Source organism: Massilia sp. IC2-477 (genome assembly GCF_020707265.1).
Taxonomy (GTDB): Bacteria; Pseudomonadota; Gammaproteobacteria; order Burkholderiales; family Burkholderiaceae_D; genus Telluria.
In genome coordinates this window covers 282,862-340,532 of record NZ_JAJFEQ010000001.1, presented here as the reverse complement: position 1 = coordinate 340,532, position 57,671 = coordinate 282,862, and the positions used below count along the sequence as shown (strand labels likewise).

Annotated in this window: 34 protein-coding genes (2 of these 34 only partly in view); 16 read left to right on the top strand and 18 right to left on the bottom strand. The window is 65.4% G+C overall.

Going from position 1 to position 57,671, the window contains the following annotated elements:
* The 3 genes in view from LK542_RS01510 to LK542_RS01500 are tightly spaced (each overlapping or abutting the next) and all read right to left on the bottom strand, a layout consistent with a single transcriptional unit that may run on beyond the window.
* Positions 1-196 carry the 5' end (the start) of an ABC transporter ATP-binding protein gene (locus LK542_RS01510; RefSeq protein ID WP_227810799.1) on the bottom strand. It extends 1,490 nt beyond the left edge of the window, so 196 of the gene's 1,686 nt are visible here — the first part of the coding sequence; its start codon is at positions 194-196; the stop codon falls past the left edge of the window.
* Positions 196-1,215, bottom strand: a complete 1,020-nt coding sequence (locus tag LK542_RS01505; protein WP_227810538.1) for an ABC transporter permease — start codon at positions 1,213-1,215, stop codon at positions 196-198. Before LK542_RS01505 ends, LK542_RS01510 begins: the two co-directional genes overlap by 1 nt.
* Positions 1,212-2,150, bottom strand: coding sequence for an ABC transporter permease (locus tag LK542_RS01500; protein ID WP_227800231.1), 939 nt, complete (start codon positions 2,148-2,150; stop codon positions 1,212-1,214). The genes LK542_RS01505 and LK542_RS01500 overlap by 4 nt, the downstream gene beginning before the upstream one ends.
* 382 nt (positions 2,151-2,532) lie before the next feature.
* Here LK542_RS01500 and LK542_RS01495 point away from each other — a divergent pair, with 382 nt between their 5' ends.
* On the top strand, positions 2,533-5,400 hold the full coding sequence (locus tag LK542_RS01495) for a TonB-dependent receptor domain-containing protein (RefSeq protein WP_227810537.1): 2,868 nt from the start codon (positions 2,533-2,535) through the stop codon (positions 5,398-5,400).
* 74 nt (positions 5,401-5,474) lie between these two features.
* Here LK542_RS01495 and aroG read toward each other — a convergent pair whose 3' ends face one another.
* Positions 5,475-6,533, bottom strand: coding sequence for a 3-deoxy-7-phosphoheptulonate synthase AroG (aroG, locus tag LK542_RS01490; RefSeq protein WP_227810536.1), 1,059 nt, complete (start codon positions 6,531-6,533; stop codon positions 5,475-5,477).
* On the opposite strand from aroG, the gene LK542_RS01485 reads away from it, so the two are divergent.
* From LK542_RS01485 to LK542_RS01470, 4 genes are all read left to right on the top strand, one after another.
* Positions 6,532-6,717, top strand: coding sequence for a hypothetical protein (locus LK542_RS01485; protein ID WP_227800228.1), 186 nt, complete (start codon positions 6,532-6,534; stop codon positions 6,715-6,717). The genes aroG and LK542_RS01485 overlap by 2 nt on opposite strands.
* Positions 6,718-7,063: 346 nt before the next feature.
* Positions 7,064-9,940: a TonB-dependent receptor gene (locus tag LK542_RS01480; protein ID WP_227810535.1), complete on the top strand. Its 2,877-nt coding sequence runs from the start codon at positions 7,064-7,066 to the stop codon at positions 9,938-9,940.
* A gap of 106 nt (positions 9,941-10,046) precedes the next feature.
* Positions 10,047-12,716 carry a TonB-dependent receptor gene (locus LK542_RS01475; RefSeq protein WP_227810534.1) on the top strand — a complete coding sequence of 890 codons (2,670 nt, stop codon included), beginning with the start codon at positions 10,047-10,049 and terminating at the stop codon, positions 12,714-12,716.
* A 137-nt stretch (positions 12,717-12,853) separates the two neighbouring features.
* On the top strand, positions 12,854-13,603 hold the full coding sequence (locus tag LK542_RS01470) for a hypothetical protein (RefSeq protein ID WP_227810533.1): 750 nt from the start codon (positions 12,854-12,856) through the stop codon (positions 13,601-13,603).
* A 92-nt stretch (positions 13,604-13,695) separates the two neighbouring features.
* Here LK542_RS01470 and tldD read toward each other — a convergent pair whose 3' ends face one another.
* Positions 13,696-15,156 (bottom strand): metalloprotease TldD, encoded by a 1,461-nt coding sequence (gene tldD / locus LK542_RS01465; RefSeq protein WP_036245025.1) that lies wholly within the window; start codon positions 15,154-15,156, stop codon positions 13,696-13,698.
* A 285-nt stretch (positions 15,157-15,441) separates the two neighbouring features.
* On the opposite strand from tldD, the gene LK542_RS01460 reads away from it, so the two are divergent.
* The gene (locus tag LK542_RS01460) at positions 15,442-15,852 is read left to right on the top strand and encodes a hypothetical protein (RefSeq protein WP_227810532.1); all 411 of its coding nucleotides are present in this window, start codon (positions 15,442-15,444) and stop codon (positions 15,850-15,852) included.
* 33 nt (positions 15,853-15,885) lie between these two features.
* Here LK542_RS01460 and LK542_RS01455 read toward each other — a convergent pair whose 3' ends face one another.
* Positions 15,886-16,683 (bottom strand): carbon-nitrogen hydrolase family protein, encoded by a 798-nt coding sequence (locus LK542_RS01455; protein ID WP_227810531.1) that lies wholly within the window; start codon positions 16,681-16,683, stop codon positions 15,886-15,888.
* A gap of 1 nt (position 16,684) precedes the next feature.
* A complete protein-coding gene (locus LK542_RS01450) occupies positions 16,685-20,872 on the bottom strand; it encodes a YhdP family protein (protein WP_227810530.1) in 4,188 nt (1,395 codons plus the stop codon).
* A gap of 163 nt (positions 20,873-21,035) precedes the next feature.
* Between LK542_RS01450 and glnE the strand changes: the two genes are divergently transcribed.
* The 4 genes from glnE (at position 21,036) to map (ending at position 31,068) form a co-directional block, all read left to right on the top strand.
* Complete coding sequence (gene glnE, locus LK542_RS01445) at positions 21,036-23,786, top strand: bifunctional [glutamate--ammonia ligase]-adenylyl-L-tyrosine phosphorylase/[glutamate--ammonia-ligase] adenylyltransferase (protein WP_227810529.1); 2,751 nt, start codon at positions 21,036-21,038, stop codon at positions 23,784-23,786.
* Between the two features lie 306 nt (positions 23,787-24,092).
* On the top strand, positions 24,093-26,990 hold the full coding sequence (locus LK542_RS01440) for a TonB-dependent receptor domain-containing protein (protein ID WP_227800219.1): 2,898 nt from the start codon (positions 24,093-24,095) through the stop codon (positions 26,988-26,990).
* Between the two features lie 320 nt (positions 26,991-27,310).
* Positions 27,311-30,172, top strand: coding sequence for a TonB-dependent siderophore receptor (locus LK542_RS01435; protein ID WP_227810528.1), 2,862 nt, complete (start codon positions 27,311-27,313; stop codon positions 30,170-30,172).
* Positions 30,173-30,303: 131 nt separating this feature from the next.
* The gene (map, locus tag LK542_RS01430; protein WP_227800217.1) at positions 30,304-31,068 is read left to right on the top strand and encodes a type I methionyl aminopeptidase; all 765 of its coding nucleotides are present in this window, start codon (positions 30,304-30,306) and stop codon (positions 31,066-31,068) included.
* Between the two features lie 86 nt (positions 31,069-31,154).
* Here the strand turns inward: map and LK542_RS01425 are convergent, their stop codons facing one another.
* Positions 31,155-34,052 carry a TonB-dependent receptor domain-containing protein gene (locus LK542_RS01425; RefSeq protein ID WP_227810527.1) on the bottom strand — a complete coding sequence of 966 codons (2,898 nt, stop codon included), beginning with the start codon at positions 34,050-34,052 and terminating at the stop codon, positions 31,155-31,157.
* A 583-nt stretch (positions 34,053-34,635) separates the two neighbouring features.
* Here LK542_RS01425 and LK542_RS01415 point away from each other — a divergent pair.
* On the top strand, positions 34,636-37,518 hold the full coding sequence (locus LK542_RS01415) for a TonB-dependent receptor domain-containing protein (protein WP_307728864.1): 2,883 nt from the start codon (positions 34,636-34,638) through the stop codon (positions 37,516-37,518).
* Positions 37,519-37,579: 61 nt separating this feature from the next.
* Here LK542_RS01415 and gap read toward each other — a convergent pair whose 3' ends face one another.
* Together gap and tkt are read right to left on the bottom strand one after the other, a co-directional pair.
* Complete coding sequence (gene gap, locus LK542_RS01410; RefSeq protein WP_227810526.1) at positions 37,580-38,590, bottom strand: type I glyceraldehyde-3-phosphate dehydrogenase; 1,011 nt, start codon at positions 38,588-38,590, stop codon at positions 37,580-37,582.
* 81 nt (positions 38,591-38,671) lie between these two features.
* A complete protein-coding gene (gene tkt / locus LK542_RS01405) occupies positions 38,672-40,669 on the bottom strand; it encodes a transketolase (protein ID WP_227810525.1) in 1,998 nt (665 codons plus the stop codon).
* Between the two features lie 129 nt (positions 40,670-40,798).
* On the opposite strand from tkt, the gene LK542_RS01400 reads away from it, so the two are divergent.
* Positions 40,799-41,524 carry a 16S rRNA (uracil(1498)-N(3))-methyltransferase gene (locus tag LK542_RS01400; RefSeq protein ID WP_227810524.1) on the top strand — a complete coding sequence of 242 codons (726 nt, stop codon included), beginning with the start codon at positions 40,799-40,801 and terminating at the stop codon, positions 41,522-41,524.
* A gap of 100 nt (positions 41,525-41,624) precedes the next feature.
* Here the strand turns inward: LK542_RS01400 and LK542_RS01395 are convergent, their stop codons facing one another.
* Complete coding sequence (locus tag LK542_RS01395) at positions 41,625-44,540, bottom strand: TonB-dependent receptor (protein ID WP_227810523.1); 2,916 nt, start codon at positions 44,538-44,540, stop codon at positions 41,625-41,627.
* Between the two features lie 775 nt (positions 44,541-45,315).
* Between LK542_RS01395 and LK542_RS01390 the strand changes: the two genes are divergently transcribed.
* Positions 45,316-46,932, top strand: a complete 1,617-nt coding sequence (locus LK542_RS01390) for an NAD(P)/FAD-dependent oxidoreductase (protein ID WP_227800211.1) — start codon at positions 45,316-45,318, stop codon at positions 46,930-46,932.
* 53 nt (positions 46,933-46,985) lie between these two features.
* A complete protein-coding gene (locus tag LK542_RS01385) occupies positions 46,986-47,783 on the top strand; it encodes an EamA family transporter (RefSeq protein WP_227810798.1) in 798 nt (265 codons plus the stop codon).
* A gap of 123 nt (positions 47,784-47,906) precedes the next feature.
* Here LK542_RS01385 and corA read toward each other — a convergent pair whose 3' ends face one another.
* The 5 genes from corA to glnA all read right to left on the bottom strand — a co-directional run bounded on the left by corA (position 47,907) and on the right by glnA (position 53,721).
* The gene (gene corA / locus LK542_RS01380) at positions 47,907-48,875 is read right to left on the bottom strand and encodes a magnesium/cobalt transporter CorA (RefSeq protein WP_227800210.1); all 969 of its coding nucleotides are present in this window, start codon (positions 48,873-48,875) and stop codon (positions 47,907-47,909) included.
* A gap of 147 nt (positions 48,876-49,022) precedes the next feature.
* Positions 49,023-50,489 (bottom strand): nitrogen regulation protein NR(I), encoded by a 1,467-nt coding sequence (gene ntrC, locus LK542_RS01375; RefSeq protein WP_227810522.1) that lies wholly within the window; start codon positions 50,487-50,489, stop codon positions 49,023-49,025.
* A 62-nt stretch (positions 50,490-50,551) separates the two neighbouring features.
* Complete coding sequence (glnL, locus tag LK542_RS01370; RefSeq protein WP_227800208.1) at positions 50,552-51,625, bottom strand: nitrogen regulation protein NR(II); 1,074 nt, start codon at positions 51,623-51,625, stop codon at positions 50,552-50,554.
* Positions 51,622-52,110 (bottom strand): DUF4124 domain-containing protein, encoded by a 489-nt coding sequence (locus LK542_RS01365; RefSeq protein WP_227810521.1) that lies wholly within the window; start codon positions 52,108-52,110, stop codon positions 51,622-51,624. The genes glnL and LK542_RS01365 overlap by 4 nt, the downstream gene beginning before the upstream one ends.
* A 195-nt stretch (positions 52,111-52,305) precedes the next feature.
* Positions 52,306-53,721, bottom strand: a complete 1,416-nt coding sequence (gene glnA / locus LK542_RS01360) for a type I glutamate--ammonia ligase (RefSeq protein ID WP_227800206.1) — start codon at positions 53,719-53,721, stop codon at positions 52,306-52,308.
* 294 nt (positions 53,722-54,015) lie between these two features.
* Between glnA and LK542_RS01355 the strand changes: the two genes are divergently transcribed.
* Both LK542_RS01355 and LK542_RS01350 read left to right on the top strand, forming a co-directional pair.
* A complete protein-coding gene (locus tag LK542_RS01355; RefSeq protein ID WP_227810520.1) occupies positions 54,016-54,474 on the top strand; it encodes a rhodanese-like domain-containing protein in 459 nt (152 codons plus the stop codon).
* 4 nt (positions 54,475-54,478) lie between these two features.
* Positions 54,479-55,231 (top strand): sulfite exporter TauE/SafE family protein, encoded by a 753-nt coding sequence (locus LK542_RS01350; protein ID WP_227800204.1) that lies wholly within the window; start codon positions 54,479-54,481, stop codon positions 55,229-55,231.
* A 4-nt stretch (positions 55,232-55,235) separates the two neighbouring features.
* On the opposite strand, the gene LK542_RS01345 is transcribed toward LK542_RS01350, so the two are convergent.
* Complete coding sequence (locus LK542_RS01345; protein ID WP_267877529.1) at positions 55,236-57,185, bottom strand: CocE/NonD family hydrolase; 1,950 nt, start codon at positions 57,183-57,185, stop codon at positions 55,236-55,238.
* Positions 57,186-57,243: 58 nt separating this feature from the next.
* Positions 57,244-57,671: the final stretch of a TAXI family TRAP transporter solute-binding subunit gene (locus LK542_RS01335; protein WP_227810519.1), read on the bottom strand. The gene runs 925 nt beyond the window's last position; 428 of the gene's 1,353 nt are visible here — the last part of the coding sequence; its start codon lies beyond the right edge, outside the window; the stop codon is at positions 57,244-57,246.

Here is a 57,671-nt window from a genome sequence, read left to right as displayed (position 1 = left end):
TTTCCTGCGGCAGCAGGCCCATGACGGCCAGTGAGCTGACCGACTTGCCGCTGCCGGATTCGCCCACCAGCGCCACTGTGCTGTTGCGCGGCACATCGAAGGAAATGCCCTTCACCGCCTCGACCGTGTTCCTGCGGTCGACGCGGAAGGAAATGCGCAGGTCGCGCACCTGCAGCAGGATGTTCGGGTCAATCATCATTTGAGCTTCGGGTCGAGCGCGTCGCGCAGGGCGTCCGCGAACAGCGAAAAGGCGGTGACCAGGAGCGCCATCGCGCTCGCGGCAGCTGCCAGCTGCCACCATTTGCCGAGGATGAGTTCGTTCTGCGCCTCGTTCAGCATGCTGCCCCAGGACACCACGCCGACCGGCACGCCGAAGCCGAGGAAGGACAGGATCACTTCGGCCTTGATGAAGCCGACCACCAGGATCGACATCTGCACCAGGGCCACGTGCGAGACGTTCGGCAGGATGTGCCCGAACATCCTGCGCCAGGGGGAAGCGCCGATGGCGTCCGCCGCCATCACGTATTCGCGCGCCTTGTGCTTGATGTACTCGGCGCGCATCAGGCGGTAGGGCCCGGTCCAGCCGGTCAGGCCGAGGATCAGGACAATGGTCATCACGCCCTTCTGCTGCAGCACGGCGGCCACGGTGAGGATCATCAGGATCGACGGGATCGAGGTGAAGATGCTGTAGAACCAGTTGAACAGGTCGTCCACCAGGCCGCCGAAAAAGCCCGACAGCGCGCCGAACAGCGTACCCAGCGCGACCGCGACAAACGCCGCCACCAGTCCCACCACGATCGAAGTCTCGCCACCCTTGATGGTCTTCTTCACGATGTCATGGCCCCATTTGTCGGCGCCGAAAGGCAGCGTGCTCGCCTTCGGCGTGGGCGGATGGCTGGCGCGGACCTGCGCCTTCAGCTCGGCGAGTTCGGCCGCCAGCGGATCGAAGGCGTTCGGCGGCGTCTCGCGCGGCAACTGGGCCGCAGCCAGCGCGCGCGTCTGGGCGTCGGCGCCGATAAAGGTCGGCGGTGCGTAGTTGACCGCCACCTCCTCTTCCCAGTCGCCTGCTACCAGGCCCGTCGCGGACAGCAGCACCATCAGCAGGAAGGCCGCCACCACGCCGAGCGCCGCCATGGCGATGCGGTCGGCGCGCAGGCGGCGCCAGGCCAGCGCCCACAGGCCCGGGGCGCGGGTCGTCGTCATCGCAATCGTCATGCCAGCTTCACCCGCGGATCCACAAGCTGGTACAGCAAGTCGGCCAGCAGGTTGAACACCATGGTCGCGGCGGCGACATAGACCGTGATCGCCTTGATCACCGGGAAGTCGCTGCGCTCGACGGCCAGGATGACTTCGCGCCCGATGCCGGGGATGCCGAAGAAGCGCTCCAGCAGGAAGGCGCCGATCAGGAGCGCCGGCAGGTTGGCCATGACATGGGTGATGATCGGAATCGCGGCATTGCGCAGCACGTGCACCCAGACCACGCGCCGCTCGCTCAGGCCCTTGGCGCGCGCGGTGCGCACGTAGTCCTGCCCCACTTCATCGAGCACGAAGCTGCGGTACAGGCGCAGGGTCGGCGCGATCGACACGGCGAGGCCGATGATGATGGGCAGCAGCGCATAGCGCAGCAGGTTCTCGCCCAGGCTGGCGCCCCAGCCCTGCACCGGGAACAGGCCCAGCTTGTAGGCGAAGACGTACTGGAACACGATGATGTAGACCAGGATCGAGATCGACATGCCGACCGTGCAGGCCACCATGACGGCGCGATCCGTCAAGGAGCCGCGCACGAACGCGATGGCCAGCGCCAGCGCGATGCCGAGCACGGTCTCCAGGATGGTGAGCGGCACCAGCACGGTGAGCGAGGGTCCCAGGCGGCTGGAGATGATGTGCGACACCGGCTCGCCCGTGCTCCAGGCATTGCCGAAGTCGAAGCTCAGGATCTGCTGGATGAAGATCCACAGCTGCACGGTATAGGGCTGGTCGGTGCCGAGCTGGCGCCGGATGTTCTCGATGGCGGCGCTGTCGGCCATCTTCCCGGCCAGCAGGTAGGCCGGGTCGCCGCCCACCCAGTTGAACAGCACGAAGACCAGCACCACGACCCCGAGCATGGTGGGCAGCATCTGCCACAGCCGGCGGACGACAAAGCTAAGCATGGAACTCCTGAAAGTGGTGGCGCGCCGGCACGCCCAAGCGCGTAACGATAACGCAAATTTTGCTGAGCGGACAGCATCCCGGGCCGGGGCCTTCCTATTCCATTTTATGTCCGGCGTATAACTCCAAATATTCTTTTTGTAAAGACATTTGCTCAGCAGTTGTTTTTTCTACTTGTACAGACATTCCAATTGACAACGTATGTATGCCACTGTATTTATTGCCGTGCAGGAAACGATGCCGATTTTGCACTTGCACGGCAATGTCATGAAAACTTCTCCGTGGCCGACGCAATAAAAAGAGCCGCGGAGCTTACCTGGGAAGCTCGACATGATGGTTGAAACAGTATTATCTCGTTCGGTTCGATTGATGTTCGCGGGCGGCATGGCATTCGCCGCCTCCGCATATGCGCAGGACGCGCAGCAAGCGCCTGCCGAAGGACAGCAGCTGCAGCGCGTGGAAGTGACCGGTTCGCGCATCGCGACCGCCAACCTGGAAAGCGTGAGCCCGGTGACCGTGGTCGGCGCCAAGGACATCAAGCTCGAAGGTACGCGTTCGGTGGAAAACCTGCTGAACAACCTGCCCCAAGTCTTCGCCGACCAGGGCGGCTCGATTTCGAACGGCTCGTCCGGTACCGCCACCGTCAACCTGCGCAACTTCGGCGCCGACCGCACCCTGGTGCTGGTCAACGGCCGCCGCCTGCCGGCAGGTTCGCCACGCAATACCGCAGCCGACCTGAACCAGATCCCGGCGGCGCTGATCAAGCGCGTCGAGGTGCTGACCGGCGGCGCATCGGCCATCTACGGCTCGGATGCGGTGGCGGGTGTCGTCAACTTCATCATGAACGACAATTTCCAGGGCGTGCAGATCGAGTCGAACTACGCGTTCTACAACCACGAGCAGAAAGATGGCGCGGCAGCGCAGGCCGCCAAACGCCGCAACTTCCCGGTGCCCGACGACAAGAGCGCGGACGGCAAGGTCAAGGACGTCAACCTGCTGCTGGGCGGTAACTTCGCCGACGGCCGCGGCAATGCCGTCGCCTTCATCGGCTACAAGAAGGAAGACCCGCTGCTGCAGTCCGAGCGCGACTTCACCGCTTGCTCGCTGGACGGCTTCAGCTCGGGCAACACCTTCAACTGCGGCGGTTCAGGCACCAGCTTCCCGGGCCGCTTCATCCTCGCCAACGGCAACAGCTACACCGTGGCCAACAACGCCGGCGGCGTACGTCCCTACGTGGCCGCGACCGACCAGTACAACTACGGCCCGCTGAACTACTTCCGCCGTCCGTCGGAGCGCTACACCTTCAGCAGCTTCACCCACTACGACATCAACGATAACGCGCGCCTGTACACCGAGGCCAGCTTCCACGACGACCATACTGTGGCGCAGATCGCCCCGTCCGGCCTGTTCGGCTTCGACGCCTCGGGCCCGAACGCGATCCGCTACGAAAACCCGTTCCTGAGCCAGGCATGGCGCACCCAGCTCGGCCTGACCGGTCCGGGCAGCACCGCCGACGCCCTGATCTTCCGCCGCAACGTGGAGGGCGGCGGCCGCCAGGACGACCAGCGCCACACCTCGTACCGCGGCGTGATCGGTATCAAGGGCGACATCGGCAACTGGACCTACGACGCCTTCGCGCAAGTGGGCAAGGTGCTGTACTCGGAAACCTACTTCAACGACTTCTCCAACGTGCGCATCGGCCGCGCGCTGAACGTCGTTACCGGGGCCAACGGCCAGCCGGTCTGCCAGAGCGTGGTCGACGGCACCGATCCGAACTGCGTCCCGTATAACATCTGGTCGCTGGGCCAGATCACGCCGGAAGCCTTGAACTATCTGCAGACCCCGGGCTTCCAGAAGGGCAGCACCCACCAGTCGGTGCAGGGCATCAACCTGTCGACCGACCTGGGCGAATACGGCATCAAGCTGCCGACCGCCAGCCGCGGCATCGGCCTGGCGCTGGGCTGGGAACACCGCACCGAGAAGCTGTCGCTCGACACCGACACCGCCTTCCAGACCGGCGACCTGGCCGGCCAGGGCGGCCCGACCCTGGGCGTGGCCGGCCAGTTCAGCGTGCGCGACTACTATGCCGAAGCCCGCATCCCGGTGCTGGAAAAGGCGCCGTTCGCGGATTCGCTGACGCTGAACGGATCGTTCCGTCGTTCGGACTATTCGACCGGCCAGAAGACCGACTCCTACGGCGTCGGCGCCGAATGGTCGCCGGTCCAGGCCGCCAAGGTCCGCTTCAGCTACCAGCGCGCCGCCCGCGCCGCCAACGTGGTGGAACTGTTCACCCCGAGCGGCCTGAGCCTGTTCGGCATGAGCAGCGATCCCTGCGCCGGTGCCACCCCGAGCGCCAGCTTCGCCCAGTGCGCCCGCACCGGCGTCACCCAGGCCCAGTACGGCCGCATCGAAGACAGCCCTGCCGGCCAGTACAACCAGATCACCGGCGGCAATACCAACCTGGCGCCTGAGGAATCCGATTCCTACACCCTGGGCCTGGTGCTGACCCCGATGCGCAACCTGAGCCTGACCATCGACGCCTTCGACATGAAGGTGGAAGGCGTGATCGGCGGCCTGCCGGCCTCGACCACCCTGACCCAGTGCCTCCAGACCGGCGATCCGAAGTTCTGCTCGCTGATCCAGCGTGACCGCCTGGGCTCGCTGTGGGCGCTGAACGCCGGCCGCATCGTGGCCACCAACCAGAACCTGGGCATGCGTTCGACCAAGGGCCTGGACCTGGGCGCCAACTACGGCATGAAGCTGGCCGGCTACGGCAGCCTCGACCTGTCCTACATCGGCACCGTCCTGAAGGAATTCAAGTCGGAAGACTTCCCGGGTTCGGGCGAGTACGACTGCGCCGGCCTGCACGGCACCACCTGCGGCACGCCGCTGCCGAAGTACCGCCACAAGATCCGCGCGGTCTGGGGCACTCCGTGGCGCGGCCTCGAAGTGGGTGTGACCTGGCGTTACATCAAGGGCGTGAAGCTCGACGCGACCAGCGACAACGAACTGCTGGCCACGGACTTCGAACCGGCTGACGAAAAACTGGCTGCCCGCAACTACCTGGACCTGGTCGGCCAGTGGGCGATCAACAAGAACTTCACCCTGCGCGCCGGCATGAACAACGCGCTGGATAAAGATCCGCCGGTGACCGGTGTCGTGGCTGCGGTGTTCGGCAACGGCAATACCTACCCGCAGGTGTATGACGCCATGGGCCGTCATATCTTCCTGAACCTGACCGCCAAGTTCTGATCCGGCGGCTCAAATGAAAACGGCGCACCCTCGCGGGTGCGCCGTTTTTTATTGTCTGCTGCGCGAGGCGGGACTTACTCCGGCCGCACCCTCCTCTGCTTGACCGCCTCCGCCAGTCCTTCCAGAACGCCAATGCTGGTCTCCCAGTCGATGCAGCCGTCGGTGACCGACTGGCCGTAGGTCAGTTCGCGTCCCGGCACCAGGTCTTGCCTGCCGCCCACCAGGTGCGACTCGATCATCACCCCGACGATGCGGTCGTCGCCCGCGGCAATCTGGGCCGCGATATCGGCGCACACCGGCACCTGGTTCTGCGGGTTCTTGCTGCTGTTGGCGTGCGAGGCGTCGATCATCAGGCGGCTCGCCAGGCCGTTGGCCGCCAGCTGGCGGCAGGCCTCGTCGACGCTGGCCGCATCATAGTTCGGCGCCTTGCCGCCGCGCAGGATGATATGGCAGTCCTCGTTGCCGGCGGTCGAGACGATGGCCGAATGCCCGCCCTTGGTCACCGACAGGAAGTGGTGGGGCTGCGAGGCCGCCTTGATGGCGTCGGCCGCGATCTTGATGTTGCCGTCGGTGCCGTTCTTGAAGCCGACCGGACACGAGAGGCCGGAAGCCAGCTCGCGGTGCACCTGCGATTCGGTGGTCCTGGCGCCGATCGCGCCCCAGCTGATCAGGTCGGCGATGTACTGCGGGCTGATCACGTCGAGGAACTCGGTGCCGGCCGGCAGGCCCAGCTCGTTGACGTCGCGCAGCAGCTCGCGCGCCATGCGCAGGCCGTCGTTGATGCGGAAGCTGTTGTCCATGTAGGGGTCGTTGATCATGCCCTTCCAGCCGACCGTGGTGCGCGGCTTCTCGAAGTAGACGCGCATCACGATCTCGAGCTCGCCCTTGAAGCGGCGGCGCTGCTCGGCCAGGCCGCGCGCGTACTCGAGCGCCGCCTTCGGGTCGTGGATCGAGCAGGGGCCGACCACCACCATCAGGCGGTCGTCCTGGCCGTGCAGGATGCGGTGCAGCGCCACGCGTGCACTGGCCGCGGTCTGCTCCGCCGCCGGGGTGACCGGGAACTCGCGGATCAGGTGCGCGGGCGGCGTCAGTTCCTTCATTTCGCGGATGCGTAAATCGTCGGTGCGAGGCATGCTGTACTCCGTGTTCTGTTTGGCTGGGGCTGAAAACGAAAAAACCGCCATCGCTGGCGGTTTGTCTGGATTTGCGTCGGACTGTTCTTTGAATCGCGTGAACCTGCCGCTACTCCACCGCCAAGGGGCTGGAATGGCTAAAGTAAAAATAGCAGGTAAAGAAAACGTGCTGGCGCATGGATAGTCCGTCTGGTCGGGAGACCTTGTTCGCCTGACTATAACGCCATTGTGTAACGGTTGGCAAGCCTTTTCCCGTGGCGCCAGACCGCCGCCGCCCCACGGTCCCGCCAGCTGTCACGACAGGATTTGGCAAGCGGTTGCGGGAACCCCACAGCTGTTCCCAGCCTTTTCGCGCACCTTGAGCGGGATCAGTCGCCGTTCATCCAGCGATGCAAAAGTCGCTTCAAGCCCCCGCCGCCCCGCGCCGATCTTGTGTTCTCACAAGAAAAGTTTTTCAGGCATTTGATCGTCCTCAATAAGATCGGCTGGAGTGGACACGGCGGGAACAACCCAACCACTGGAGTCCGGACATGACTGAAACCCTGCTCTCGCGCGCCCTGCGGCGCATCTTCGCCGGCGGCGGTGCCGTCGGCCTGTTGTCTGTCGGCTTTACCCTGCTGCTGCCCGCCCCCGTGCTGCGGGCCCAGGAAGCTGCCCCGACGCCCGTCGCCCGTGTGGAAATCACCGGCTCGAACATCCGCCGCGCCCAGGCCGAGACCGCCTCGTCGGTGCAGACCGTGAACCGCGCGGACATCGAGCGCTCCGGCAAGACCACGGTGGCCGAACTGCTGCAGACCCTCGCGGTCGACAACTCGGGTTCGGTGCCCTCCAACTTCGGCGGCGGCTTCGCCGCGGGCGCGTCCGGCATTTCACTGCGCGGCCTCGGCACCGCCTCGACCCTGGTCCTGCTCAACGGCCGCCGCATGGCGCCCTACGGCCTGGCCGACGACGGACAGAAGGTGTTCGCCGACCTCAACGTCATTCCCACCGACGCGGTCGAACGGGTCGAGATCCTGAAGGACGGCGCCTCGGCCATCTACGGTTCCGACGCGATCGCCGGCGTGGTCAACATCATCCTGCGGCGCGACTTCCAGGGCAGCACGGTGCGTGCCCTGGCCGGTACCGCCACCGCCGGCGACGGCCAGCAGTACAACGTCGCCGCCACCTGGGGCAAGGGCGACCTCGACGCGGACGGCTTCAACGTGCTGCTCAACTTCGAGTACAAGAAGACCGACGAGATCTGGAACCGCGAGCGCGGCAACCGCGACTGGGTCGGCAAGGCCGACCTGCGGCCCTGGGGCTTCTCGGCGCAGGAAGCGCTGGGCGGCACCGGCGCCATCACCGGCAACAACGCTTCCGGCAGCCCCATCAACGGCAACGTGCGCAACCCCGACACGCTCGACTACTACAACCGCGGCAATCCGGCCGGCGCCGGCTTCACCCGCTTCTTCCCGGCGGCGGCCTGCAGCAACTTCACCAACCACCCGCAGGGCGACCCGGGCGGCGGCTGCCTGGTCGATGCCGCATTCCTGTACAACCAGATCCAGCCCGACCAGGAATACACGTCCCTGTTCGGACGCGGCACCCTCAAGCTGCCCAGGGATATCGAGGCTTACACCGAACTCAACCTGTACAACAGCCTGAGCCGCACCTCCACCACGCCGTCGACCATCAGCGCCAACCAGGGTTACCCCGGCGGGCCGGTGAGCGGGGCCGGTGCGGCCTTCGGGCCGACCCATCCCGACAATCCGTATTTCGGACGCGAGGCGCGCCTGCGCTACCTGGCGGCGGACGTCGGGCCTCGCAATTCGGAAATCGAATCGACCTTCATCCGCGCCCTGGTCGGCGCGCGCGGCACCAGCATCGGCTGGGAATGGGATACCTCGCTGCTCTACTCGCGCAGCAAGGTCAGCCAGGACCGCAACGGTTTCCTGCAGCGCGACGCCACCTTCGCCCTGCTCAACCCGACCGCGGCCAACATCAATACGGCGATCCTCAACAATCCCGGCTACCGCGCGCTGCCGGTCGGCACCCTGTGGCGCATCGCCGAGAACGCGGGGCTGAATTCGCCGGCCGTGTACGCCGCCCTGTCGCCGGAAATCACCAATGACGCCCATACCGAGATCGCCCAGATCGACTTCAAGGCCACGCGCGAATTCGGCAAGCTGGCCGGCGGCGCTCTCGGGGTGGCGGTGGGCGCCGAGTTCCGCCACGAGTCGGCCGAGCTGCAGCCCACCACCGGTACCGAGCGCGGCAACATCATCGGCCTCGGCTATTCGGCCTACGACGGCCAGCGCAACGTCTTTGCGATGTACGGCGAGGTGCTGGCGCCGGTCCTGCCAGGGCTTGAGCTGACCGGCGCCATGCGCTGGGACCACTTCACCGACGTCGGCAATGCGTACACGCCGAAGGTGGGCGTGAAGTGGACGCCGGCACGCCAGTTCGCGCTGCGCGCCACCTGGGCGCGCGGCTTCCGCGCGCCGAGCCCGGCGGAAAACGGGGTCGGCGGGCTGGCGGCCTTCACCAACGCTTCCGACCCGGTGCGTTGCGCGCTGGGCGTGGAGGCGGCCTGCAACCCGGCCAACATCGCCCTGATCACTTCGCCCAACCCCGACCTCGATCCCGAGCGCTCGAAGAGCTACAACGTGGGCATCATCTGGGACCCGCTGCCGCGCACCAGCATCTCGCTCGACTACTGGCAGATCAAGCGCAAGAACGAGATCAACCAGGAACAGATCCCGGCCGCGATCCTCGCCGGGCGCGTCGCGCGCGACCCCAGCACGGCCGAAGCCGGCATTCCCGGCGATCCCGGCGCCATCACGGCGGTGCTGGCCAGCTACGTCAACTCGGCCCAGACCAAGGTGCGCGGCCTCGACCTCGATGCGCGCCACAGCATGCCGCTGCCCAGTGGATACGGCAACCTCGTGTTCGACGCCAAGTGGACCCACCTGTTCAAGTGGGTACGCACCGAACGCGACGGCACCTCGCAGGACTTCGCCGGCACCCACGGCAACTGCGACGTGACCAACTGCGTCGGCACGCCAGACAACCGCGCCAACCTGCGCGCCACCTGGGAACGCGAGAATTTCCGCGTGTCGGCCAACCTGAACTACCGCGGCAAGATCGACAATACCCTGTTCAAGGATGATCCGGAGGGCTGCGCCTCCCATTTCGCCAACGGCAACGATGCACCGACCGATTGCGAACTGTCCTCGTTCACCACCGTCGACCTGGTGTTCCGCTGGAAGCCTCAGGCCAAGTGGGAAGTGTTCGGCTCGATCCAGAACGTCTTCGACAAGGTGGCGCCGCTGGATCCGCTGACCTACGGCGCGGTGTCGTACAACCCGCTCGACTACGCCGGCGCCGTCGGCCGCCTGTACACGCTGGGGGCGCGCTACACCTTCTGACGCCCACCTGCCCCGCCCGCCCGGTCCCGCACCGGTGGGCGGGACCGGGCGCACGGCAGCGGTACCGGCGCCGGTACCGCCCTATCCATCCACCAACGGACCGATCATGCACGAAACCTCCATCGCACGCATCCTGCGCCGGCTGTTCGCCGGCGGCCTCGTCCTGTGCGCGCCGCCGCTGCTGGCCCAGACGTCGCCGCCCGGCCTGCAGCCGCCGCCCACACCCACCACGGCGCCCATGCAGCGCGTCGAGATCACCGGCTCCTCGATCCGCCGGCTGGCGGCCGAGACCTCGCTGCCGATCACGACGATCCGCGCCTCGGATTTCGCGAGGCAGGGCCTGGCCACCGCGCAGGAAGTGCTGAACGCGATCCCGATGAACCAGTCCTCGGAAGGCTCGACCGCCGCTGTCGGCTCCGGCACGGGTGGGCGCGCCACCGCCGACCTGCGCGGCCTCGGCGGCGACAAGACCCTGGTGCTGCTCAATGGCCGGCGGCTGGCGAACCACCCCTACTTCGCCGATTCGGTCGACCTCAACATCATCCCGGTGGCCGCGCTGGAGCGTGTCGAGGTGCTGCGCGACGGCGCCTCGGCGATCTACGGCACCGACGCCATCGGCGGCGTGATCAACTTCATCACCAAGCGCTCGGTGGAAGGCGCGGCGCTGGCCGTGGAAGCCTACGAGCCCTGGGCCAACGGCGGCGGTCACGAGCAGCGCATCAACCTGTCGGGCGGCTGGGGCGACCTCGAACGCGACGGCCTGAGCATGTGGGGCGTGATCGACTGGCACCAGCAAAGTCCCTTGCGCGCGACCGAACGCAGTTTCTCGCGCACCGGCATCCGGCCCGAACGCGGCCTGTTCGAAGTCAGCGGCACCACCTTCCCCGCCAACTTCTTTTCCGACAACGGCATCAGTGGCAATCCCTATTACCCCACCTGCCAACAGCCCGACTCGGTGCCGCTGCCGGACGCGCCCCTGTGCGCCTTCGACTACACCCGCTTCGTCGACAACATCCCGAAGACGCGCCAGTTCAGCGCCATGGCCCGGCTCAACAAGAAGTTCGGCGAGCACACGGCCGGCCTCGAATTCGTGCACGGCCGCAGCACCAACGAATCCCAGGTCGCGCCGCCGCCCCTGTCCGGCATCGGCGTGATCATGAGCGGCGACAGTCCCTTTTATCCGGGCAACGGCATCGTCCCTGCCTTCCCCGGACTGACGGGCGAGCCGCTCGACGTCTCCTGGCGTCCGCTGGAAACCGGCCCGCGCAACAACTTCGATTCCAGCATCACCGACCGCCTGCTCGCCAGCCTGGAAGGCACGGTGGCCGGCTGGGACTACAACGCCGGGATTTCCTACTCGCTGGGCAAGGCGAAAAGCATCTTCAACGGCGGCTACGTGATCGACCAGCGCATTATCGAAGGCGTGGCGGCCGGCATCCTGAATCCCTTCGGCGCGCAGAACGCGGCAGGGGCGGATTACCTGAACAATTCGATCCTGTCCGGCGAATACCTGCATGCGCGCATCCACAGTGCGGCGATCGACGCGCGCGCCAGCCGCGAGCTTTTGAGCCTGCCCGGCGGTCCGCTCGGCTTTGCCATTGGCGCCGAATTCCGGCGCGACCGCGCCAAGTATTTCGTCGACCGCGCACTGGCCTCGCAGGCTTCCAGCAGCGGCTACGCCGATGCCAGCGACCAGGCCGGGCAGCGCAGCATCTGGGCGCTGTTCAGCGAAGTCAACGTCCCCATCGTCAAGGACCTGGAACTCAACGTCGCCGCGCGCTACGACCACTACAGCGATGTCGGCGGCAGCTTCAACCCGAAGGTGGCGCTGCGCTGGCAGCCGACCCGCCAGCTGCTGGTGCGCGGCTCCTTCAACAAGGGCTTCCGGGCGCCGACCCTGTTCGACCTGTATGGTCCGCAGGCCACCACCAACAGCTCGGACACCTACAACGACCCGCTGCTGTGCCCGAACGGCGTGCCGACTCCGGGCGCCAACCCGAACATTGCCTGCGGCCAGCAGCAATATGTCCGCCAGGGCGGCAACCCGGAGCTGTCGCCGGAGCGCTCGCGCACCCACAGCGTCGGCGTCGTGTTCGAACCGATCCAGCCGCTGACGATCTCGCTCGATTACTGGAACATCCGCCTGAAGGACCAGATCAGTGCGCTGGCCGAACAGACCCTGTTCGCCAATTTCGAAAAATACCCCAACCTGTTCGTCTACGATCCCAGCGGCACCACCCTGCTCTACGTGCTGGCGATTACCGACAACCTGGGCGAGGTGAAGACGCGCGGCCTCGACCTGTCGGTGGCCTACCGCCTGCCGCGCAACCGCTTCGGCAACTTCAGCGTCAACCTGGACGGCACCTACGTCAACAAGTACGACTACCAGAACGAGCCGGGCGGCCCCTTCACCGAGAACGCGGGACGCTACGCGGACGCCACACCGGTGTTCCGCTGGCGCCACAACCTGCTGTTCACCTTGAGCCGCGGCGACTGGACCTTCAACCTGGCCAACCGCTATATGTCGCACTACCTGGATCAGAACACCGCGGTCGCGCCCGAGTTCTTCAACCGGGTCGGCCACTACTCGACCTGGTCTATCGCGGCGACCTACACCGGCAACAAGAAAGCCGAGCTAACGGCGGGCATCAAGAACCTGTTCGACGAGGAGCCGCCCTTCACCAACCAGGTCACCAACTTCCAGCTGGGCTACGACCCGCGCTACACCGATCCGCTCGGCTTCACGGTGTATGCGCGCGTGACCTACCGCTTCTGACGACCGATAGTAGAGGCAAAAACGCCAACAGGCCCCATGCCGTCCAGTCGAGCCTGGACGGCATTTCATTTTGTACGGCGGCAAGCTATGATCGGCATTGAGCAATCCAACTGCCCGTCAAGCCGCCAGGAGTCTCCATGCATCGCGCCTCTATACGACTGATCCTGATGACCGCGATCCTCGCCGCGGGGCCATGGCAAGCGGCGCGGGCGGCGTCGCCGTTCGCGCAGGAAGTGCCGAGCACCTACCCCAGGTTCGAAGAGGCTACGGGCAGCTTGACCCTGGTTGTGGCGGAACTGGCCGCCACCGATTACCTGAAGGGCTACGATTGCCCCAAGCCGCAGACCCAGGCCAGGGCCGACGGCAGCACGACGGTCGTCATCTGCTTGAATCCGCCGCCGACCTGGTTCAAGGCGCGCATGCTGCAGCACGTAGCTGGCGCGGACATTGGCGGCGAATTTTATGCGGTGACGGGCAGCCATTACGGCGCGATGAAAGTCGGCGCCGCCGAGCCCGCCAGGCTGATGCTGCTTCGTTCGAATGGCAGTGCCCTGGAAATGCTGCGCTACAGGTCCTGGCCAGTTGCCCAAAGCCGCGACGGGCAGTACCACCTGATCGTTCAAGGCGGCCCGATTCATTGGCTGCCTTGCTGGAGCGCTTCCCTGATGCGGGAAATCGAGGATGGAGATTTCGCCGCCGATCTGGCCATCACGCGCGAAGAATACGACAGCCGCTGGGCAGAACGACATGCGGCCTTCTATCGCGTCAGCGCTGACAGCGTGCGTCCGCGTTTCGCAATTCCGGTCGCAGGCTTGCAGCAGCGCTTGAAGAACCTGCCGCTGGCGGCTGCCGACTTTTCCTGCACGAAGCAGACTCCCGCATCTTGAAACCGCGGTCTGCGCGGATCTTCCTGGCCCACCAATGAAAAATGCCGCTCAAGCTACCCTGAACGGCATTCTTCTTGTGACGCGCTCGCGCCTCAGGCAGTGCCGCCCACGGTCACGCCGTCAATGCGCAGGGTTGGCTGTCCAACGCCCACCGGCACGCTCTGGCCTTCCTTGCCGCACACGCCGACGCCCGAATCCAGGCGCATGTCGTTGCCGATCATCGAGATGTTGTTCATCACCTCGGGACCATTGCCGATCAGGGTCGCGCCCTTCACCGGATAGCTGATCTTGCCGTTCTCGATCATGTAGGCTTCACTGGCCGAGAACACGAACTTGCCGTTGGTGATGTCGACCTGGCCGCCGCCGAAATTCACCGCATACAGGCCGTTCTTCACCGAGGCCAGGATTTCTTCCGGATCCTTGTCGCCGGCCAGCATGTAGGTGTTGGTCATGCGCGGCATTGGCAGGTGGGCGAAGGACTCGCGGCGCGCGTTGCCGGTGACCGGCATCTTCATCAGGCGCGCGTTCATGGTGTCCTGAATATAGCCCTTCAGGATGCCGTCCTCGATCAGGGTGGTGCACTGGGTCGGGTTGCCCTCGTCGTCCATGTTGAGCGAGCCGCGGCGGTCCTGCAGGGTGCCGTCGTCGACCACGGTCACGCCCTTGGCGGCCACGCGTTCGCCGATGCGGCCGGCGTAGGCCGAAGAACCCTTGCGGTTGAAGTCGCCTTCCAGGCCATGGCCCACCGCCTCGTGCAGCAGCACGCCGGGCCAGCCCGGGCCGAGCACGATGGTCATCGGGCCGGCAGGGGCCGGACGCGCTTCCAGGTTGACGCAGGCCGACTTCACGGCCTCGGTCGCATACTTGTCGAGCAGCTCGTCGCTGAAGTAGCCGTAGTCGTAGCGGCCGCCGCCGCCGGACGAGCCGACTTCGCGCCGGCCGTTCTGCTCGGCGATGACGGTGACGGACACGCGCACCAGCGGACGGATGTCGGCCGCCAGCACGCCGTCGCTGCGCACCACCAGCACCACGTCGTACTCGCCGGCGAGACCGGCCATCACCTGCACCACGCGCGGATCCTTGGCGCGCGCCATCTTCTCGACGCGCTCGAGCAGTTTCACTTTCGCGGTGGCGTCGAGAGACGCCAGCGGATCGTGCGGCAGGTAGAGCGAGCGGCCGCCGGTCGGGCGCGCCGCGGTGGCGATCTTCACCTTGCCACTGCCGGCGCGGGCGATGGTGCGGGTGGCGGCGGCCGCGTCCAGCAGCGCCGCTTCGGAAATGTCATCGGAATACGAAAAAGCCGTCCGGTCGCCCGACACGGCGCGCACGCCGACGCCCTGGTCGATCGAAAAGCTGCCGGTCTTGACGATGCCTTCTTCCAGGCTCCAGCCTTCGCTCTTGGTGAACTGGAAATACAGGTCGGCGTAATCGACCTTGTGCGTGAACATCGAGCCCAGCGCATTGAGCAGCTTGCCCTCGTCGAGGCCGAATGGCGTCAGCAGCACATCGCGTGCGACAGCCAGGGAGGAAAGGTTCGGTTCGAATGGTTTCATTGTGCGTTCGGTCGTTCTCATTGGGAGAATGCATTGTGCCATATCCCGCGCCCTCGTACCGGACACGAGCCGCCCAGCAGCAATGTATTCAACATGATCTTCGCGTCAACCGCTCTGCTCACTGATCACCGGACAGCCGCCATTGATTCGTGGTTATTGGCAACACCATTCGTCAAAACATGCGCGCGCTGTTGAAAGTTGGCGTACTGTTACTAGACGCGTGGTTCTTGTCGAATAATTCAATGCTGAGCCTCACCAAGAGACGCTCAAACCAAGGAAAATGACATGGGTATGCGGCGTCTGGTGCTTGCACTGTTGCTGCTCTGCAGTTATTCGGCTGGACGGGCGGATTCATTGCCCGCGCAGGCTGTCTACGTCGACCTCTGCGTCGCGGAGCAGGACGTTAATCGCGTCCTGAAACACCTACACGAACCGGTGATGGAAGTGCTGAGAGCGCTGCCGGGCATAGACAGCGTGACCGGAGCGTCCACCCACGGCATGGCGCAGTTCCAGATTGTCTTCAAGGATGGCGCCAGCCGCCAGGACCAGGCCAGTGTCGAAGAGGCACTGAACAGGGTAGGCTTTACCCCCGATGTCGAGATCCTGTCCGTGCGCGTTGAGCTTGCCCAGCCGCGCAACGATGGCCTGTTCGTGGGTAGGATTGCGTACACGGAACACCTGCGACGGCGACGCTAACTGCGCGCCCAGACACGATGTGGTCGAGCAGTCTTACAGCTTGCGGTGCTTCAGCGCCGGCAGGCTTTCACGCACGCTGGCCAGGAAGTCGTCGTCCAGCTTCCCGGTGATGACCCCCTCGCCTTCGCGCAGCACCGCCTTCACTTCGCCCCACGGATCCACCAGCATGCTGTGCCCGAAGGTGCGGCGACCGTTTGCGTGCAGGCCGCCCTGGGCCGAGGCCAGCACGTAGCACTGGTTCTCGATGGCGCGGGCGCGCAGCAGCACTTCCCAGTGCGCCAGGCCGGTGGTGTGGGTAAACGCGGCCGGCACGATGATCAGGGCGCACTCGCCCATCGCGCGGAACAGTTCCGGGAAACGCAGGTCGTAGCACACCGACAGGCCGACGCGCCCGAACGGCGCCGCGAAGCTGCCGACTGCTTCACCCGGCACGATGGTGCGCGCTTCGTCGTAGGATTCGCTGCCCTTGTTGAAGCCGAACAGGTGGATCTTGTCGTAGCGGCCCACCGCCTGGCCCTGCGGGTCATATACGAGAGTGGTGTTGAGCACCTTGCCGTCCACCGGCGAGACCAGCGGCAGGGTGCCGCCCACCAGCCAGATGCCGTGCTCGCGCGCGAGTTCGGCCATGCAGTCCTGGATCGGGCCGCTGCCTTCCGGCTCGGCCTGGGCCACCTTGTCAACATCGCTCATGCCCATGATCGGCCAGTATTCCGGCAGCGCCACCAGTTCCGCGCCTTCGCGCACGGCCTGCTCCACCAGGCGGCGCACGGTCGCCAGGTTGTCAAGCACCTGCGGGGTGGACACCATCTGCACTGCGGCTACGATTGTCATGTCAGTCCTTTTTCGGGTTGGGCCGCGCGCTTGCGGGCGCCTTGGCCCTGGCCTCGGGCGGCGGCGGTGGCGGGTTGTCGATCTTGACGATGGTCGGCGACTTCCACGGTCCCGAGATCCGCATCTGGTAGGTCAGCGCCTTCATCACCGGCGCGCGCAGGAACAGCTGCGCCAGGTAGCTGCCAATGCCGATGATCGGATTCACCGCCAGGCCATACACCAGCGGCCCGGTACCGAGGTTGAATTCGGGGATCACCACCACGCGCAGGTTGGTGGTTTCGTTGGCGATGTCGGCAGTGCCGTCCATCAGGATGGTGGCCGCCACCCCATGCATCTTGAGGTTGTCGGTGCGCAGCACGCCGCGCTGGATCAGGGCGTTGGCGCTGATGCCGTCGAAGGCCAGGCCTTCCGAGAACACGTCGTGGAAGTCGAGTTTCAACAGGCGCGGCAGCGCCTGCAGGCTCAGTACGCCCAGCAGCTTGGCGGCGCCCGGGTCCTGCTTCAGGAACTGGCCGGACTCGACATTCATTTCGATCTGGCCCGACAGGCTCGGGATGTCCAGGTCATAGGGCAGCCCGCTCCAGGCGATGTCGCCCGACATCTTGCCCTTGCCGCGGCGCAGGGTCTCGGGGAAGCCGAGGCGGTCCAGCAGCTTGCCGGCGTCATCGATGTCGAGCACGAAGTTCAGGCTGGTGTTGCTGCGCCCGTCCTTGGTCAGCCAACGCCCGTTCGCCTTCAGCTGGCCGTCCGGATTGTCGAGGGTCAAGCGGTTGATGCGCCATTCGCGTCCCGCCAGCGCCTGCACGTTGTTCGCCTGCAGCTCGAGGCGCCCGAGGCGCTTGTCGGCCAGCTGGAACTGCTCGGCCACGATGTCGAGCGAGGGGATGGTGGCGCTGGCGCCGCGGTTCGATTCGAGCAGGCTCTTGACCTCGGCCTCGTCGGACTGCGGGATCACCAGCGACGCCAGGCGCGCCGTGACCTTGCCCATGCCTTGTCCGCTGCCGGACTCGATCCAGGTCACGTAGCCGCTTGCATGGCGCGAATGCAGGTTGGCCTGCCAGGTCTCTTTCAGGTGGGTCGCGCCCAGCACCACGTCGGCCAGGCGGCGCTCGCCGATGGTCAGTTCGCCCACGCGGCCGCCGATCAGGGTCGGCATCACGTACTGGGCGAAGCCCACGCCTGCCCCGGCGCCGGCGCCCTCGCCCTCTTCGCCCGCGATCGCCTTGCCCGCCGCGATCCAGGCGTCGGCGTTGAGGGCGCGCATGTTCACGTTGATCATCATGCCGCCGTCCGGTTCCGGCGCCGGCACATTGGCGCCGATCCCGCCGCGCAGCACGGTCCAGGGGCCGCGGCCCTGCTTTTCACGCAGGTAACGCGCCGCCAGATTCTCGCCCAGCGCCACCCGGATCTCGTCGCGCGCCACGCCGTTCACGGTCGGCTCGCCCGCCAGCACGAAGCGCAAGGGCAGCGCATCGGCCTGCGGCTTGTTGAGCGGCGCCGGCAGTTCCAGCCCGAGGCCGGCCAGGTTCGAGTCGAGTGTGACCGTGCGCCGTCCCTCGCGCACCAGCACGCTGCCGGTATAGGGCGTGCTGCCCGACAGGCGTTCGGCCAGGCGCCCCAGCGCCGGCGCCGGCGCGGTGCGGCGCATGCCGTCAGCCGACAGGGTGCCGCCCAGCCGGATTGCGATGCTGCCGTCTTTCTGGGTGCCGCCGGACAGGCCCAGAGGACCGCCCAGGAAACTGGCGCCGATGCCGTTCAGGGCCACGCCGCGCTCCCAGAAATCGATGCGGCCCTGCGCGCCTGCCAATTGCGGCAGTTCCGGGAACAGGCTGACATCGTTGCCCAGCAGTTGCAGGCTGCCCTGCACCTTGGTGTCGGGCAGGTGCGCCAGCGGCATGCGCAGCCTGAGGCCCAGGCGCGCGTTGCCGCCGGCCCGGGTTTCGTCGGTGAAGTGGCCGATCCATTCGGGCACCGGGCTGGACGCCACGTAGCGCAGGAATTCCTGCAGCGGCGCGGCGGCATTGCCGTCGATCTCCAGCATCATGAGCTCGTGCGCGCCCAGGTCGGGGATCACCGCCTTCACGTTCGACAGCGCCACGCCCAGCGTATTCAGGCGATCGCCACGGATCTCCATGCGGGCCCGGTCGAATTCGATGCGGCCCTGGATATTCTCGGCCAGGGGCCACAGCGGCGTGCCGTCCGGATGCCGGTGGCCAGGGGCGTATTCGAGACGCGCATTCTCGAGACGGCCGGCAACCTTGAATTCGCCGCGCGCGCGCTCGAGCATATTGTTGGCGCGGAATGGGAACTCGGCCAGGTCGCCGCGCAGGCGGAGGCTGGCGTCACGCAGGGTACCGCCCTGCAGCGCGCCGGTGAGCCAGTGGGCCAGGTGTTCGGGGGTGGCCAGCGGCAGGTAGCGCCCGATGCTGCCGATCGCGAAGCCGTCCAGCCTGCCTTCGAAATCGGCCGTGCCGGGGCCATGGCCCGGCTGCAGCGGCAAGGTATGGCGTCCTGACAGCGACGCGCTCAGGCTTCCCTGCGCGAGCTGCAGCTTCTCGACCTCGACCAGCAGTTGCCGGCCCGGATCGATGTTCCAGCGCGCCTTGAGGTCGAGGCGGTCGAGCGCCATGGCCGGCTCGGCGAACCAGGCCGGCATGTGCAGCACCAGGTCTTTCGAGTCGACCGTCACGCTGCCGCCGTTCTGGCTGGCGTCGATGCTGCCGCTCAGGTTCTGGAAGCCCGGCGTGGCCGGGCGCGCGGGCAGCGCCGGCTGGCCATCTCGGGCCGGCTGGGCCGGGCGCGCCGGCTGGGCGTTGAGGGCCAGGCCGGCGACGTCGCCGCGCAGGCGGAAGCCGCGCAGGGCCGGATAGCGGCCTTCCCACTCGGCGGCCACGTCGAGCAGGCGTCCACGCGGCGCATAGTCGAGCAGCATCTGGCGCTGCTGGGGCGGCAGCGGCAGGTAGCCGGCCAGCGCCGCCAGCGCACCGATATCGAGCTGGCGCGCGTTCAGCTCGCCCCGCTCGGGTTTGCCATTGCTTCCCGGCAACCAGCGCTGCTCCAGCGTGGCCGGCGGCAGCGCGCGGCCGTCACGCGTGGTCACCGAAAAATCGGTGAGGCTGACCGTGTGGCCGTGAGCGCCGAAGGTCGGCTTGCCCTCGTCCTTCCCGGGCAGCATCTCTTCGCTCGCGGCCAGGCGGCCCCGGACCCGGGCCAGCTGCAGCGGCGCCAGGGTGGCGCCGAGGCGGGCGTTGACGTCGGCCAAGGCCAGGTCGGCGGTGAAGCCGGCCACCCGCGCCTGGTCGAAGTTGAGCCAGGCGCGCACCGATCCGCGTCCGCTCGCCATCTGGAAAGGCAGGTCGACCTGCTGCTTCCAGGCCACCAGGTCGGCGTCGCGCAGGTCGGCGTACAGCTCGCCTTTCCAGCGCGCCAGGTCCGAGGGCCTGGCGCCGAAGCGGTGGCGAAAGCGCGCGCGCACGTCGAGCGGCTGGCCGAGCGCGCGCGGCGGGGTGGCGCGCAGGGCGAAGCGGTGGCCGCCGCCGAAGCGGTTGAGCAGGGCCATGGTGACGTCGGTGAGGACCAGGGTTGGACGGCCGCGCAGCTCGTCGGTCCAGGCGACCCGGCCTTCGCGGATCACGATCTCGCGCTGGCGCAGCAGCCAGTCGGCGCCGCGCCCGTCGTCCTTCTTGTTGGGGTCGAGGCGCACCCCGGCCACGCTGAGCACGCCGTCCGCGCCGCGCCGCACGTCCAGCTGCGGCCCGGTGAGCTCGAGCGCATGCAGGCGCGGCTCGAAGGCGGCCAGGCTCCACCAGGACAGCGCCGCCTCGACCCTTGGCAGGGCCAGCACCTGGCGCCCGCCGCGGTCGATCAGGCGTACCTCGCCCAGCGTCAATACTGGATGGATGCCCTGCCAGGACGTGGCCAGCTGGCCGATGGTGACGCGGTTGCCCAGCGCGCGTCCGGCGGCCGCTTCGATGTCGCTCTTATATAGATCGATGTTGGGCAGGATGGCGTAGCGCAGCAGCAGGAACAGCAGCGCCAGGCCGAAATACAAGAGCAGCACCAGCTTGATGGCAAAGCCGAGAAAATGGTACGAGGCCAGGTTCGCATAGCGATAGGCGGCACGGAGCCTGCGCCATCGCGCTGCCAGCGGCAGGTGGGTGTGGGCCGCCTGCGGTTCCTGGTTGTCCATCAAGGTGCTCAAAAGGCTCGCCGTAAATTGATTCTCTAATAACAGATCGCTTGCAAGGGTTGCGGCGTCTACCTTACCATCGTGCTCACCCCAGGCGGCACGGCGGGCAATTCTACCGCACGAATGCCTGCCGGACGGCAAAAACACGAGCCCTTACGACACCATGAACCCTGCTGCGCCGTCCTCCCCGCTTCCCGCCTCTCCCGCCGCGCGTTCGCGCTTCCTGCAGCGCTGGCTGGGGGCCGATCCCGCGCGCCAGTCCCAGCTCGACGAGCTGTCCGGATTATCGCTGGCCGACGTCGACCTTGGCGCTGCGTTGGCGCGCCAGCGCGACGCCGGCCAGTCCCAGCCGCTGCCCCTGCCGCGCGCCATGCGCCGCCTGCGCAACCTGCTGGTCTGCGCCATCATCCGGCGCGACCTCGAAGGCCAGGCCGGCCTGGACGAGGTGGTCACCGCCATGACCCGCTTTGCCGACTTCGCCATCCAGACCCACACCGCCGCCCTCGCCGAGGAACTGGTGGCGGCCCACGGCGTGCCGACGGGCGAGGAATCCGGCCGTCCGCAAGAGCTCATGGTGCTCTCCATGGGCAAGGGCGGCGGCGGCGAACTGAACGTCTCTTCCGACATCGACCTGATCTTCGTCTACCCCGAGGATGGCGAGACCGCCGCCGGCCCCGGGCAGCGCCAGCTGTCCAACCATGAATTCTTCGTTCGCCTCGGCCGCCGCCTGAACGCCGCCCTGTCGGAAGTCATCGAGGACGGCTTCACCTTCCGCGTGGACATGGCGCTGCGGCCGAACGGCAATTCCGGCCCGCTGGCGGCCAGCCTCGCCATGGTCGAGGAATACCTCATTGTGCAGGGCCGGGAATGGGAGCGTTATGCCTGGGTCAAGGCGCGCGCGGTCACCGGCACGGCTGAAGACATCGCGGCGCTCGACGCCATCGTGCGGCCCTTCGTGTTCCGGCGCTACCTCGACTTCGGGGTGATCGACGCGATCCGCAACATGCACGCCCAGATCCGCGCCGAGGTCAAGCGCCAGGAACGCCTGCATCCGGAACGCAGCCACAACGTCAAGCTGGGCCGCGGCGGCATCCGCGAGATCGAATTCCTGGCCCAGGTGTTCCAGCTGATCCGCGGCGGGCGCGACCCGGCCCTGCGCGAGCGCTCGACCCGGGCCACCCTGCGCCTGCTGGCCGAGCGCGAGCTGCTGACGCAGGACACGGTGGCGCGCCTGCTCGAGGCCTACACCTTCCTGCGCAACCTGGAACACCGGCTGCAATACCTGGACGACGCCCAGACCCACACCCTGCCCGCCAGCGAGGAAGACCGCCTGGCCGTGGCACAGATGATGAGGCTGCCGGATGTCGCCACCCTGCTGGACCGGCTGGAACAGCAGCGCAGCTTTGTCGCCGCCCAGTTCGACGCGATCTTTGCCGACAAGAGCGAAGGCACGGAAGCGGAAGGCGCCACCCTGGCCGACGACCCGGAGAACCGCGAAGCGATCGCCACCCGCCTGGCGGAGCTCGGCTACGACGACCCGCCTGGTGCGGCCGCGCGCCTGGTCGCCACCCTGCAGGGACCGCGCCTGGCCAGCCTGCCCGAGGCCAGCCGCGCCCGCCTGCTGGCGCTGAGCGACGCCGCCCTCGGCAGGATCGCCAGCGTGGTGCGCGAAGCCGGCATCGGCAGCCACGCCGCCACCCTCGGGCGCCTGCTCGACTTGTTCGAGGCGATCGCGCGCCGCTCGGCTTACCTGTCGCTGCTGACCGAATACCCGCACACGCTCGAGCGCGTGATCCGCATGATCAATGCCAGCGGCTGGGCAGCCACCTTCCTGACCCAGCACCCGATCCTGCTGGACGAGCTGCTGGACGACCGCAACGAAGGCGCGGCCGACGTCGACCAGCTGGCAAGCGAGCTGGACACCCAACTGGGCGAAGCGGCCGGCGACACCGAGCGCCAGCTCGACATCCTGCGCGAAGCCCACCACGCCCAGCTGTTCCGGCTGCTGGCGCTGGACCTGGCCGGCGAACTGTCGGTCGAGCGCCTGGCCGACCACCTGTCGCTGCTGGCCGACACCATCGTCGGCGCCACCATCCGCCATGCCTGGCGCACGGTCGCCAGCCGCCACCGCGAGGAACCGCGCTTCGCCGTCATCGCCTATGGCAAGCTGGGCGGCAAGGAACTCGGCTACGTGTCCGACCTCGACGTGATCTTCCTGTACGACGACGAAGACGAGATGGCGCCCTCCAATTACGCCAGGCTGGCGCAGCGCTTCATCACCTGGAACACGGCGCACACGGCGGCCGGCATCCTGTTCGACATCGACACCGCACTGCGCCCGGACGGCGCCAGCGGCATGCTGGTGTCCACGGTCGCCGCCTTCGAGCGCTACCAGAACGCCAGCGCCTGGATCTGGGAACACCAGGCCCTGACCCGGGCCCGCTTCTGCGCCGGCGACGCCGCCATCGGCGCGCGTTTCGAAGCGATCCGCGAACAGGTGCTGCGCAAGGACAGGAGCGGCCAGGAGCAGCAGCTCAAGAGTGAAGTCTGCGCGATGCGGCGCCGCATGCGCGAGGCCAACGTCAACCCCGGCAGCCTGTTCGACCTCAAGCAGGACGAGGGCGGGATGATCGACATCGAGTTCATCGTCCAGTACCTGGTGCTGCGCCATGCCGCCAGTTACCCGCAGTTGACGGCAAATGCCGGCAATATCGCGCTGCTGCGCCTGTGCGGCGAGCTCGGCCTGGTCGATGCCACCCTGGCCGCCGGCGCCGCCGACGCCTACCGCGTGATGCGGCGCCTACAGCACCAGGTGCGCCTGCAGGGCCAGGAAAAAGCCCGCGTCGATCCGCAACTGCTGGGCGAGCATCCGGACCGGGTGCGGCGCCTGTGGCAGGCCTGTTTCGGGGCCTGAACCGACCCATCTCGCATGCACCGGCCTGGTGCATGCGCCCTCTTCCCATGCGTTTTCTCCTATCGGCGCACATGTGTTGCGCATAGATTTTCTATTGACTTTCGAGTCAGAGATTTCCTCAACATAAGTGTTGTTTTTCGTACAGTTCTGGCCGGCTTATATATTGACGGGCATCAACACAGGATGGTTTGATACAGATCGTGTATGCACTACAGCATCGCCGCTACCCGTGGTGTGCCGGTCCGCACAAGTTGCAACTTTTGAAAACTTAGAACCGCGCCTCCCCGGGCGCAAGATGGAGAACACATGCAACAACGAACCAAGATCGCGCTGGCCGTCGCCATCGCCCTCCAGTCCATGATTTCCGTGGCGCAGGCTCAAGAGGCCATGCAACGCGTCGAAGTCACTGGCTCGCGCATTCGCCAAGTTGACCTGGAAACTGCGCAACCGGTCCAGGTGATGACCCAGGAGCAGATCCAGAAGACGGGCCTTGTCACGGTGGGCGACATCATTGCGAACATGTCCTCGGCAGGTTCGCCGGCATTCAGCAAGGGCGGCTCGCTGACCTCGAACCGCGAGAACGGCGGCCAGTACGCCAACCTGCGCAACCTCGGTACCCAGCGCCTGCTGGTGCTGGTCAACGGCAAGCGCTGGACCCAGACCGTGGCCGGCCTGACCGACATGTCGACCATTCCGTCGTCGATGATCGAGCGCCTGGAGATCCTGAAGGATGGCGCCTCGTCGATCTACGGTTCCGACGCTATCGCGGGCGTGATCAACATCATCCTGAAAAAATCGATGGAAGGTGGCCAGCTGAGCCTGTACACCGGCCAGAACGAATCTGTCGCCGACGGCAAGAACAAGGACTTTTCGCTGACCTACGGCGCCGGCAATGAAAAAGCCTCGCTGATGTTCGGCCTGTCGCACACCGAAGCGGGCGCCGTCTGGTCGCGCGACCGCGAGTTCACCAGCTATTCGCGCACCAGCGAATTCCCGCTCGAAGGCCTGGGTGGCGGTCCATGGGGCCGTATCCGCCAGGTCGCCGCCAACGGCGGTCCGACCGGCTTCGACCGTATCCTGAACCACACCGGCGACCAGCTCGGCGAAGGCCAGGGCCAGGATTCGCGCAACCCGAACAGCTACCACACCGTCCCGGCCGCCGGCCCGATCGCGGCCGACAACTTCAACACCACCCGCCAGATGGTGTTCGCAATGCCGTCGAAGCTGGACACCATCTTCACCAAGGGCGAGCTGCAACTGCCTTACGACATGCGTTTCGTGACCACCGCGATGTATGCGTCGCGCAAGGGCGTGTCGACCACCGCCGGCTACCCGCTGAACTCGCAGGCGCAGAGCAAGTACCCGGTCTACATCGACAAGGACAGCTACTACAATCCGTTCGGCAACCAGGTGGCCGGCGCCGGCCTGGGCCAGGACCTGTACTTCTACCGCCGCACCATCGAAGTGCCGCGCGTGACCGAGAACACCAACCGTACCCTGCACATCGACGCCACCCTGTCGGGCGACTTCGAACTGCGCTCGCTGCCGTGGAACTGGAGCGTGGGCTACAACCACAGCAAGGTTGATGGCAACACCATGGCCACCGGCAACATCAACCTGCTGAACCTGAAGAAGGCACTGGGCCCATCCTTCCGCAACGCAGCTGGCGTGATCCAGTGCGGTACCGCAGCCGCGCCGATCGCGCTGGCTGAATGCACCCCGTTCGACATCCTGGGCGGCCCGTCGGCCTCGACCCCGGCAGCGCTGAACTACATCATGTCGATCGGTGGCTACACCTACGGCAGCAAGGTCGACAGCGCTACCGCCGACCTCAGTGGCGAACTGTTCCAGCTGCCGGCCGGCGCCCTCGGCGTCGCAGCCGGTATCGAGCACCGTACCGTGGAAGGCTGGGACCTGCCGGGCGAATTCCAGCGTTCGGGCTTCTCGACCGACCTGGCCGGCAACCCGACCAGCGGCCGCTACACCGTGCGCGAGGCCTATGCCGAGCTGAACATCCCGATCCTGAAGAGCCTGCCCTTCATCGAATCGCTGTCGGCCAACCTGGCGACCCGTTATTCGGACTACAGCAACTTCGGCTCGACCAACAACAGCAAGGCCAGCCTGACCTACCGTCCGACCAAGGACCTGCTGTTCCGTGGCACCTGGGCAGAAGGCTTCCGCGCACCGACCGTGGGCGACTCCTTCGGCGGCGGCCAGCAGTCCTTCGACTCCTACCTCGACCCTTGCGACACCGTCTACGGCGACGCGGCGCGCAACACGACCGTCCTGGGCCGCTGCAACACCGGCTTCGGCGGCATCCGCGGCACCCCGGCAAGCTTCCGCCAGAAGACCCAGACCGGCGCCAACATCACCTCGAGCTCGAGCGTGCAGAGCGCGGTGCCGTTCAACGTCGGCGCCGGCAATGCCTTCCTGCAGCCGGAGACCGCGGTCACCCGTACCCTCGGCGCGGTGTTCAACCCGAGCTTCGTGCCGGGCTTCTCGGCAGCGGTCGACTGGTACAGCATCCAGATCGACAACCGCATCCTGAGCGTGAGCTCGAACACCATCCTGGACGAGTGCTACAACAAGGGCCAGACCAACTTCTGCGCACTGGTGTTCCGTGATGCGACCGGTTCCATCAACGATATCCGCCGCGGCAACGTGAACTTCGGCCAGATCAAGACCGAAGGCGTGGACGTCGAACTGCGCTACCGCCTGCCGCGCTTCTCGTGGGGCCAGGTCAACCTGCGCAGCGAGACCACCTACCTGGACGAGTACTCGACCAAGAGCGGCGCCACCGCGCAGTGGATCGACTACTCGGGTGACTACGACTTCCACCGCTGGAAGTCGAACTTCACCGCCGACTGGTCGCTGGGCAACCTCAGCGCTACCTGGGGCGTTCGCTACCTGAGCTCGGTCACCGACCAGTGCCTGAGCATCCCGAATCGCTGGCAGTGCAACGACCTGACCACGACCCGTCCGGGTGCGACCTCGGCTGGCGCGAACCGTCTGTCCTCGCTGGTGTTCCATGACATCAGCGTCGGCTACAAGCTGCCATGGAACGCGAACGTGCGCGCCGGCGTGAACAACGCCTTCGACAAGAAGCCACGCTTCACCGTTCTCGGCGCCGCATCGTCGACCTATGTCGATGCCGACCTGCCGATCGACCGCTTCATCTACGTGCGCTACAACCAGAACTTCTGATAGCTCACCGATAAGCATTCAGCGCAATTTAATTGCGCTGCAAGCCCGCCCGGCGCAAGCCCGGCGGGCTTTTTCTTTTGTTTCTGATATCTGCATTCGTCAATGGTTAAATTGTATCTGCTCAGTAAATACACAAAATTGCAACAATTGTGTATTTACTATGTTTGTTTAGTTTGACACGCCTATACAACGGATGCTCTTATTGCTGACTTGAAAGTAATTGAATAAAGACAATTGACTACTTTCAGATGGTCGTCACGACCCTTCCCGATGGCCTGCCACAAGCATGGCTGGCGTTTTCACCCAAGGAGTTTTGCAACATGATGGAAACAATCTTGTCCCGGTCGATCCGCGCGATTTGCCTGGGCGGCATGACCCTCAGCATGGGCGCAGCATTGGCCCAGGACGCAGCGCAGCCGCTGCAGCGCGTCGAAGTGACCGGTTCGCGTATCCGCCAGGTCGATCTGGAAACGGCCCAGCCGGTCCAGGTCATGACCTCGGAACAGATCCAGAAGACCGGTCTGATCACGGTCGGCGACGTCCTGAACCAGCTGTCCTCGGCCGGTTCGCCGGACTTCAGCAAGGGCGGTTCGCTGACCTCGAACCGTGAAAACGGCGGCCAGTACATCAACCTGCGCAACCTGGGCTCGAACCGCCTGCTGGTGCTGGTGGACGGCAAGCGCTGGACCCAGACCGTGGACGGCTACACCGACATGTCGACCGTGCCGGCCTCGATGATCGAACGCATCGAAGTGCTGAAGGACGGCGCGTCCTCGATCTACGGCTCGGACGCGATCGCGGGCGTGGTCAACATCATCCTGAAAAAACGCCTGGAAGGCGGCAACCTGAGCGTCTATCTCGGCCAGAACGAAAAATCCGACGGCAAGAGCAAGGACTTCTCGCTGAGCTTCGGTGCGAACGGCGAAAAGACCTCGCTGATGTTCGGCCTCTCGCACACCGAGCAGGGCGTGGTGTGGGCGAAAACCCGTCCGGTCACCGGCTTCCCGCGCGGTCCGAAATACCCGACCGAAGGCCTGGGCGTGGGCCCATGGGGCGAAATCCTCCCGCTCGACTTCTCCTTCGACAAGGTGCTGAACCACACCGGCGGCCCTCTGGGCGACGGCGTCGGCCAGGATTCGCGCAATCCGGCCAACTACCATGATTGGGACGGCGGCCCGCTGGACAACTTCAACAGCGCCTCGCAGATGATGTTCGCGATGCCGACCAAGCTCGACACGATCTTCACCAAGGGCACCGTCGAACTGCCGTACGGCATGCGCTTCCAGACGACGGCAATGTATTCGCAGCGCAAGTCGACCGCCCAAGTGGCCGGCTACCCGCTGAACAGCGAATCGCAGCCGGCCTTCCCGGTCTACATCGACAAGAACAGCTACTACAATCCGTACGGCAGCTCGGTGGTGGGCGCCGCCGCGGCCCAGGACCTGTACTTCTACCGCCGCACCATCGAAGTGCCGCGCGTGACCGAGAACCGCAACAACACCCTGCACGTCGACGCCACCCTGTCGGGCGACTTCGAATTCCGTTCGCTGCCATGGAACTGGGACGTCGGCTACAACCACAGCGCTGTCAAAGGCTCGCTGCTGGGCACCGGCAACGTCAACCTGCTGAACCTGAAGAAGGCCCTCGGCCCGTCCTTCCTGAACGCCTCGGGCGTGGTCCAGTGCGGCACCGCAGCGGCTCCGATCGCGCTGGCGGAATGCCTGCCGTGGAACATCATCGGCGGCCCATCGGCCTCGAACCCGGACATCATGCGCTACGTGATGGCAACCGGCCAGGCAAGCTATGGCAGCACCATCAACAGCGCCACCGCCAACATCGGCGGCGAGATCTATACCCTGCCGGCGGGCGCGATCGGCCTCGCGGGCGGCGTCGAGCACCGCGAAGTGAAGGGCTATGACCTGCCGGGCCAGTTCGAGCAGTCTGGCTATTCGACCGACCTGGCCGGCAACCCGACCCGCGGCCGCTACACCGTCAAGGAAGCCTACCTCGAGCTGAACGTCCCGCTGCTGAAGGGCGTGACCATGGCTGAACTGCTGAGCGTTAACCTGGCCACTCGCCATTCCGACTACAGCAACTTCGGCGTGACCAACAACAGCAAGGCCAGCTTCATGTGGAAGCCGATGAAGGACCTGCTGGTGCGCGGCACCTGGGCCGAGGGCTTCCGTGCTCCGGCCGTGGGCGACACCTTCGGCGGCGGCCAGCAGACCTTCGACACCTACGTCGATCCTTGCGATTCGCTGTACGGCGCGACCGGCGACGCGGCCGTAGCCGCACGCTGCGCGGCGGCAGGCGCCGGCGCGGGCTTCCGCCAGTTGGCCCAGACCGGACCGATCACCAGCGGCGCGGGTGACCAGAGCCCCTACCCGTTCGTGGCAGGCGCCGGCAACAGCGCCCTGACGCCGGAGACCGCGATCACCAAGACCGCCGGCTTCGTCTACAGCCCGTCCTACGTGCCGGGCCTGACCGTGGCACTGGACTGGTTCAACGTCAAGATCACCAACCAGATCACGGCGATCACGGCAACCGAAGTGGCGGAATACTGCTACGTCGACAACCTGGCTCCGTACTGCGCGGCCCTGAAGCGCGATCCGGCCACCGGCCAGATCATCTCGCTGAACCGCGGCAACGCCAACAAGGGCGCGCTGATGACCGAAGGTCTCGACCTGTCGATCAACTACCGCCTGCCGCGCACCCAGTACGGCCAGTTCGCGGTCCGTTCGGAAACCTCGTACGTCGACAAGCTGCGCGACCAGGCAACCACCGGCGCCGAATGGACCGACTACGCAGGCCAGTACTTCTACAACCGCGTCAAGTCGAACCTGTCGCTGGACTGGAGCCTGGGTAACTGGAACGCCACCTGGACCACCCGCTACTACAGCGGCGTGAAAGACCGTTGCTACAAGGTGAATGCCGAGGAATGCTCGAACATCGGCGGCGAAGCCAGCTGGGGCAAGAACTACAACAAGCTGGGCAGCACCTCGTACACCGACCTGAGCGTCGGCTACAAGACCAACTGGAACGGCCAGATCATGGTCGGCGTCAACAACCTGTTCGACAAGTCGCCGCGCCTGATCACCACCACCGCCGCCTCGTCGTCGCGCGTGGATGCGGATTACCCGATCGACCGCTTCTTCTACGTGCGCTACAACCAGTCGTTCTAAGCTTCAAGCCCTGCGGGGCTTGAGCAAAGGATGACTCCGGATGCCCGCCAGGTTCGCCTGGCGGGCATTTTTCATTGGGCACAGGTATCATGGCGGATTGCGCGGCCCGGCCGCTTCACCAAAGTACAGACATGGCAATCAAACTCAAGACCGACAAGGACATCGCGAAGATGCGCGTCTCCGGCCGCCTCGCGGCCGAGGTGCTGGCGATGATCAAGGAACACGTGGTGCCGGGCGTCTCCACGGAAGAACTCGACCGCCGCTGCAACGAATACATCCGCAAGGTGCAGAAGGCGACGCCGGCCAACGTCGGCTACCACGGCTTCCCGAAAACCCTGTGCACCTCGGTGAACGGCGTGGTCTGCCATGGCATCCCGAGCGAACAGGAAGTGCTCAAGGAAGGCGACATCGTCAACATCGACGTCACCGTGATCAAGGACGGCTGGCACGGCGACACCAGCCGCATGTACTTCGTCGGTGCGCCGAAACCCGAAGCGCGCAAGCTGGTCGACATCACCTACCAGGCCATGATGGCCGGCATCCACAAGGTGCGCCCGGGCGCGCGCCTGGGCGACGTCGGCCACGCGATCCAGAAACTGGCCGAAGGCGCCGGCTACTCGGTGGTGCGCGAATACTGCGGCCACGGCATCGGCCGCGTCTACCACGAAGACCCGCAGGTGCTGCACTACGGGCGTCCCGATACCGGCCTGCTGCTCAAGGAAGGCATGACCTTCACGGTGGAACCGATGATCAACCTGGGCGGCGCCGACGTCGATCAGCTGGACGACGGCTGGACCGTGGTGACGGCCGACGGTTCGCTGTCGGCACAGTGGGAGCACATGGTGGCGGTCACAAAGAATGGCGTCGAGATCCTGACGCCCTGGCCGGACGCCTGATAAGCCTTCCCTCTCCTTCCGGCCTGCAGCGTGCAGTCGAAAAAAAACCCGGCTTGCGCCGGGTTTTTTTACTAGGCGCGAAGCGCTTAGAAGTTGTACTTCGCCGAGATGGTGAAGTAACGGCCGTACGGGTTGTGCAGGCCTTCGTTGTAGCCGGCCAGCGGTGCCCCGACGTTGGCGCCGTAGCGCGGATCGAACGGTGCTGCCTCGTCGAACAGGTTCTGGATGTTCACGGTCAGAGCCAGGTTCTTGATGCCGGTGTAGGTGTAGCCCACGCCGACACGGATCCATTCACGAACCGCGCAATCCGGGAACGCTTTCAGGTAACCCGGAACCGCCGCGCTGGCGCTCGGGAAGTTCGCCGCGGTGCCTGCGTTGACGACCGGCGCGTAATGGCAGAACGGCTGGGCGTAGGTCACGTCCTTGTCGAACTTGCGGCGCAGCGAAACCTGACCGGTGTAGTTCAGGTTGGCGCTGAAGGCGTGCGCACCACGAGTCAGCGATGCCGAGATGTTGGTCTTCCAGCGCGGGACGTCGGTACCGCTCGAGAGGTTCCAGTCCACCAGGCCAGCGTTGTAGCCGGCGATGTTGTGTTCCGGATCACCCTTTTCCTGGGCGATGTAGTAAGCGTGGACGTAGGTCGAGGTCAGCTTGGCGCTGAAATTGCCCATGTCACCCAGGTTCTTGCGGAAGGCCACGTCGATGTCGACGCCACGGGTTTCCATCGCGCCCTGGTTGATCCATGGCTCGCGCACGGCCAGCAGCGGACCGGTGCCCGGGATCGGACGACCCTGTGCATCCAGGATGAAGTTGGCCGGGTTCTGGTCGCGCACGATCAGGCCAGGGTTGTTGTCTTCGTTACGCAGCGCGTCGAAGGCCGAACCCAGGGCCACTTCGTCTTCCTTGCGGATCTTGAAGAAGTCCAGGCCGAAGTCCCAGTTGCTGGTCGGCGAGAACAGGATGCCGAAGGAGTAGGACTTCGAGGTTTCCGGCTTCAGGTCCGGGTTCGCACCGCCGGTGCCCGATGCCGATTTGTTGCAGTCGACTTCGGTCGCGCCTGGCTTCGGGGTCACCTCGTCAGCTTCGCAGCGCTTCGGATCGAACAGGCCCGACAGGAAGAACTGGGCGCCGCCCGGGGTCACCTGCGACAGTGCCGGAGCACGGAAGCCTTCGGCATAGGTGCCGCGGAAGGCCAGGGTCGAGGTCGCGTTCCACTTGGCGCCGACCTTCGGCACGAAGTTGGTCTTCATGCCTTCGTACTTGTCCCAGCGGCCTGCCCAGTCCATCTCGAAGTTCTTGAAGAACGGGGTGCGGAATTCGATGAAGGCCGATTTTACATCGCGCTCGCCGTCGATGATGGTATTGGCGAGGCCATAGATGTTACCGGCTGCCAGTTCGGCGTCCGGAGTCATCTTCAGCGATTCGCGGCGGAACTCGGTACCGACCGCCATGCCGATCTGGCCGCCCGGCAGGCTGCCGAACTGGGTGCTGGCCTTGGCATCGATCTGGGCGATCTTCGAACGGTCATCGCTATGGGTTTCGCGGAACAGGGTCGGGTCAGCGGCAACCGACGCGATCGACTGTCCGGCGTTGATCTTGCGCAGGGTCGGCAGGTAGAGACGGCCTTTGTAGCTGTCGTCACGACGTGCTTCGTTGTACAGGAAAGCCGTTTCCCAGTCGAAGTTGAAGTGCGAACCCGACAGGCCGGTCAGGAAGCGGCCGGTCTCGTTGGTGGTTTCGGTGCCGGTCGGAGCATTCTCGAAACGGTAGTTGAACGAGGCGCGCGCGTTCGGGAATGGGTTGTCCGGGTGGCCGATCGGCAGAATGGTCTGGTAGCTCGGCGCCACGCCGGTCGCGGTGAAGTTGGTCACCGGGGTGGTGGCAATGGTGATCGCGTTGGCGCTGTACTGGCGCTCGGTACGCGCGTAGGCCACTTCAGCGAAGGCGCGCACGTTGTCGCCCAGCTTCAGCACGCCACGGCTCAGGAAGCTGCCGTCCTTGCCCTTGCTGGTGCCTTCCAGGTTCTGGTTGGTATCGTAGTTACAAAAGGTACGGCCGATGTAGACGCTGGTTGCGGCCAGGCCCATCGCGGTGGTACCGACCAGCTGGCGCGACGGATCGCAGTTCAGCGTGATGCGCAGGCGATCGGCGGCATTGGCCTGGGTTGCGGTGAACGAACCCGAGTTCAGCGCGGTCTCGCGGAAGAAGACCGGCGAGTTCGAGGTGGTGCTGCCGTACGGAGTCGCATAGCGGTTCTGCAGGCGCTTGTACTCTTCGAACTTGATGTCGCGAACCTTGTCGCGCTGGGTGCGGTCGCGGTCCGACAGGTCGGCCGTGAAGAACACGTTGAAGCCGTCGGTCTCGACGTCACCGAGGCCGGTGAAGAAGGTCACGCCCTTGCGTGCGAATTCGCCGTCGTCGTTGGCGCTGGCGCGTGCGCTGATTTCCGAGCCGCGGAACGAGGACTTGGTGATGAAGTTGATGACGCCGCCGATCGCGTCGGAGCCGTACACGGCCGATGCACCGTCCTTCAGGATCTCGACGCGCTCGAGGGCGTTCAGCGGGATCTGGTTCAGGTCGTACAGGGTCGAGTTGCCGTTGTTCGGGTCGGCATACGCGGACGGCGCCATGCGGCGGCCGTTCAGCAGGATCAGGGTCGAGGTCGACGACAAGCCGCGCAGCGAGGCGGTCGAGACGCCGCGCGAGAAGCCGCCGTCATTGGTGTCGAGATTGTTGTCGGTACCCATCGACGGCACCAGGCGGATCAGCTCGGTGACGGTGGACGCGCCGGACTCGCGGATTTCCTTGGCGGTAATGGTCTGGACCGGCTGGGTGCCTTCCTTGTCCGTACGCTTCAGGTTCGAGCCCGTCACGAAGACGGTGGCGGGCGCTTCCGATGCGGAATTCTGCGCCAGTGCGAACGGCGAGACGCCAACTGCCAGGGCAACTGCGACGACGCTGTGTTTCAAGAGTGGTTTATTCACGTTTTCTCGTCCCTACGATTTTTAATTATTACTCAATACAAACCGTATGCATCTCATGCATACAGAGGTTTAGTCTCGCAGGAACTTGCAACAAAGAAAACGGTTTTCGTAAAGATTCGTAAAAAAAACTTGATATCTGTTGTTTTTACTCAACGCAGAATTTTGTTCTGCGTAAACCGTCTATCGGTATACGAAAAACGCCCATTCTGGAGCGTTTTCGAACTCCGTATGTACGGACAATGGCGCTATCGTGGTGCTTTCTGTGCACAGAATTGGTGCTGATGGCAGGTTTTCACATGAGCGCGCGTCTCCCCAACATGGAAAAACTGAGGCGGCCGCTTACCCCATTGCAACTATATGGCAAGAAGATCGGCGGGCCGTTGAAACAGCCAGCGTATTGACATTTATGGCAAATAAATGATGGACGGAAATAGAAAGTTGCAAATTTCCTACAAATCAAATTTCTTTCGGTGCACACGATTCTTGTAACTTGACCGTAACAATTTTATTAATCAAATTGTCCCTTGAGGCGACTGCTTGCGCAGGTCGACCAAACTGAGCCGTTAACAAATTGGGGGAAACTTTGAAACACCTTACTGTTTGCAAGAAAAGCGCCCTGGCCGTCGCACTGACGCTGGCGTATTCACAGATGGCGTGGGCCCAGCGCGACGCCACCGCCGATGCGGCCGAGCAGCCGGTCCAGAAGGTTTACGTGACCGGCTCGAACATTGCCAAGATCGCCGCCGAGACGGCGACCCCGGTCACCGTCATGCGCCGCGAAGACATCGTGCGCACCGGCGCCAATTCGGTGACCGAACTGCTCAACACACTGACCGCCTCGACCGGCAGCCTGACCGACATCGGCGGCAGCAATTCCTTCGCCGGCGGCGCCTCCTCGGCTTCGCTGCGCAATCTCGGCAAGCAGTCGACCCTGATCCTGCTGAACTCGCGCCGCGTGGCGCCGTATGCGCTGGCCGACTACAACGAAGTCTTCACCAACCTCGACTCGCTGCCGCTGGACGCGATCGAGCGGGTCGAAGTGCTGCGCAACGGCGGCTCCGCCGTGTACGGTTCGGACGCCGTCGCCGGCGTGATCAACATCATCACCCGCGGCGACTTCAAGGGCGTGCAGCTCAAGGCCAGCGTGGACGAGTCGCTGAAGAACAGCGAATTCGGCACCCGCAACGCCAGCGCCACCGGCGGCTTCGGCGACTACGCCAACCAGGGTTACAATGTGCTGGCCAACGTCGAAGTGTTCGAGCGCGACTCGGTCATCTGGCGCGACATCGTCGAGGACATCAATCCGGCCTACGGCCAGAAATTCACCGCCGTCGCCCCGAACAGCGGCCGCATGTTCGGCAACCGCGGCGCGCCCTCCTCGTTCAGCTATCCGGGCAACATCCTCGGCTACGCCGGCGGCGGCGGTCCGATCGCGGGCTGCGCGACCGTTGCCGCGGGCCTGTGCCAGTACGACCGCTTCTCGCGCTTCGAGGCCATTCCGGAAGCCAAGCGCGTCAACGGCCTGTTGTCGGGCAAGCTGCGTATCAACGACAACCTCGACGCCTTCGCCGAAGTGCTGTACTCGCGCACCGAGACCAAGTACCTGAGCGCCTTTCCGACCTACGACTCGACCGGCGCCGATACCGTGTGGGGCAATCCGGTCACCGGCCAACGCCTGAATTTCACCTACCTGTCGCTGCCGGCCGAACACCCCTTGAACACGCTGGGTGAGCCGGCGGCCCTGCGCTACCGCTTCCTCGACGCCGGCGCCGACCAGACCGTCACGAGCTCGCAATACCGCGCGCTGACCGGCCTGAAAGGCACCTGGAACAACTATGACTTCGAAACCGCGATCGGCGTCATGGGCAGCAAGACCAAGATGCGCGGCCGGGGCGCCTTCAGCGCGAGCGGCTTCAAGCAGACGATCGGCGACTACTCGCAGTTCGACGAGAACTACACGCCGCTCGACCCGCAGTTCTTCAACCGCGGCTACAAGATCGGCCAGCAGAATTCGCCCGAGGTGCTCAACGCGCTGTTCCCGGAACAGGGCTATGACGGCAAGATCACCCAGACCTTCATCGACGGCAAGATCAGCGGCGAGATCGCCCAGATCGGCGGCCGTTCGGTTGGCCTGGCGGTCGGCGGCGAAGTGCGCCACGAGAAGTTCGAGATCAACCCGACCGCGAACCTGCTGGCCGGCGACATCGTCGGCTACGGCTCGGCCACCGCCAACGCCAAGCGCATGACGGGTGCGGCATTCGCGGAAATCGAAGCCCCGGTCACCTCGACCCTGACCCTGACCGGCGCCGCCCGCCTCGACAAGTACGAGGACTTCGACGCCCACGTCTCGCCGAAGCTGGCCTTCCGCTGGACGCCGAACAGCAAGTTCCTGCTGCGCGGTACTGTCGAATCGGGCTTCCGCGCACCGAACCTGACCGAGAGCGCGCAGTCGAGCAAGTTCGCGTTCGATAACGGCGTGGTCGACCCGCGCCGCTGCCCGCAGGCGCTGCGCCTGGCGACCGACCTGCGCAACCAGGCCGCCGCCCTCCCCAGCAGCGACCCGAACAGCGCCATCCTGAACGCCCGCGCCGACAGTGTGGAAGGCAACGAATGCGCTGCCGGCGTGTTCAGCAACGTGCGCAACAATCCGGACCTGGAACCGGAAACCTCGCGCAGCGCCACCGTCGGCTTCGTCGTCGAACCGATCAAGGGCTACAACCTCGCCCTCGACTACTGGCGCATCGAGCGCAAGGACGAGATCGGCCTGAAGAGCACCTCCGACCTGCTGGCTGCCGAGAACGACCAGCCCGCCGGCGTGATCGAGCGTGACCTTCTGGCCAACGACAAGACCTTCACCGCGGCCGAGCGGGCGCAGTACGGCGTCACCACCGGCGCGCTGGTCGGCACCTCGGGCAGGTTCGAGAACGTGTCCAAGACCAAGACCAGCGGCATCGACCTGACCGGCTCGGCACGCTTCCCGACGCGTTACGGCCGCTTCAACATCGACGCCAACGCCACCTACCTGTTCGACCTGCGCTACTTCAGCACCACGCTGAACGGCTATGGCGACAACCTGGCGGGGCGCTACGGCGCGCCGAAACTGGTGGCCAACACCACCTTCGCACTCGACAGCGGCAATCTCTCGAACGCCCTGCGCGTGAGCTTCAACCGCCACACCCAGCTGCGCGGCGACTTCTTCGACGAGAGCTTCACCAACGAAGGTTGCGAGGCACGCGGCTGGAACCAGGAGGAGTGCCGCGTCGGTTCCTACGTGCGCTGGGACTACACCGTGGCCTACCGTGGCATCAAGGGCTGGACCCTGACCGCGTTCGTGCGCAACCTGTTCAACCACCGTCCACCGGTCGACCTGCGTGCCTTTGCCAACGATGGCGGCGGCGTCATTCCGCAGAGCTACGAGGACGTTCAGGGCCGCAGCGTGCGCCTGACGGCGGAATACCGGTTCTGATGTCGCCCAATAAAAAACCCGCCAGAGATGGCGGGTTTTTTTACGTCTACAAGGCTGGGAATTACTTCGCGTTCATCAGCGCGACGGTGGTGTCCAGCATGCGGTTCGAGAAGCCCCACTCGTTGTCATACCAGGACGACACCTTCACCAGGCGGCCCGAGACCTTGGTCAGCGTGGCGTCGAAGTTCGACGATGCCGGGTTGTGGTTGAAGTCGACCGAGACCAGCGGATCGGTGTTGTAGGTCAGGATACCTTTGAGGGCGCCTTCCGAGGCCGATTTCATGATCTGGTTCACTTCGTCCACCGTGGTGTCGCGCTTGGCGATGAAGGACAGGTCGACGATCGACACGTTGATGGTCGGCACGCGGATCGCGAAGCCGTCCAGCTTGCCGTTCAGTTCCGGCAGCACCAGGCCGACCGCGGCGGCGGCGCCGGTCTTGGTCGGGATCATCGACTGGGTGGCCGAACGGGCGCGACGCAGGTCTTCGTGCATCACGTCGGTCAGCACCTGGTCGTTGGTGTAGGCGTGCACGGTGGTCATCAGGCCGGTTTCCAGGCCGATGGCTTCGTGCAGCGGCTTGACCAGCGGGGCCAGGCAGTTGGTGGTGCACGATGCGTTCGAAATCACGGTGTCGCTCGCCTTCAGCACGTCCTGGTTGACGCCGTAGACGATGGTCGCGTCGACGTCCTTGCCGCCCGGCGCCGAGATGATCACTTTCTTGGCGCCGCCCTTCAGGTGGGCCGAGGCTTTCTCTTTGGTGGTGAAGAAGCCGGTGCATTCCAGCACGACGTCCACGCCCAGCTCGCCCCATGGGATCTCGGCCGGGTTACGCTGCGCGAACACGCGGATCTTGTCGCCGTTGACGATCATGTTGTCGCCTTCGACCGTGACGGTGCCCGGGAACTTGCCGTGCGCGGTGTCGTAGCGGGTCAGGTGGGCGTTCGATTCGGCGTTGCCGAGGTCGTTGATCGCCACGATCTGGATGTCTTGTTTCTTGCCGCCTTCATAGAAAGCACGCAGGATGTTGCGGCCGATGCGGCCATAACCGTTGATTGCAACTTTGATCGTCATTGCTTAGCTCCTGATTAGAAAAAAACTTTTTTCATCACGCCCATGCGAAAAGGGCTGCGATGACGCAGCCCCATGAAACCTTTACGCGCCGATCACGCCCTTGGCCTTGGCCACGACGTTCTCGACGGTGAAGCCGAAGTGCTTGAACAGCACCGGCGCCGGCGCCGATTCGCCGAAGGTGTCGATGCCGACCACGGCGCCTTCCAGGCCCACGTACTTGTACCAGAAGTCGGTCACGCCGGCTTCGATGGCGACACGCGGAATGCCACGTGGCAGCACTTGCGCCTTGTAGGCGGCGTCCTGGCGCTCGAACACGTCGGTCGACGGCATCGAGACCACGCGGGCATTGATGCCCTCGCCTGCCAGCGCGTCGGCCGCTTTCACGGCCAGCTCGACTTCCGAACCGGTGGCGATCAGGATGACTTTGGCGTCGGCAGCATCGCGCAGCACGTAGCCGCCCTTGGCCACGTTAGCGATGGTCGCGTTGTCGCGCTCCATGAACGGCAGGTTCTGGCGCGAGAAGATCAGGGTGCTCGGGCCATCCTTGCGCTGCACGGCCGCGCCCCATGCCACCTGCGACTCGACGGTGTCGCACGGACGCCAGTTGTCCAGGTTCGGGATCAGGCGCAGCGACGAGACGTGCTCGATCGACTGGTGGGTCGGGCCGTCTTCGCCCAGGCCGATCGAGTCGTGGGTGAACACGAACAGCGAACGGATCTTCATCAGCGCGGCCATGCGCAGGGCATTGCGGCTGTAGTCCGAGAAGGTCAGGAAGGTCGCGCCGAAGGGGATAAAGCCGCCGTGCAGGGCGACGCCGTTCTGGATCGCGGCCATGCCGAATTCGCGCACGCCGTAGTTGATGTGGTTGCCCGGGATGCCCGAACGCACGGCGACCGACTCTTTCCAGTTGGTCAGGTTCGAGCCGGTCAGGTCGGCCGAGCCGCCCAGGAATTCCGGCAGAATCGGGGCCAGGGCCTGGATCGCGTTCTGCGACGCCTTGCGGGTGGCGATGGTTTCTTTTTTCTCGACGCAGGCGGCGATGGCGGCGTCCAGGGTTTGCTGGAAGTTACCCGGCAGTTCACCCTGCATGCGGCGCTCGAATTCGGCGGCCAGCTCCGGATGGGCGGCGCGGTACTCCGCGAACTTGGCGTTCCACTCGGCTTCCACCTGGGCGCCGCGTGTTTTCGCGTCCCAGGCTTCGTAGATCTCGCCCGGGATGTCGAACGGGATCGGATCCCACAGCAGGTGCTGGCGCACGGCCGCGATTTCCTTGTCGCCCAGCGGAGCGCCGTGGACCTTGTCGCCGCCTTCCAGGTTCGGGGCGCCCTTGCCGATGATGGTCTTGCACATGATCAGGGTCGGACGGTCCGAGCTCTTGGCCTGCTCGATGGCGTCGGACACCGCACTGACGCTGTGGCCGTCGATCTGGCCGATCACGTTCCAGCCGTAGGCTTCGAAGCGCTTGCGGGTGTCGTCGGTGAACCAGCCTTCCACGCGGCCGTCGATCGAGATGCCGTTGTCGTCGTACAGCCAGATCAGCTTGTTCAGGCGCAGCGTGCCGGCCAGCGAAGCCACTTCGTGCGAGATGCCTTCCATCAGGCAGCCGTCGCCCAGGAAGGCGTAGGTGTAGTGGTCCACCACGTCGTAGCCCGGACGGTTGAATTCATAGCCCAGCAGCCACTCGGCCAGCGCCATGCCGACCGAGTTGGCGATGCCCTGGCCCAGCGGGCCGGTGGTGGTTTCCACGCCCGGGGTGATGCCGACTTCCGGGTGGCCCGCGGTCTTCGAGTGCAGCTGGCGGAAATCGCGCAGGTCGTCCATCGAGAGCTCGTAGCCGGCCAGGTGCAGCATCGCATAGTGCAGCATCGAACCGTGGCCGTTCGACAACAGGAAGCGGTCGCGGTTGAACCAGCCCGGATTGGCCGGATTGTGGCGGTAGTGCTTGTCCCACAGCGCGACGCCGATCTCGGCCATGCCCATCGGCATGCCCGGGTGGCCCGAGTTGGCTTTCTGGACGGCGTCCATCGCCAGCGCGCGGATCGCGTTGGCCATCAGGGTGGTGGTTTGCGTAGATTTCATGAATGAAAAGGAATAGCGAAGCTCTGGATTGGAAAGCGGTGGCGGTGCAGCTGGCCGTAACCCGGTATTTTAGCAGACAGCGTGCTGCCCTATTAAAATGCAGCCTGTTCATGTTCACAAGAGCACCACATGCCACGTTTTTATTGCCCCCAGCCGCTCATCGAAGGCAGCGTCGTCGACCTGCCCGACACCGTCGCCCACCACCTGCACGTGGTGCGCCTGCAGCCGGGCGAGGCGCTGACCCTGTTCAACGGCGAGGGTGGCCAGGTGCGCGCCACCCTGCTGGAGAGCGGCAAGCGGCGCGCCACGGCGCGCGTCGAGGCCTTCGAGGCCGTGGACGTCGAGCTGCCCTATGCCGTGACCCTGGCCCAGGGCCTGCCGGAAGGCAGCAAGATGGACTGGATCATCGAAAAGGCGGTCGAGCTGGGCGTGGCCGCGGTCCAGCCGCTGGCGGCGCAGCGCAGCGTGGTGCGGCTCTCCGGCGAACGGGCGGAAAAACGCCAGGTCCACTGGCAGGGCGTGATCGAGGCGGCCTCCGAGCAGTGCGGGCGCAACCGGCTGGCCCGGCTCGAGCCGCTGCAAGATCTCGGGCGCTGGCTGGCAGCGCCCTCCTCAAGCCCGCGCATCCTGCTCAGCCCGCGTGCCACCCAGTCGCTGGCGCAGTGGGCGCAGGCGAACGGTCCGCAAGCGCTGACCCTGATGGTGGGCCCCGAAGGCGGCTTCAGCCGCGAGGAAGAAGACGCCGCGCTGGCTGCGGGCGCGCTGGCGCTGTCGGTCGGCCCGCGCGTGCTGCGCACGGAAACGGCGGCGCTGGCGGCGCTGGCCATGCTGGGGGCACTCTGGAACGGGATGTAATTTTTACCGAACGGTAAAAAAAAGCCCCGGAAGCAGCAGGCTGCTCCGGGGCTTTGTATTTGCGGGACAGCGGCATCGCTGCCGCCGTCCTGTGCAAGGCTTAGAACGTGTAGTTCAGGCCCAGGCTGAAGAAGCGGCCGACCGCGCCCGGCTGGTGCAGCGAGGCGTTGTACGAGGTGCCGGCGCCGGCGTTACCGTAGGTACCGACGTCGATCGGTGCTTCACGATCGAACAGGTTCAGGATCGCGCCGCGCAGGGTCAGGTTCTGCGACAGCTTGTACTGCACGTTCAGGTTCGTGACGGTGAACGAAGGCACGTTGCAGTAGAAGGCCGGCTGGCCCCCCGGCACACCCTGGAAGTAGTTACGGCCGCCGACTTCGGCTGCGGTCGCGGTGCAGTCGTTCACGCCCAGTGCCGGGTCGATGGTCGAGAAGCCGCTCGTGTAGTTCACGGTGGCGGTCACGTCCAGCGGGCCACGGTTGTAGCCGAGGGTGAACTGTGCACGGTCTTTCGGGTTACCGGTTGCGCCGCCGACCGACGACGGGCCCTGGGTGCCTGCCAGCTGGATGGTCTGGTCGCCGATGATGCTTTCGTAGCCGAAGGTGTGCGCTGCCGACAGGGCGGCCGACAGGGTGCCCATGTCGTTGGCAAGGCGCCAGCGGTAACGCACGTCCGCTTCGATGCCGTGGGTCTGGACTGCGCCCGCGTTGATGTACGGCGACAGGCCATACAGGATCGGGCCGACCGACGGGGTGGCAACCACGCGGCCTTCGCCGACGCCGGTAGCGACGTCGACCGGCAGTGCCGGACCACGGACCCAGGTCGGGACGAAGCTCGGGTCGTTACCTGCCTGGGTCACCACCAGGTTGTTGATCTTGATCTTGTAGTAGTCCAAGGTCATGTTCAGGCCACGCATCGGCTCGTAGACCAGGCCCAGGGTGTAGGACTTCGACTTCTCAGGCTGCAGGTCTGGGTTGGTGGTCTGGACGTACGGCGGCGAGAAGCCGCAGGCGGTCGGGACGTTGCCGGCGGTGTTCTGGTTGCCGTTGGCGCACAGGATCGGGTCGTTGATCGAGTTGAAGGTGAAGAACGAACCTGCGTTACCCACTTCGGCCGGGTTCGGCGCGCGGAAGCCGCGTGCGAAGGTACCGCGGATGGCGAAGTTCGACACTGGCTGCCACTTGAAGTTGGCTGCCGGGGTGAACGAATTGCCGTAGGTATCGTAGTGGTCGTAACGGCTCGACAGGCTGACCTCGACGGCCTTGATCGGGGTTGCGCGCAGCTCGGCGAAGACCGCCTGGTTGGTCTCGTCGCCGATGGTGAAGGCCGAGGTGTTGGCCACGGCGCCGATCGCGGTCAGCGACGATGCCGGGGCGTTCTGCTCACGCTTGTGCCAGTGATAGCCGGCTGCGAAGGCCAGCGGGCCTGCGCCGAACGACGGCAGGATTTCGCGCGAACCGACCAGGTCGACGTAGTTCAGGGTCGATTCCAGAGTGTTGTTAAACACCGGCGAGACGGCGGCGATCAGCTCCGGCGAGTTACCGCCCAGAACGTTCCAGGAACCGTTGTTGATCGCGTTATACAGGTTGCGGCGGTTGATGTAGCCACTGTAGACGGCATCGACCTTGACTTTGGTCATACCGGCGCCGGCCTGGATGTCCCAGCCCATGGCGCTACCGGTCAGGTCGGCCGAGATGCGGCTGGTGGTCGACTTGTTGTTGGTGGTCAGGTTCGGATCGATGTCCGGGATGAAGCCGTACAGGCGGGCATTGTTCGCGAACGGGTTGGTGACGTTCGCGCCGACGCGTGCGCCTGGGGCGAAGGTGGTGTCGTTGATCGCGTTGACGCGGGTGACCAGCACACCGTTGTTCAGGGTGGTGACGCCCGGGAAGCTCAGCGGGTTGTAGACCTGCGGGGTCGCGCCGCGGTTGTTGGTGCTTTCACGCTGGAAGATCGAGCCCTTCAGCGCCAGTTCCCAGTTGTCGTTCAGCTTCTTGGTCATGCCGACCAGGAGGTTGACGTTCTCGGTTTCCGGCTGGATGAAGCCGAAGGTGTCGCGCACGGTGCACTGGTTCGCCATGTAGGCGGTGTAGTTACACTTCGACGGATCCAGGAACACGAAGTTGGCCGCGTTGTTCACGCCGCCCGCGCCCGACGGGTTGTACAGGAAAGGCGAGTTGGCCGCGGTCAGGAAGGAGTTAATGCTGCGCGGCGCACCGGCGGCGGTGGTGCCGGCGACCGGCGCACCCAGGGTGATGTTGTTGCCGCCGCGCGAACGCCAGTCGCGGTTTGCGTAATTGAAGCTGTCGCGGTCGGCGACCTTGATGTAGTCCTGCTTGCGGATCTCGGCGGTGAAGAAGGCGTTGTAGCCGTCCTGGTCGATATCGCCGATGCCCGAGCTGATCGAGGCGCGCTTGGTCTTGCCGCCGCCGTGCTGGGTGTCGCCGTATTCGGCGGTCAGGCGGGTGCCGGTCAGGCTCTTCTTCAGCTTGATGTTGATCACGCCGGCGATCGCGTCCGAACCGTACAGCGACGAGGCGCCGGACTTCAGGACTTCGATGGTTTCGATGGCGTCGAACGGGATCGAGGACACGTCGACGAACTGGCGCTGGGCGTCGTCCGACAGCGGGTAGCCGGTCATGCGGTGACCGTCGATCAGGACCAGGGTCGCGCCCACGGTCAGGCCGCGCAGCGAGATGCCCGATGCGCCGTTGGCGAATGCGCCGGCGAAGCCGGTGCCCAGGGTACCTGCGCCGTTGGCGGCCAGGTCGGTCAGCAGTTCAGCAACGGAGGTCTTGCCGCTTTTCTGGATATCGGCGGCGGTCAGCACCTGCACCGGGGTCGGGGTCTCCGTGTTGGCGCGGCTGATCAGCGAGCCGGTCACGACCACGCGTTGCGGGGCCGAGGCGCCGGCAGGCTCGGTGGTCTGGGCGAAAGCCGGTACGCTACCGACCAGTGCGCCGCTGGCGACCGCGCATGCGACCGCGAACGGCAGCGACTTCAATTTAAACGTCATGAATACTTCTCCTTCTGGGCTTTTCTCGAGTGGTTTTTATTGCCACCGCACTGCGGATGATCGACCCGCCGTACGGCCGTCTCCTGCAAACCGAGCGCAAACTGCGCGCACCCTGCCGCAGCACATGCCGGCCGGGGGCTTGGAGGTTTTACTGCTTCATTTCATACACATTCAAACAACAGCTGTTTAAAAGAAAATGTTATTTGAACGCACAGATAAGACCATAGCGCGTGGAAAAGTGTCAATTGAACACACTTGGGGCATGGAGTTAAATACAACACATTTATTTGAGGAATTTATTGAACGCCCCAGAATGGTGCAATGCAAAACTGACTCGAGAGTCAGTCTGCGCTCAACAATAAATACATGCATCTAGCGTCAGTAAACCGCATGATCACGGTAGTTAGGCGTATTGCAGCGCCCACGTCTGCATGTGCCCGGCAACCCTTGGAATGAAGCCTTTATGCTCCACTATGGTGCAACGCGCGGACCGGCCAGCAAGGCATTTTGCGTTGCACCGACACAACGTTGTCTTGACATACATATTTTGCCCTCTCTGACCAAAGGCAGACCGCGAAAGAATGGCAGTCCGCAGGCGATCCAAGGGTGCGTGTGTAAGCGCGTACTCACCATGGAGCAGAACACAGCTCCAGGCCAGAAGCTGCCCAGTCCACCATGCTTCTAGGCCGAGCTCGCGATGGGCATTCCAGCCTTGTCTCCAGTAAAATAGCGGCTTTGCCTCGTCCCTCTTGTTGCATTGCCAGCAACCACAACCATGATCCGAATCAGCGAACTCAAACTCCCCCTCAACCATCCGGAACCCGCCCTGCGCGAAGCCATCCTGGCGAAGCTCGGCATCGCCGACAAGGACCTGATCGACTTCAGCGTCTTCAAGCGCAGCTATGACGCGCGCAAGAAGTCCGCCATCGTGCTGATCTACCAGATCGACGCCGAGGTGCGCAACGAAGCCGCGGTGCTGGCGCGCCTGGCAAAAGACCAGTACGTCGGCCCCTCGCCCGACACCAGCTACAGGTTCGTCACCACCAGCAAACCGGCGCCCGGCATGCCGCGCCCGGTCGTGGTCGGCATGGGGCCCTGCGGCATGTTCGTGGCCCTGATCCTGGCCCAGATGGGCCTGAACCCGCTGGTGCTGGAACGCGGCAAGATCGTGCGCGAGCGCACCGTCGACACCTTCGGCTTCTGGCGCAAGCGCAAGCTCAACACCGAATCGAACGTGCAGTTCGGCGAAGGCGGCGCCGGCACCTTCTCGGACGGCAAGCTGTACAGCCAGATCAAGGACCCGAAGCACTACGGCCGCAAGGTGCTGACCGAGTTCGTCAAGGCCGGCGCGCCGGAAGAGATCCTGTACGTCAGCAAGCCGCACATCGGTACCTTCCGCCTGGTGAAGATGGTGGAGCAGATCCGCGCCGAGATCATCGAGCTGGGCGGCGAGATCCGCTTCGAGACCCGCGTCGACGACATCTATGTGAGCGAAGAGAACGGGGTGCGCCAGGTCCAGGGCGTGCGCCTGTCGAACGGCGAAGAGATCCCGACCCGCCACCTGGTGATGGCGATCGGCCACAGCGCGCGCGACACCTTCGAGCTGCTGTACGAGCGCGGCGTCTACATCGAAGCCAAGCCGTTCTCGATCGGCTTCCGGGTCGAGCACCCGCAGTCGCTGATCGACGTGTGCCGCTTCGGCCCGAACGCCGGCAACGCGTTGCTGGGCGCGGCCGACTACAAGATCGTGCACCACGCCTCCAACGGCCGCTCCGTGTACAGCTTCTGCATGTGCCCGGGCGGCACCGTGGTGGCGGCGTCGAGCGAAGAAGGCCGCGTCGTCACCAACGGCATGAGCCAGTACTCGCGCGCCGAGCGCAATGCCAACAGCGCCATCGTGGTCGGCATCACCCCCGAGGACTACCCGGGGCATCCGCTGGCCGGCATCGCCTTCCAGCGCGAGCTGGAGTCGCGTGCCTATGTGCTGGGCGGGTCCAACTACGATGCGCCGGGCCAGCTGATGGGCGACTTCGTGCGCGGCGTGGCCTCGAAGGAGTTCGGTTCGGTGGTCCCGTCCTTCAAGCCGGCGGTGCACCTGACCGACCTGGCGCCTTCGCTGCCCGACTACGCCATTCTCGCGATGCGCGAAGCCTTCGTCGCTTTTGACAAGCAGATCAAGGGCTACTACAAGGAAGACGCGGTGCTGACCGGCGTCGAAACCCGCACCTCCTCGCCGATCCGCATCAAGCGCAACGACGGCGACCTGCAAAGCCTGAACACGCGCGGCCTGTTCCCGGCCGGCGAAGGCGCGGGCTACGCCGGCGGCATCATGTCGGCGGCGGTGGACGGCATCCGCGTGGCGGAAGCCGTGGCCCTGTCGCTGACCGCGTGAAAACGCCCGCCGCCGGTCCGACGCTCGCCCCCGGCCTCGCGATCCTGGCCTCGATGGTGTCGGTGAATCTTGGTGCCGCCTGGGCCAAGGGACTGTTCCCGCTGGTCGGCGCCGCCGGCGTGACCGCGGTGCGGGTGGGGCTGGCGGCGGCCATCATGCTGGCCATCGTGCGCCCCTGGCGCACGCTCCCGCAGCGGCGCGACGCCCTCAACCTGCTGGTCTACGGCCTGATGCTGGGCTGCATGAACCTGTTGATCTACGCCGCGTTCGCGCGCATCCCGATCGGCATCGCGGTCGCGATCGAGGTGGTCGGCCCGCTGGGCGTGGTGGTACTGTCCTCGCGCCGCGCGCGCGACTTCGGCTGGGTGCTGCTGGCGGGCCTCGGCCTGTGGCTGCTGGCGCCGGTACACGAAGGTGTTCCACCACTCGATCCGCTCGGGGTGGCCTATGCGCTGGGCGCGGCCTTCTGCTGGGCGATGTACATCGTGTTCGGCAAGCGTGTCTCGACCATGGATGGCGGCTACGCGGTGGCCTGGGGCATGCTGGCGGCGGCCCTGTTCGCGGTGCCGGTCGGGGCGGTGCAGGCCGGGGGCGCGCTGCTGCTGCCCGCCGTGCTGGCGGGCGGACTGGCGGTGGCGGTGCTTTCCAGCGCCCTGCCCTATTCGCTCGAGATGGCGGCGCTGGCGCGCCTGCCGCGGCGCGTGTTCGGCATCCTGGTCAGCGCCGGACCGGCCTTCGCGGCGCTGGCCGGCTACATCGTGCTGGGCGAGCGCCTCACCGGCATGCAGTGGCTGGCGATCCTGCTCGTCATCCTGGCCTGCGGCGGTGCTGCCGCCACCGCTCGCAAGTAGGGTGGGCGGGTCTCCCGCCCACGCGGTATCGTTATCGGATGCTTCACACGATGCGATGATCTCGCCGCCGGTCGAACGCGCGGGCGGGAATGTAGTCCACTGGACTACATTCCCCCGCCCACCCTACAGCCAGCCCGCCTTCTTGAAGCGCCGGTACAGGTAGAAGCACACGCCGGCCATCACGCACAAGGCCATCGGATAGCCGTACTTCCACTTCAGCTCGGGCATGAACTCGAAGTTCATGCCCCAGATCCCCGCAAAGGCCGTGAACACGGCGAAGATCGCCGCATACGAAGCCAGCTTCTTGCTGATGTCGTTCTCTTCGATCGCCACCATCGACAGGGTCACCTGGATCGCGGTGTTGATGGTGTCGCGCACGGTATCCAGGCGCCCGAGGATGCGTAGCAGGTGGTCGTGCACGTCGCGCAGGTAGTCCTGGGTCTCGACCACCACTTCCGGCACGCGGCCGCCGTGCAGGCGTCCGATCGCGTCCATCAGCGGCACCACCGCGTGGCGCAGTACTTGCGACTTGCGCTTGAGGGCGTACAGGCGCTCGATGTTGCCGCGCTGCCCGCCCGTCTGGCCGAAGATGTGGTCCTCAATGGATTCCAGCTCGGATTCGAGCATGTCCACCACCGGAAAATAGCGGTCGACCACGGCGTCGACCAGCGCATACAGCACGAAGCCGGAGCCCTTGCGCAGCTGGTGCGGTTCGCGCTCGGCGCGCGCACGCACGCCCAGGAAGCCGCGGTTGGCGTCGCGCCGCACCGACAGCACGTAATTCGGCCCGGCGAAGATGGCCAGCTCGCCGGCGCTCATCTCGTCGCCATTGAGTTCGACGATGTGCAGGGTCATAAAGACGCAGTCGCCGTATTCCTCCATCTTGGGGCGCTGGTGGCCGCGCGCGGCGTCTTCGACGGCCAGCTCGTGCAGGTTGAATTCTTCCTGCATGGTGGCGATCTCGGCCGCGTCCGGGTCGCGCAGGGCGACCCAGACGAAGGTTTCGGGGAGCTTCAGGTATTCGCTGATGTCGGCGACGGGGATGTCCGACAGCTTCTTGCCTTCCTGGTAGGCGACACAGTTGATCAGCATGGACGGTGGTGTAAGCGCATGATGCGTCAGCTTACACCATTGCTAAGCGCGCCCGACAAAACCCCGAGGGCAAGGCGCACCGTCGAAGACAGTACGCCAGTACGGCGAGACGATGCAACGCAGCCATCGGGGGAATTGTCGGGCGCGCTACTCGTCCCGTGCGCCATCTATCCCAAGCTCGACGATCTTGCGCGTGATGGTGTTGCGGCCGATCCCCAGCCGGATCGCGGCGTCGTTCTTGCGTCCGTGGGTGTGCTTGAGCGCGGTCTTGATCAGGGCCGATTCGAACTGGCGCCCGAGCGTGTCCATCACATCCATCTGGCCGGCGCCGAGCATGCCGGCGGCCTGCAGTTCGAGCAGCGCGATCCAGCCGTCGGGTGCAGCCGCCGCCGACACGGCCGCAGGCACCGGAGCAGGCGCGCCGGCCAGGCCCGGATCCTGAAGCGTCGACGGCGCGGGCGAGCCCTGGGTCAGGTCGCGCGGCAGGTCCTTCACCTCGACGGTCTGGCCGGGCGCCATCACGGTGATCCAGTTGCACAGGTTTTCCAGCTGGCGCACATTGCCCGGCAACTCCAGGCCGGCCAAGAAACGCATCGCCGGTTCGGACAGGCGCTTCGGTTCGACGCCCAATTGGCGTGCACTCTGCACCAGGAAGTGGCGCGCCAGGATCGGGATGTCGTCGCTGCGTTCGCGCAGGGAAGGCAGGCGCAGGCGGATCACGTTCAGGCGGTGGTAGAGGTCTTCGCGAAACAGGCCGTCGCGCACGCGCTGTTCCAGGTTCTGGTGGGTGGCGGCGATCACACGCACATTGGCCTTGACCGGCTGGTGTCCGCCGACGCGGTAGAAGTGGCCGTCCGACAGCACCCGCAGAAGTCGCGTCTGCAGATCGAAGGGCATATCGCCGATCTCGTCGAGGAACAGGGTGCCGTTCTCGGCCTGCTCGAAGCGGCCGCGCCGCATCGCCTGGGCGCCGGTGAAGGCGCCGCGCTCGTGGCCGAACAGTTCCGATTCCAGCAGGTCCTTCGGAATCGCCGCCGTGTTCAGCGCAATGAAGGGCTGCGCGGCGCGCGGGCTGTGCTTGTGCAGGGCGCGCGCCACCAGCTCCTTGCCGGTGCCGCTCTCGCCGGTGATCAGGACCGTCACGTTGGACTGCGACAGGCGGCCGATCGCCCGGAACACTTCCTGCATCGCCGGCGCATGGCCCAGGATCTCGGGCGTCTCCGCGGGCGCCGCTTCGACGCTGGCTTCGCGCAGGCTTTCTTCCAGCGCGCGCCGGATCAGGGCGACGGCCTTGTCGATGTCGAAGGGCTTGGCGAGATAATCGAAGGCGCCGCCCTGGAACGAGGCGACCGCCGAATCGAGGTCGGAAAACGCGGTGATGATGATGACCGGCAGGCCGGGATGGCGCGCCTTGACCGCCTGCAGCAGTTCGATGCCGGATTCGCCCGGCATGCGGATGTCCGACACCAGCACCTGCGGGGTGTCGTGCTCGAAAGCGGCCAGCGCGTCTTGCGCGTTGGCGAAGCTGCGGGTCTCCAGGCTTTCGCGCGCCAGCGCCTTTTCCAGCACCCAGCGGATCGATGCGTCGTCGTCGACAATCCAGATTGGTTTCATGTATTCGTGGTTCCCGCAATATGGATGGTTCGGGGACTCACGGCGGACCCCGCCTCACCCGCTTATGGCAGGGGGAGCAGGATCCGGAAATCCGTCAGTCCAGGCCGGCTTTCGCACTCGATCACACCCAGGTGCTGCTGCACGAAGGTCTGCGCCAGCGTCAACCCGAGGCCGCTGCCGCCTTCGCGCCCGGACACGAGCGGATAGAAGATGCGGTCGCGGATCTCGGGTGCGATGCCCGGTCCATTGTCGATGATATGCAAATCTAATGCCAGCCCGTAGCGGACCTTCGCCAGGGTGACCTGGCGCGCCACCCGGGTGCGCAGCACGATCTCGGCGTCGCCCGCCGCGATGCGCCCTTTCAGGGCCTGGGCGGCGTTGTGGGCGATGTTCAGCACCACCTGGATCAGCTGCTCCATGTCGCCCCTGAACTCGGGGATCGAGGCGTCGTAGTCGCGCCGGATGCTGAGGCCCGCGGGGAATTCGGCCAGGATCAGGCTGCGCACGCGCTCGCACACTTCGTGGATGTTGACGTCGCCGACGATGTGCGGCTTGCGGTGCGGCGCCAGCAGGCGGTCGACCAGGGTCTGGAGGCGATCGGCCTCCTTGATGATCACCTGGGTGTATTCCTTCAGGTCGGCCGGATGCTGCGGCGGCAGCTCGAGTTCGAGCAGCTGGGCCGCGCCGCGGATGCCGCCCAGCGGGTTCTTGATCTCGTGCGCCAGGTTGCGGATCAGTTCCTTGTTGGCCTGGCTCTGGTCGAGGATGCGCTCTTCGCGGTCGAGCTTGAGCTGCTGGACGTTCTCGCGCATCTCGAGCAGGAGCTCGCCCTCCCCCAGCGCGCTGACACTGGTGATGACGTGCAGCGGCTCGCGTCCGCTGCGCTGCAGGCTGAGGTCCTGGCGCAGGTCGGCATACTGGTGGGCCAGGGCCTGGGCGCACAGCGCCGCCAGCTCCTGGCCGTTGGCGAACAGCTCGGGCAGCGGCGCGCGCTGCAGCGACTTGAGCGAGAGTTCGAGCAGGTTCTCGGCGGCCGGGTTCGCGTAGCGCACCTCGCCCGCGGGCCCGAGCAGCAGCACGCTCGAGGCCAGCAGGTCCAGGCCTGCGTAGCGGGACGAAGGCGCGCCGGGATTCATCGGATGTTGCTGATCTCGCGCTGCAGCGCTTCGATGTTGCGCTCGGTGCGGCCGATCTCGTCGCGCATCGAGGCGACTCGCTCCTGGTACTTGGCGTAGTTGCGCTCGTTGCCCTGGCGCTCGGGCTCGCCGTTGTTGAAGTCGCGGCGCAGCTCAAGCAGTTTCTTCTGCTCGATCCGCAGTTCGTCGTTCAGGATTTCGCGGCGGTCGTCGTCGCGTGCGCGCTGCTGGGCGCCGTCCACGCGTGGAAAGCTGGCCGGCGTGGCGGCGGCGCTGGCGGCCTGCTGCGGGCTCATGGGGCGCACGGCCGGGATCGGCGCCGAGGCGCGCGGCGGCGCCGGCGGCGCATAGCCCGGCAGGTCGAGGGCCTTGCATCCCTTGCGGGCGCTGTCGGTGAATTCGACGCGGCCCTGGTCGTCCACACATTTGTAGACGGCGCCCTGGGCCTGTGCGCCGTTATGGAGCGCCAGACCGGCAAGCACCATTGTCAAGGCTCGGAAGAGGCTAATTGTCTTTCGCATCAGAAATCGGTCTGCACAATAAACGTGCACGTATTGTAGAACGGGCCGAGTGTACAGCAAGCATGAAAAAAGGCGGGGAAAGCCTTCGCTTTCCCCGCCTTTGTTACCGACGCTTACGCCGCTTGACGCACGTGCGCAACGGTTCTGTTGTGCTTCTGATTACGACGAGTAGTACATGTCGAATTCGGCCGGGTGCGGGGTCATGCGCATGCGCTGCACTTCCTGCATCTTCAGCTCGATGTAGGCGTCGATCATGCTGTCGCTGAACACGCCGCCGCGGGTCAGGAACTCGCGGTCATTGTTCAGGGCGTCCAGCGCCTCTTCCAGCGAGGAGCACACCGTCGGGATCAGCTTGTCTTCTTCCGGCGGCAGGTGGTACAGGTCCTTGGTCGCGGCTTCGCCCGGGTGGATCTTGTTCTGGATGCCGTCCAGGCCCGCCATCAGCAGCGCGGCGAAGCACAGGTAGACGTTGGCCAGCGGGTCCGGGAAGCGGGTCTCGATGCGGCGGCCCTTCGGGTTTGCCACGTGCGGGATGCGGATCGAGGCCGAGCGGTTACGGGCCGAGTAGGCCAGCTTGACCGGGGCTTCGTAGCCCGGCACCAGGCGCTTGTACGAGTTGGTGCCCGGGTTGGTGATCGCGTTCAGCGCGCGTGCGTGCTTGATGATGCCGCCAATGTAGAACAGCGCGTTTTCCGACAGGCCGGCATAGCCGTCGCCGGCGAACAGGTTCTTGCCGTCCTTCCAGATCGACTGGTGCACGTGCATGCCCGAGCCGTTATCGCCGTTCATCGGCTTCGGCATGAAGGTCGCGGTCTTGCCGTAGCTGTGGGCCACGTTCCAGATCACGTACTTCATGTTCTGGGTCCAGTCGGCGCGCTCGACCAGGGTCGAGAACTTGGTGCCGATTTCGTTCTGGCCGGCGCCGGCCACTTCGTGGTGGTGCACTTCGACCGGGATGCCCATCGATTCGAGGATCAGGCACATTTCCGAGCGCATGTCCTGGAAGCTGTCGACCGGCGGGACCGGGAAGTAGCCGCCCTTGACGGTCGGACGGTGGCCGCTGTTGCCGCCTTCGATTTCCTTGTCGGTCGACCACGAAGCCTCATCGGAGTCGATCTTGACGAAGCAACCCGACATGTCGATCTTCCAGCGGACCGAGTCGAAGATGAAGAATTCCGGTTCCGGGCCGAAGAAGGCGGTGTCGCCGATGCCGGTCGATTTCAGGTAGGCTTCGGCGCGCTTGGCGATCGAGCGCGGGTCGCGGTCGTAGCCCTTGCCGTCCGACGGTTCGATCACGTCGCACTGCATGAACAGCGTGGTCTCTTCCATGAAGGGGTCGAGGTTGGCGGTGCTCGGGTCCGGCAGCAGCAGCATGTCGGAGGCTTCGATGCCCTTCCAGCCGGCGATCGACGAACCGTCGAAGGCGTGGCCCGACTCGAACTTGTCTTCGTCGAAGTGCGACACGGGGACGGTCACGTGCTGCTCCTTGCCGCGGGTGTCGGCGAAGCGCAGGTCAACGAATTTCACTTCGTTGTCTTTGATGAGTTGAATTACGTCTGCAGCCGTCTTTGCCATTCGTATCTCCTGATTGAAAAGGGGGTGTCGCACCGGAAGAGCCTCACGGCGCGACAACTTGCCGTACTTTAAAGCATGAAGCGTGCCAACCCGGCGTTATGAGTAAATGCACAATGCTTCGTTGGAATCCGCTCGTATTCCAGCCTAAAATCGCTTGTCACCATCCCTGTGCACCGTTGTGCATACGCACCAAAACAGTGCGGGAATGGTGGCCATGCACCATTGCAGCGCAGGATACACCGAACCAAGTTGGTGCAATGCTTTTTCTTTTGCTTATTTCCGCGGACCCAGACCATGACCACTCTTGACTCCATCCTCGCCCAGGCCCGTGAGCGCGCCGCCGGCCAGCCCTATGCCGGCGCCGTCACGCCCGAGGAAGCCTTCGCGCTCCTGCAAAGCGATCCGCGCGTGAAACTGGTCGATGTGCGCACCAATGCCGAGCGCGACTGGGTCGGCCGCGTGGCGATTCCCGAGGCCCAGCACGTCGCGGTGCAGTGGGCCACCTACCCCGGCGGTGCGCCGAATCCCGCATTCGGTGCGCAACTGGAGCAACTGGCGCGCAAGGACGAGGTGCTGCTGTTTCTGTGCCGCTCGGGCGTGCGCTCGCGCCACAGCGCGCGCGTGGCCACCGAGCACGGCTTTTCCGAGTCCTACGACATCCTGGAAGGCTTCGAGGGCGACCGCGATGCAGAAGGCCATCGCAAGACCATCGGCGGCTGGTGCAAGGCCGGCCTGCCCTGGATAGGCGCTTGATCGTTTGCTGGATGTATTACTGAACCTCGGCCTGGGGGCTCTGCTCGGCCTGGTGGGCGGCCTGCTGGGCATCGGCGGCGGGCTGATCGCGATTCCCGTGCTGGGTCTGCTGTACGGCATGGACCAGCAGCTGGCGCAAGGGACGGCGCTGGTGATGATCGCCCCGAACGTCCTGATCGGCTTTTACCGCTACCACCAGAAGCATCCCGTCGACCTGCGCGCGGTGGCCTCGATGGCCCTGTTTTCCATGGTCGCCACCTGGTTCGCGGCCCGCTTCGCAACCGGCCTCGATCCGCGCACCCTGCATGTCGCGTTTGCCCTGTTCCTGGTGGCGCTGGCCCTGTATTTCGGCTTCCTGAGCAGGCATGTGCCGGCCGCGCCCGAGAAAGCGCAGGCGATGCCGCGCGCTGCCCTGCCCCTGCTCGGCATCGCCTGCGGCCTGATGTCGGGCGTGTTCACGATCGGCGGCGGCCTGGTGATCGTGCCGGCCCTGGTCAGCCTGTTCGGCATGCAGCAGACCCGCGCCCAGGGCATGGCGCTGGCGCTGGTGGTGCCAAGTTCTCTCGTTGCGCTGTTCGGCTACGCGCAGGGCGGCCACGTCGACTGGGCTACCGGCGTGCCGCTGGCGCTGGGCGGCATCGCGACCGTCTCGCTGGGGGTGAAGCTGGCGCACCGGTTTGCGCCGGCGCGCCTGCGGCTGCTGTTCTGCCTGGTCCTGCTGGGGACCGCGGCGACGATGTTGCTGTCGCCGCGCTGAGCCATCACTGCGCCGGCATCACCATCAGCTGCAGCCCGGAAGCCGCGCCGGGCGCGCGGTAGACGCGCTGCGTCGCCTTGCGGAAGTCTTCCGGTGTCGCCTTCGGGATGTGGGTGAAGGTCTGGGGATTGAGGTCGATCAGCGGGAACCACGAGCTCTGCACCTGCACCATGATGCGGTGGCCGCGGCGGAAGGTGTGGTTCACTTCGCCGATATCGAAGGAGAGCGCTTCCTGCTTGCCCGGGGTGAAGGGCTCGGGCTTCTCGAAGCTGTTCCGGAACTTGCCGCGCAGCGGATTGCCGCGCACCAACTGCTGGAAGCCGCCCAGGTTCACGCTCGGCGGGCCGACGTCGTTGCCTTTGCGATCGGCCGCAGGCGTTGGGTATTCGCTCGGATACACGTCGATCAGCTTGACCACCCAGTCGGCGTCGGTGCCGGTGGTCGACACGAACAGTTTCGGCACGACGGAGCCCACCACCGTCACGTCTTCTTCCAGCACCGCGCTCTGGTAGACCAGCACGTCGGGACGGGTGGCGGCGAAGCGCTGGTCCGAGACCATGTATTCGCGCGGCACGCCGGTGGCCGGGTAGCCGATGAAGGGCACGGGCTTGCGCGGATCGGCCACGTATTCGTCATACCCGGCGCCGCTTGCGGCCGGCTGCTGCCAGCCCAATGTGCCGTTCGGGCCGAAGTACAGTGTGCGCGCCCTGGCGGGCGCCGGCGGCCAGGCCGCGTAGCTGCGCCACACATTGGTGCCGGTCTCGAAGGCGTTCACGTTCGGCAGCGCACGGGCCGGCTTCACGCCTTTCAGGTGCTGCTCGAAGAAGGGGAACTGGATCTCGCGGCGGAAGTATTCGCTGGTCTTGGCATCGAAACTCACGTGACCCAGGCGCGCGCCGTCGCTCCTGGCCCAGCCGCCATGCACCCAGGGACCGATCACGAGCGAATTCGGCGTGGCAGGGTTGTATTTGCCGACCGCCTTGTAGATCGCGAACGGGCCGGCCGGGTCTTCGGCGTCGAACCAGCCGCCCACCGTGAGCACCGCCGCTTTCACGTTCTTCATGTGCGGCGTGATCGCGCGCGAGCGCCAGAACGCATCATAGGTGTCGTGCTCGATGGTCGGCACCAGGAGGGTGCGCTGCTCTTCACTGAGGCTGGCCAGGATGTTCGACATCGTCAGGCGCTTCAGGAAGAAATCGTAGGCATCCGCTTCGCCATACTCGAAGCGCGAGCGCTCCTTGTTGCCCACGGTCGGATTCTGCTGCGGCAGGAAGGACGAGTAAAAGTCGAAGTTCGCCGACAGCATGAAGGCGCCGCCGTGGTAGGAGTCGTCGCCCATGTACAGGTCGGCGATCGGCGCCTGCGGCGAAGCGGCCTTGATCGCCGGGTGCGAGTCGATGATGCTGGCGGCCGTGTAGAAGCCCGGGTAGCTGATGCCCCAGATGCCGACGCGGCCGTTGTTGTTCGGGATGTGCTTGAGCAGCCATTCGACGGTGTCGTGCATGTCCTCGCTTTCCTGGCCCTCCCCTTTGGCGCGCTTCGCCTTGGCGTGCGGGGTCATCTCCTGCCAGCTGCCTTCGGACATGTAGCGGCCGCGCACGTCCTGGGTCACGAAGATGTAGCCGGAGTCTTCCAGCTCGCGCGAGGGGCTGAGCGCCTCGGGGAACCAGTCCACGCCGTAGCGCCGCTCGCCATCGGCGAACACGCCGGCGCTGTAGGGCGTGCGCTGCACCAGGAAGGGGTAGGTTTTGGCGCCGTCCTTCGGCACGTACACCGTGGTGAACAGCCTGACGCCGTCGCGCATCGGGATGCGGTATTCGTACTTGGTATAGGCTTCGCGCGGATTGCGCTTCTGGGCGGGGGCGTCGGCGTGGGCGTTGGCGCTGGCCTGCGCGCCGGCGCTGCAGGCCAGCAGCACGCCCAGCGCGAGGGCGGAGAACGGACGGCGGATCATGACTTCCTTCGGATGGCGGACAAAGAGCGCCAGTGTAATCCGTTTGCGCCGGCCTTTGCTACTTCGTCAAGGGCGGGGTGGCGAAGCCATTGCGGTCGATGGTGCCGCGCACCCGCTCGCGCACGAAGTTGATGTGGCTGCGCAGGCGGTACAGTTCTTCCGCATAGGCGAGCGGGATCGAGATGTGGTTGACCCGTTCCTCGATCTCGTCGAGGCGGTGCAGCAGGCCCTCGCGTGCCGCCTCGCGTTCTTCCGGTGCGATCGCTTCCAGTTCCTGCTCCACCTTGCGCAGCTCGCCGTACCAACGATACACGCGCGAACGCACGCGCCACACGTAGATCGGCGGGACGATCTTCGACAGCGGGATCAGGAGCGCCGCCAATGCGACCGCCACCACCCACAAGCGCTCGAACAGGTTGGCCAGCCAGAAGCGCATGTAGCGCTGCATGAAGGGCGGGCCGTCGCGGTAGTAGCGCGCGGCCTCGC

Excerpts from the sequence above, each read along its gene's own strand:
- LK542_RS01385 (WP_227810798.1), top strand. The coding sequence starts at position 46,986 with ATGGTGTCGGTGAATCTTGGTGCCGCCTGGGCCAAGGGACTGTTCCCG.
- LK542_RS01355 (WP_227810520.1), top strand. The coding sequence starts at position 54,016 with ATGACCACTCTTGACTCCATCCTCGCCCAGGCCCGTGAGCGCGCCGCC.
- LK542_RS01435 (WP_227810528.1), top strand. The coding sequence starts at position 27,311 with ATGATGGAAACAATCTTGTCCCGGTCGATCCGCGCGATTTGCCTGGGC.
- glnE (WP_227810529.1), top strand. The coding sequence starts at position 21,036 with ATGAACCCTGCTGCGCCGTCCTCCCCGCTTCCCGCCTCTCCCGCCGCG.
- LK542_RS01500 (WP_227800231.1), bottom strand. The coding sequence starts at position 2,150 with ATGCTTAGCTTTGTCGTCCGCCGGCTGTGGCAGATGCTGCCCACCATG.
- LK542_RS01485 (WP_227800228.1), top strand. The coding sequence starts at position 6,532 with ATGCTGTACTCCGTGTTCTGTTTGGCTGGGGCTGAAAACGAAAAAACC.
- LK542_RS01440 (WP_227800219.1), top strand. The coding sequence starts at position 24,093 with ATGCAACAACGAACCAAGATCGCGCTGGCCGTCGCCATCGCCCTCCAG.
- aroG (WP_227810536.1), bottom strand. The coding sequence starts at position 6,533 with ATGCCTCGCACCGACGATTTACGCATCCGCGAAATGAAGGAACTGACG.
- corA (WP_227800210.1), bottom strand. The coding sequence starts at position 48,875 with ATGCTGATCAACTGTGTCGCCTACCAGGAAGGCAAGAAGCTGTCGGAC.
- gap (WP_227810526.1), bottom strand. The coding sequence starts at position 38,590 with ATGACGATCAAAGTTGCAATCAACGGTTATGGCCGCATCGGCCGCAAC.
- LK542_RS01480 (WP_227810535.1), top strand. The coding sequence starts at position 7,064 with ATGACTGAAACCCTGCTCTCGCGCGCCCTGCGGCGCATCTTCGCCGGC.
- glnA (WP_227800206.1), bottom strand. The coding sequence starts at position 53,721 with ATGGCAAAGACGGCTGCAGACGTAATTCAACTCATCAAAGACAACGAA.
- glnL (WP_227800208.1), bottom strand. The coding sequence starts at position 51,625 with ATGAATCCCGGCGCGCCTTCGTCCCGCTACGCAGGCCTGGACCTGCTG.
- LK542_RS01365 (WP_227810521.1), bottom strand. The coding sequence starts at position 52,110 with ATGGTGCTTGCCGGTCTGGCGCTCCATAACGGCGCACAGGCCCAGGGC.
- LK542_RS01460 (WP_227810532.1), top strand. The coding sequence starts at position 15,442 with ATGGGTATGCGGCGTCTGGTGCTTGCACTGTTGCTGCTCTGCAGTTAT.
- LK542_RS01400 (WP_227810524.1), top strand. The coding sequence starts at position 40,799 with ATGCCACGTTTTTATTGCCCCCAGCCGCTCATCGAAGGCAGCGTCGTC.
- LK542_RS01475 (WP_227810534.1), top strand. The coding sequence starts at position 10,047 with ATGCACGAAACCTCCATCGCACGCATCCTGCGCCGGCTGTTCGCCGGC.
- ntrC (WP_227810522.1), bottom strand. The coding sequence starts at position 50,489 with ATGAAACCAATCTGGATTGTCGACGACGACGCATCGATCCGCTGGGTG.
- LK542_RS01470 (WP_227810533.1), top strand. The coding sequence starts at position 12,854 with ATGCATCGCGCCTCTATACGACTGATCCTGATGACCGCGATCCTCGCC.
- LK542_RS01505 (WP_227810538.1), bottom strand. The coding sequence starts at position 1,215 with ATGACGATTGCGATGACGACGACCCGCGCCCCGGGCCTGTGGGCGCTG.
- LK542_RS01390 (WP_227800211.1), top strand. The coding sequence starts at position 45,316 with ATGATCCGAATCAGCGAACTCAAACTCCCCCTCAACCATCCGGAACCC.
- LK542_RS01395 (WP_227810523.1), bottom strand. The coding sequence starts at position 44,540 with ATGACGTTTAAATTGAAGTCGCTGCCGTTCGCGGTCGCATGCGCGGTC.
- LK542_RS01495 (WP_227810537.1), top strand. The coding sequence starts at position 2,533 with ATGGCATTCGCCGCCTCCGCATATGCGCAGGACGCGCAGCAAGCGCCT.
- LK542_RS01345 (WP_267877529.1), bottom strand. The coding sequence starts at position 57,185 with ATGATCCGCCGTCCGTTCTCCGCCCTCGCGCTGGGCGTGCTGCTGGCC.
- LK542_RS01455 (WP_227810531.1), bottom strand. The coding sequence starts at position 16,683 with ATGACAATCGTAGCCGCAGTGCAGATGGTGTCCACCCCGCAGGTGCTT.
- tkt (WP_227810525.1), bottom strand. The coding sequence starts at position 40,669 with ATGAAATCTACGCAAACCACCACCCTGATGGCCAACGCGATCCGCGCG.
- map (WP_227800217.1), top strand. The coding sequence starts at position 30,304 with ATGGCAATCAAACTCAAGACCGACAAGGACATCGCGAAGATGCGCGTC.
- LK542_RS01450 (WP_227810530.1), bottom strand. The coding sequence starts at position 20,872 with ATGGACAACCAGGAACCGCAGGCGGCCCACACCCACCTGCCGCTGGCA.
- tldD (WP_036245025.1), bottom strand. The coding sequence starts at position 15,156 with ATGAAACCATTCGAACCGAACCTTTCCTCCCTGGCTGTCGCACGCGAT.